Here is a 57,671-nt window from a genome sequence, read left to right as displayed (position 1 = left end):
CTGTGCGATGTAACCGCAACCCAGAATTCCTACACGCATGGTTTCTCTCTCAATCGTGGTAAGGAGGCAGTATCAGATGGCCGGAATGTGGATCTTCTCGCCGCCGCGCGAGGCGGACTCGTGCGCCAGAAGGCCCACTGACGTCCAGTTCGCGGCGACTAGGTGGTCGATCCGCGCGGGCCGCCCCTCGGCGATGCTGGAGACGAACTCGTGCGCCAGGTGGGGATGCGAGCCGCCGTGGCCGCTCCCCTGGATGAACGACAGATGTTCGTTCTCCTCGGAGTACACGCCGCTCGTCGTGAAGGGACGGATCTCCTCAGGGAGCATAGCGGCGAAGTCGGGCACCTCCACCGGCTGGGGAACGTCGTCGACATGCAGTACGTGGGCGCCCGCCTCGGTCGCCGCCCACCGGAACGACGCCTTACTGCCGAAGACGTCGAAGCTCTCGACGTACTCGTGTGAGGTGGCGAACAGTGCCCGGGACACCTCTGCCTTCACGTCGGAGTCCACGACATCGACCAGCGCGCTCTCCACGGCGAATGGGGATCCGTACCGGGCCATCAGCTCGTCGGAAATGCGCCCAGAGCCCACGCAGGTCACGCTCGCGGCAGGTTTGCCGAGCAGCGCGAGGACAGGGGAGACGGCGTGGGTGGCGTAATGCATTGGCGGGAGACCCTCCCAGTACGACGGCCACCCCGCCATATTCTGGAAATGCGAGCCGCGCATGAACTGGATACGTCCGAGCAGGCCCTCGTCGCGCAGGTGCTGGACGTAGAGGAACTCACGCGAGTAGACCACCGTCTCCATCATCATGTAGTTCTTGCCGGAGTCCTCGGCAGCCTGCGCGATCGCCACGCAGTCGTTGAGCGTCGACGCCATGGGGACGGTGCACGCGACGTGCTTTCCCGCGCGGAGCGCGAGCACTGACTGAGATGCATGATCGGGAATCGGCGTGTTGATGTGGATAGCGTCGATCGAAGGGTCCTCAACCATCGCTTCAAAGCTTGTGTAACGACCTGCGATGCCGAAATGATCAGCGACCTTTTCGAGTTTCGACTCCGTGCGCTGACAGAGTGCGACAAGTTCGACCGCCGGATGCGCCTGGTAGATCGGGATGAACTCCGCGCCGAAACCAAGCCCCGCGATAGCAATCCGTGTCTTTCGAGTCATGTTGTTGCCTCCTCATGGACGAGGCTAGGAGCGGGAATGTTCACCCACCATGCGAAATTTCGCATGGTGGCTTAGATTTCTCACATGCGCAGTTCGCAACCACGCCAGGTGGCGCTGATCATCGAGACGTCGAACCAGTACGCACGGGGCCTGCTGGAGGGCGTACGGCGATTCGTCGCGGTCCGACCCGACTGGTCGATGTACTTCGCCGAGCACAGCCGCCTCGAGATCGACTATTCGTGGCTCGAGGAGTGGGAAGGCGACGGGATACTGGCGCGGATAGAGAACCGCGAGTGCGTCGGCATCGTCCGCCGGCTGGGGTTGCCCACGGTAGACCTCAGCGCCGCCCGTTTGGCGCCGGAGCTTCCAGGCGTGGAGACAGATGACGCGTCGATCGCCTCCTGGGCGATCGACCACTTCGCGGAGCGCGGCCTGCGGAACTTCGCATTCTGCGGCGATCCACGCTTCGGCTGGTCACAGCACCGCGGCGCCTCGTACCGACGGCTCGTCCTCGAACGTGGGGCAACCCCTTTCGAGTACGCGATGACCCCCTCCGGAAGGTGCTCCATCGACCGGAGCCGCCTTGCCCAGTGGATCGCCTCGCTTCCGAAACCCGTCGGCGTGATGGCGTGCTACGACATCGCGGGCTTGGAGGTGCTCGAGGCCTGCAAGATCGCCAGGGTAGCCGTACCCGATGAAGTCGCGGTGCTCGGGGTCGACAACGACGAATTGATCGGAAACCTCAGCTCACCCCCACTCTCGAGCATCGAGCCGGACGCACGAGGCGCGGGCTTTCTCGCCGCGCGCCTGCTCGACGAGATGATGGACGGAGCCGAGGTACCGCCAGAGCAACAACTCCTCAAACCCTTGCGTGTCGTGACACGCCAGTCGTCAGACGTCCTGTCGGTCGAGGATGTCCTCGTCGCACGCTCGCTACGCTTTATCCGGCAGCACGCCCACGAAAACATCTCCACCGACACGGTCCGCCGGCACGTCGGCTTGTCGAGGGGCGCTCTGGATCGACGCTTCCTGAACACCATCGGCAGGACGACCCATGCCGAGATCACACGCGCCCGCATGACCCGGGTCACCGAGTTGCTGTCAAGCACCGACCTCACCCTGCAGCAGATCTCGGACCGCCTCGATTTCACGCACGTCGAGTACCTCAGCGTCGCCTTCAAGCGCCACACCGGAAAGACACCCTCCGAGTATCGACGCCTTGCGAAATGACTCGCTAGCCAGCAGGTGCGCAGAACCTCGACCTGCGGCGGCCCGGCGCATGCTTTAGCTGGTGTGCTCTCCGGCAAAGCCCAGGTGGGCGGCAAGCCGTGCTTCGAGTTCGTCCATGCTGTCTCCCTCAATCAGCGACGAACTCTTCGCCTGTCGTGAAGTCGTCCGGAGTATCAGCTTCTGGGTTATCGGGCAGTTCGGAGCGCCGGTACTGCGGGTGGTCTTTGTCCATCTTCTGGGCGGCGTGCAGGTGCACGCAGTAGCGGGTGCGGTTAGACCAGGTCAGTGGCTGGTGGCAGAGTCTGGCTGTCATCCGGGCGAGTGGTTGCGGTGGAACATCGTCCCTGAGCGGGATCACATAGATCTCGGTGGCGGTCATCGCGTACCAGTTCGCCGCGACCTCGTTCTTGCGTAGCTGTCCTTCGATGTTTGAACCATGGTCGGCGGTCCACCGGGTGTTCTTCTTGCCCAGCCGTCCGGTCTTGGCACCGTCGAACTGGGGTGGGACCGTGACCAGAAGCCAGGCCGGGTGACCGAAGTCGGTTTCGATCCGGAACAAGCTGGTGGCAGTGTCCTTCTTGTCTATCTCCTCTTCCTCGTCGATCCAGGTTGCCCCGAAGGGTCGGGGCGTCTCTTCGGTGTCCTTGTTGAGTCGGATCACCGCGATCGGCTGGTACCTGGGTTTCAGCGTGTGTCCAGGGAGCCAGGTCGTGCCGGGCTTGCCTGCCTCCCCCTGCTTGTTGTTATGCAGGCCATCCCACAAGCGGCGGGTGGCCGTCCCGTCGACGGTGACGGTGTAGGGGATGCCATCGAGGTAGCGGGCGAGATCGTTGAGGGCTTGATCGATAGTGCTCGCGACGACTTTGTAGCCTCTGTTGTCGTCGAGAAGTTCGGTCAACTTCCCATCGGGATAGTCCCGGGCGTGAAAAGCGGTTTGGGCTTGGCCGTAGGGCTGCCAGCGCCGGTCGGTGTAGCTCCAACCATGCAGCGTCCAGGCATCGCCTGTCGTAGCGGGCGGCTTGAGGACTGTGGCGGTGATGCAGATCTTCGCAGCCCTCTCGCCGCGACGTTTGCTCTGGCGGCGGACATGGATCGCGCAATGTGCGACCCCGTCGGCTGGGAACGGTCCGATAGCGTCGACCATGACGTTGTCGATGCGCCGGTCGATGATGCCCAGGCTCCGGCTTAGGTCCAACTGCGCGTATATTGCCGGATGGTCCGGGCCTGTTGCGCGCCTGTTGGCATCTTTCATGAACTGAGAGGCGACTCCGAGGTCAGCGAGCGTGCGGCGGCTGCGGTGCTTGGCGTCCTCGTTCTCACTTGGCTTGCCGTTCGAAGCCTGCGGTACGGAGGCGTCCTGCAGCTCGGTGTTCGGCTCTTGCCCACCTTCTTCTGGATCTTCCTCGTCGTCCTGGCCATCCCACTCCGTCTCGGCCCAGACACCGACTAGCGTGCCGGGCGTCTTCTTCAAGGAGGTGATGTCGGCGAGGTCGGCTTCCCGTCCGGAGTCAGGCCCATGCTTGAGGAAGGTCGGTACCTCGTGGAAGACGACGCTGACCGTGTCGGGGAGTAACGGGATCGGCACCCCTTCGGCGGGGTCGATCTGCGCTGGGTCGAGACCATAGGCCTTACAGAGGCCTCTGATCATGCGTTGCCGGTTCTCGTCCTTGTACCACAGGCAGACCAAGCGCAGGTGGCTGTATCCCATGGTGCGCAGCGAGCGGGCCACCTCGTCGGGGGTGGAGAGGATGTCTGCCTGCTTGCGCTGCTTCATTTGGACGGTATCGATGACGACGCGGGGGCTGATCGCGGCGTCGTCGAACACTTCACGGAAGTGCCGGTCGAGTTCACGTTCGAAGAACAGGCCGACGCCGGTTCCGATCGGGAACTTGAAGCGTTTTCCTTGGATTGGCCGGATGCGCCCTAGGGGTCCCCCCGGCGCGTACCAGCGATCTTCGCCTTTCTCCTCCGCTTCTTGCCTTGCGTTTTCCTCTTGGTCGACCCGGTCTTGGATGCCCTGAAGAATTGAATGATCAACTTTGAGTTTGGCGAGGGTCTCCAAGGTCAACCGGTGGATCGTCCGGATGCGTCCGCGGCCGGCCATCTCGACTGCGATGATCGGGAGTTCGGGGTCGGCTTGCTCGACCAGGGCAGTCCTGGCATAGGCCATGCCGCTCTGGATGCGGGTGGCGGCCGCAGACAGCAGGATGACCGGGTCGGAAATGTTTGGCAGGGTCTTCATGAGCATGCGGCAGCGGGCGAGGGAGTGCGCGGTCCCGGTCTTGTCCGACCAGGGGTGATCCCAGGCGATGAAGCCGCCGTGGCTGTCTGGCCGCAAGGTGATCTCCTTGCCGTCGACCTCCCACACATGTCGGCTCAACTCGCGAGCCAGGTCCCAGGTCGCACAGCGGTATACCCAAGGCCATGCGTCCGGTTGCCTGTGTTCGGTCTTGCGGAGGTAGTCGGCCAGCAACCGCGACTGCTGGGGAGTCTCGGCGATGCGGGTTGCGAGGCTGCTGGGATCACGCAGGTCGATGGCGTCGATATGGTATCCGGCTGCCAGCCTGGTCAACAGGGTGAAGGTGTCGCATAAGAGGTCGTCGTCTATGGGTTCGCGGGTGACGAGGTAGCCGCGGTCGGTGTCGAGGTGGGCGTATCCGCCGGTCATGAAGCGCAGTGCGTTCGTGGCGATGGAGTAGGGGGCTTGTGCCTCCTCGTTGTTCATTCGAGTCCGGTAGTCGCGGTCCAGCATGCGCCACATGGACAGGACACCCTTGTCGAATTCGCGGAGGTAGACGGCGGCGTCCCCGAGCAGCCGAGGGGTGCATCGATAGGCCAGCATGTCCAGGTGCCGACGGAGTTTCGCGGGCATATGCTTTTGCTCTCCTTGGGGAAGCCAGGGACAGGGTGCAGCGGTTATTCGTCGCTGATATCGATGCCGGCATAGGCGAGGAAGGCGGCCAGCGCCTCGCGGTAAATCGCGTTCATTTGGCGGCGTATTTCAGGATGCCAGCCGTCGTACATGCGTCGCAGGATGTTGGCGAGATCGGATTGCCAGGAGTCTTCGTGGAAGGCGTAGTCGACGAGGTGCAGGGTCATGTCGGTGCCGCCTCGCCGTGCTCGCCCGGCGAGTTGGATCATGTCGACGATCATGCCTGCGACGATCTCCTCCTGGAGTTCGGGACGGGCGGCGACGAATCCGGGCGCCGACCGCATGATGATCCCTAGGCGTTCCCAGGCGGCCTGCCGTGCATCCGCCAGGGCTGTGATCGGGTCCTCGCTGGGCTGGAGTGGCAGTGCCCGCAGTCCGGCGGCGTTGACACTGGCGTACATCTCGGGAGGATCGGTGAGCAGGGCCAGCGGTCGAGTGCATAGGTAGACCGGAGTGATCGCTGACTTGGTGCCGATGACGATATTCAAGCCACGTGCGATCCGTGCCATCGGCACGATGAGGATCTTGCCGCGTGTGGGGAAGGTCTCGAACTCATCCGGGATTAGTTCCACGATCCCTGGGGGCAGCGGGACGATACGTCGTAGCTGCTCACGTCGCCCTGCGTCGGCTGGCACAGCCACGCAGAGACCGTCGGTGAACCGGCCGGCGTTGTGAATGCCGGTGGCCAGATACCGGCAGTGCTCATAGGAGTTCACAACTACGGCGGCATGGGCCCGGTCGGGATCATTGCGCTTGATCCGGCTGAGTTCGTCATGGATGACGGTGTCGTACAGCCGCTCGCCGAGGGCGATTAGCGCTTGGCGTTTGAGGGCTTGCGGGATGCCGGAGATCTGGATGGCTCGGTTGGTGACCGCGTCGGTGATCATGTGGCGTTCCGCGCGGATGCTGTCAGGCGCGGCGTCGGTCATCCACCACTTGACCTCGGTGTGGACGTGCTCGCGGACTGCTTGGGGGAAGTAGGCGGTGGCCGACAGGCCCATGACGGGGCGCTCTACTCCGGCCAGGGCGAGGGCTAGGATGCTGCCCAACTGGGCGGTGTAGGTGTGTGGGTCGCCGGTGATGCACTGCGCCGTGAGTTCGGCGTTCTTGCCGGGGTCGTCCAGGCCGGTGACGCGGTATCCGATGATTGCTCCGCCGAGCATCCCGTACGGCAGGATGTTCCTGCCGATTTTCGATTCGAGTCGTTCAGCGAGTTCACGGGCTGATTGCATTCCGACCGAGCGCAGTTGTGCGGTCTTGGCGCGCAGGAGAGCCAGGGCCTCGTCAAGTTCGCTCAGCCAGGTCCGTACGAGCAGGAGCTCGATTGCCTCGCTGCGTTCGTGCGGGTCGGTGACGATCTTCGTCAGCGCTTCGTCCAGGTCCAATTTCACCTGAGTGAGCAGATCTTCGCCGCGCGGTGCCAGGACCTTTTCCAGGAGATCTCTGACCTTACTCAGGTGGACGCACAGTTGAACTCCCTTGCTGTCGCGAGGCCGAGCGTCTGCGCTGGAGCCGGGCTGTACGGGATGAAGCGCATTGAGCTTGTCAAACAGTTCCCTGGGGATCTCCTGGTCGTTGGTGATGCCTGCATCGGGGAACAGGAGCTTGATCAGCCTGCGGTCACGGCCTCCGGCCAGGTGCCAGCCGGTGGTGTTCACTCCTTGCCGGTCTCGGGCGGGGCCGCTTCCCTCGTAATGACGAAGATGGATGTCGTCGGTGCAGATCCCCGCCAGAAGGAACTCCGCGAGGTAGCGGGCGTGACTGATCGTCGGGCAGAGGTCTTTGACCGCCTCAACAGGCAGGCGGGACTTCTCCTCATCCAACTGACGGAGAGGCACGGTGCGCCGGTGCCGGGAGTCCAGGACGATTTCGCTGGCGCACTGTCCGACGGCGACGGACTGGAACTGGTCGACTTCGTCGATCATGACTATGTGGGAGCGGCGCAGCACCAGTTCGGCGACACTCATGTCGGCGACCAGACGCCCCTCCAGAACGACGCCCAGGGGAAAATTCCCCATCATCAGATTGTGGTGGTTGGTCACCAGGACGGAGGCGGTGATGGCCTGCCGGTGTTGCTCGAATTTGCCGCAGGTCGTTGCCATCCACGGGCAGGTGCGGTTTCCCTTGCCCGGTGGAGGGGTGATCAGCTGTCGGCAGGTCTCCTCTCCGGGCAGGTAGGCGTGGCTGATCTGGGTGAGCGGCTTGAGAGCACACCCGTAGGACAGCTGGTCGATTTTCCAGCGTGACTTGGCTGATTGTTGGAGGAGCGATCCTTCGATTCGGCCGGCGGCTTTCATCGCCCGGTCGTGCAGCCCGAATGGAGACATCAAAGGGGTGCACGTCGGTGGGCTTGGCAGATTGTGATGTTTGCTCAGGTACTGCAGGTCCTCGTGAATGTCCCAGGCGGTGCTGAGGGTGGCGTCCACGGTCGGCAGCACGATCGTGATGGTCATGCCGTTGAGCGCGAACCAGGAGGCGGCGACTCGAACGAACACGCTCTTGCCGGTTCCGGTGGGGGCGTTCAGGATTTCCATCGGTCCCGCCAGCAGACGGATCGCTTCGCTGGCCTTGATGCTGTCCTTGGTGTTCAGCTCCCGGGTCAGATCGGTGAGGACTTGTTGCAGGTACCGCTGTTCAGCCGGGTAGCGCAGATCGATCTCACCGGCCACGTCCAGCAGTTCGGGGACCTTGATGGTGATGTCCGGCTGGTAGGGGACAGTAATGACTTCCAGTGGCTGCCCGACGGCATCGGTGTCGAAGTCGGGGATGATGACTTTGCCTTGAACCAGGCCGTGGCCGGTGACGTATCGGGTGCCGGTCAGCCATTCGCCCGGGGTAGCGGGCTTGACCGGGCGTCGTCGCCGATGGTCTTTGCCGAGCCGATCCAAGGTTCGGTCCACGTAGGCAAGCAGAGACCCGCCGACCATGGGAACTGCGGCCGTTGCCTTCCCCGGGTTGTCGCCCGCCAGCCGGAACGGCCATGGTGCGGATCTCTGATCGTTTCCGATCAGTAACTTGCGGGCCCTGACGCCGAACACCGGGCTCTTGGAGAGGTCATCTGGAGCCAGGGCGAGAACGGCCGCAATTCGCTGTTTCTCCTCCTGGGCCAGTCCTCGCCAGCGAGACCATTTGTCGTAGTGGCCGCTCAGCAGGAACGCGGCGTACTTGAACGACCCGAGCAAGGCGCCATCTTCGTCGTGGTCAGGGAAGTAATGTGCGGTCAGGGCCAGTGCGGCGCAGATCGCGCCGTCGTTCTTCGACAACGTCGTCATACCCATGACAGGCCTGCCTTCCCGCAGATTTTGGCGCCGAGGTCACCGGCCGTGGCCACGTTCAGGCCGTACTCGCCACAGACCCGGGTGAGCAGCGGCAGACTCGATGCGCGGTAGTCGGGAACAGCAAGCCAGTCGGCACCGCCGGCATCGCCCTCATCGGCTTGGATCTTCTGTGCCAGCAAAATCGGGTGGCTGTAATCCTTGAGGTCGATGCGGAACGTTGTCTTGTGCCGGCCGCTGCCGACCTCAACGAGCAAATCGTAGGCATCCAGGTCAGGCCACAGTTCCGGTTTGAGACCGCGGGCCTTGAGCGCTTCGTACATGGCGACCTCAACGAGGCCGGGTACGGTGGTCCATCGCCACACACCGCGGGTCAGCGCCACGTGATCCTTGACGGGAGTGGCCTCGGGGATCGCGGCCCGCACCTGCGGGAATAGCACCGCGTCGTTGCCCGACGGTAACGACGGGGCCGAGGACGCTGGCTTGAGTTCCGGTGCCGCCCCGGTGTCGGAGATCTTGAAGTGGTACTTGGCGCCGAAGGTGCGATGCGGGCGGTGGAAGCACTCGGCGATTCCGGTCTTGGTCCCGCGTGCTTGTTGCACGGAGATCTTCATCGGCCAGCGACAGATCGGGCAGCCGAACCACCAGCGGTCGTAGGTGGCGGCATACGCGATGGGCTGGTAGAACACAGCGACGCTGCTCGGCAGTGGCAGTTTGCGTACCGTACCGACCGGGCCAGCAGGCATGTCGATCAGGGCTTTACGCCCGCTGACGTAGACGGACTGGTCCTGGGGCTTCTTGAGACCGGTGTAGGCCCGTTCCTGGTCCATCTCCGCCTCAAGGTCATCGCTGCTCGCCTGCTGGCCGCCCCGCGTCATCCGCGCCATCGTTCGCAGCACGAGGCGCTGTTCCTGCTCTAAGTCATACAGGTCGTCGTCGAACTGCCCGTCCGGGGTGATCAGGTGAACGCCCTGCATCTCCTCGGCGGGCACGTCCTCCGGCAGCAGCAGTGCCAGGTCTTGGGTGAGGAGGTCGCGGAAGTCTGAGAAGCTCAGAGGGTTGAAAGGGCCACGCGCCGCAAGGATCTGGCCGTGGGCCTCCATCAAGGTGCCCAGTCTTCTATCAGGCGGGCGGTCGTTGTCGGTGAGCGCCTGGGCGGCCATGGCGGCGGCAGTCATCACCATGTGCCGGACGCCCGCCGTGCTTACGAGAGAACGCGGGTCATTCACCCGAGGGACACTAGCCGGGTGCGGTGACATTTTGAGATGAGCGCGAACGCTCAGCGATTATTGATCATGGATCTGTTGTCAGCTCAGTTACGTCGACATGCGGATACAGCGTCCGGTAGGTATCCAGGTACTGCTTGAGATGCTGACGGCCCGCCTCAGTGAGATGCCAGCGGTATTCCTTGACGTAGGAGTCGCCCGCGACCTCCTCGCGCACCGAAATGGCGTTGACATAGCCACGGCTGGGGATACCGCTGGGCCGGAACCCGACGCCGAGAAAGAACCTGGACTTGCCCCACAGCCCGGCCTCCGCCAAACCCTCGGCCCCGGCTGTGGCGACCTTCACCAGGTTCTGCCACAACCACTCGGACAGCAGTTGCCTTGGCGCCCGGATGGGCCCGCTCTCCCCTAGACCAGCTCGGGCGCATGCCCGGCCGGACCTGGTCAGTTCGACCAGTACCCGGGTAACAAACCCGAGCGGGAAGACCTCCGCCTCGTCTTCGCTCAACTCGATCAGGCCGCGTCGGGCAAGAGCGGCCAGGCTCGCACCGGCTCCCGGGTCGTGCTGCCCCTGTTCACGCAGTCGGATCTGGATCGCGGTGTACCCGGTGAGAGCTGGGTCGGCTTTGATGGTGAACGGCAGCTTCCGCCACACAGCAGCCCCACCCGGATCGCGACCGGCTGCGTGCTCCTGCTTGGCATGGGCCTCGGCTTCCTGGTCTTCCCGATAGCAGGCGATCAAGTAGGCCTGCTGCCGATCGTTCAGTCCTTTCCAATCCTGAAGGGCTTTCTCCGTAGGCAGTACCGGCTGCTTGGCTCCTGTTGCATCTGCCTGCTCTTCCCGCAGGAGGTGCACCTGCTGCGGGAAGATGCGCAACCAGGACCGGCGAACGGTCCCCACTGGCACTCCGTACAGCCCCGCCAATTCCTTTATGACCTGCTTGAGGACCTGGGAATCGACCCATGCCTGCACCACTTTGCCGGACTCCGCCGCCTGCAGCTTCCACACTGTCACCCCAGGCAAGATTCTCGACAACAGGCGCGCGGCCTGCGCCCTGTCCAAGCCAGCGAATCGTCGCAAGTCGGTAAGCGACTCTTCGCCTCTCGGCACCCCTGCCAGGGTCTGTGGCGTCGTTCCCAGGACTTCGGCCAGCTTCTTCAACCGCGCCGGTGACGGCGAGTGATACCCCTGCTCGTAGTAGATGATCTGCCGCTTCGAGACACCTACGGCTGTGGCCAGCCTGGACACGCTCATCCCCGCGCCTGTCCGGTGGAGGGACAGGACGCCGGGTGCAAACGGCTCCAGCTGTCGAGACACATGGTCATTATAAACTTCACCGGCGAACAAACCAGCCGCTTTCGCTTATCAGTTCGATTCCCTTGTGAGGGCCCGGCAAACCAGAGCCCTGCCCAGCCCTGCGCGCTCAACGCCTGTGGCCACGGAACCCGGACGTGGAACGCGTGCCGGACATTCGAGCTCGTCTGGCTACGCCAAGTCAGCGCCAGTGCCTCCACTGACCCCATCGGGGCAGCACCGCCACCTGCGGTCGCATCGTCGACTCTCATGGTCAGGGACCGCTTCCGGGCTGAAGACACGATCTGATCGGCAATTTGAGGCTGCTGTTAATTTCGGCCGTCCCAAATGACGGTTCTCCGTTGAACCCAACGGTCCGCTACCGAATAAGAAGCGCAGCGGCCGTGCTCGAGACGACCGATCTCGTCCTATTTGAACCACGGCTTTCCTTGGCCAAATTGCCTGCCCACTCCGGAGCAGTTCGGCATGATAAGCGAGGTCGGAGCCGAATATCGGCTGCGGGGGCGTCTGCGCTGCGGGATCCTGTGGGCCGTGATGCCAGGTGTCGGTAGCGCCGGTGATTGCCGTACCGCAGATTTGCCGAGAGGACGGGATGAACGATCTAACGAGACTGAGCGATGTGGCGCAGTTGGATCCGAACATCACCCCAGCGCAACTGTCCGACCGGTACGGAGGGGACGATGACTCGTTCAGCCTGCTAGCTGTAGCCGAAGCCGTCCTTAACCGCGTCCCCTCCGGGGTGTCGTTGTGGTTGTCCTCACCTGAGGTGTGCATGGCTTGGGAGGAGATCTTGGCCGTGCAGGAGGGCAATCACCAGTTGTCGTGGTGGTGCAAGATGGTCGAGTTGGGAATCGAGCACTCCGACACCCTCCGCGCCGACAGGCGTCTAGCCCGAATCCGGCAGCGCCGCGCCGAAGCCCACCTGATCATGACATGGCTGGACAGTCCTTCATCGGGCACGTCCGCGCAGACGAGCGCGTTACGGCGGCTTTTGGATGCCCACGCCGAGGAAGCCGAATTGCTGATCGCCAAGCTACTCCGGTCCAGCGGCATCGATATCTCCGAACGCCTCACTCCCGACATCGAAAGGCTCCTTGATCTGGACGACCAGAAGTTCCGGGATCTTGTAGCCCGCGACGTCCAACGCCGTGTCGACACAGCCAGCCTCGGACATCCGGCAGTGCTAAATCGCTGGTACGAGGCGTTGGTCGAGCTAGGTACACAGACGTTCGCCGGGATTGGTTTAGACGCCGTCGATCAGCATCTCAAGTACTGGTTTGCTGTCCCCGACCGGCACCTGATCCAGGCTCGGCACGAAGCTCCGATTGATGAGTGGGTTCCCAAGCTCACCTTCCTCACTCATCTGCGGGCCCGGTTGATGGAACGTAACCGCCTGCACCGCCATCACAATCAGCGCAGCACTCGCGAGGTCATGATGCCTGTCGAGCGCCAACTGATGGAAACCCATTACATCGAATACGCCCGATACCGGTGTGAGGAAGCCGACGGACCAACTGTGGCAATCCCGCGGCCTCCGCACCCAGCCGCGTTCGACGAACATGCCGCTGCCCTGGACCGAAATGACTGGGACGTGAAATGGATCTTCGACGGCCGACGCATCTGGCTGGATGCCTGGGGCAGCGACCGGTGGCACGAGGACGGCCGTCTCATCGTGACCTCCTCCCGCAGTCGTGCGGGGAAGTCGGCCTGGAAGTGGGCCAAACCGAACTATGTGTTCTTCAGCCGCCGCCACCGCCGATACGTTCTGCTCACGGGCAGCGCCGCATTCGCCGACCTCGCCGAGAGCAACCCCAAGAGCGCCCCTCACCCCCTGTTCAAGAGCATCATGCCCCACGACCGCGAACGCTTGGAGACGTTTATTCCGCCCGACGGATTCCGATGGCGTCACCCCTATCCGCCTGGGTTAACCGACCTCACCCAGCCGATCCCGATGACCAAGCCTGTGTAGGATACCTCCCTGTCGGTATGGGTTAAGGATTCCGGACAGCTCCCGACTAGGGTTGGGGCGACCGCAAAATGTAGGAGTTTGCACGGCTCAAAGGGTCCGGTATTCGCGGGAATTCAAGGACGAGCCGTCCGCCTGATGCTGGACTGCGATCATCCGGTGACTCATGTGGCCAGACACTCGGTGACCATGATCGGGCGTGGAATTGCTCGGTCAGTCACCCCTGGCCTTATCGTCTGTGCCGCTGAAATGCTGCCTGTCCGGATCGATTTCTCCGAGATCACCTCAGCGCCGGGCACAATGCAGCAGAAATGATGCACGAATCCGGGACAAAGCGGGCTATTCGGGCATTCTGTACCTAGCGCACGGGATGGCGCCAATCCGGATAGCCGAAATTCAAGGAACGCGGGGAAAGGCGCTCCGATGCCTAAGTCCAATCAAGAGTTCCCGGCTGCTGGTAGCGACCTTGGTGTCTGCGGATGCCGGCTTCGATGACACCGTTCTTGCCGCCCCGAGAGTTGCGGGTGTTGACTCCACAGGCTTCGGCGTACTCATAGATGTCGAAGTTGGGATCGGCATGACCCAGTACCTGAGCGGTTGCCCACATGACGTTCATACGCAGGATTTCGGTCTCGACTGACGAGAGCACGTCCTTGCTACGCTTGGACAAGCTGTCAGTATTCCTCTGATGACCAGCGCGATCCGCGCGGTATGGAGCGTCGGACCAGTCCTGCTGCCTGATCTCGGCAGCGAATTCTTGGGCCATGCGGCTAAGTGCCATGTTGTTCCTCCGATCGGAACGGGTGCAAGCCGTCCCCCTACAGGACGGCCAGAAGTCAACCTACCACCGCGATCATGCATGTCCAACCAACCAAATATGGCCTGCATCTAATTGAAATATTTTGCGCCCAATTTCCCTGGCCACGAACTCACGCCTTGATACAAGGCCAGAAGATCACTAATGCAGGCCTGGCGAATTCGCTCTTAGCGAAATCATATTTCATGAGATGGTTTCACTTATAGCCGTTTAAATGCTTTAAGGCCTTCTTGGTGATCCATTAGTCGCAGTCGAGAAGTGACTGACGAGGACTCTCTGTCGGTCCCGTCCGCAAGAATCGCCCCATCCGAACGGACGCTCGCAATATCGCCAGGCGAAGCAGCTACTTCTAACCAAGGGGATTCAGGGGGAACTTTGGTCGAGCTTGACCCGCGGCGGTTCTTCAGCGATACGCAGCGCCGGATCTTGTACCTCCAGGCCGAGGGGCTCTGTCAAAGGTGCGGGGCCGACCTGGACATGGGATGGCACGCGGACCATCGAATCCCCTGGGCCGACGGGGGCCCGACGACTATCGAAAATGGGCAGGCCCTGTGCTCAGCCTGCAACCTAGCCAAAGGACAAACCATGGCCTACGTCGACAGCTTCAGCCCTCGCCCGTTTCAGGGTGCTGTAAGCGAGGCAGTCATCGACGGCATCAGAACCGGTAGCCGTGATGTCACGATCGTCCTCGCATCCCCAGGTTCGGGGAAGACCCTGGCCTATCAGGCTCTGGCGACGCGCCTGATCCGGGAAGGCCTGATCGATGTAATGGCCGTCTTCGTCCCCCGGATCGCTTTGGCCCAGCAGTGCGAAACGGGATGGATGCACCGCAGCTCGGCCCCTGGCAGCGTCGCTGGTCTTGCCGGAATGTGCCTGCTTTTCAACCCAGCCAGACGGTTTGGCATGATCCGGCATCGGACCAACGAGAGTCCGCTGACCAACCCAAGCGAGCACGGCAGCGGCTTCGTCGCCACATACAGCGCACTGGCTATCAATGAATCCATCTTCCTGGAGTGGGCCAGGAAGTATCGGGGTCGGTTCTTACTTGTCGCCGACGAGGCTCAGTTCTGCGGTGCCGCCCGCAACCAGAACGAGGACGACAACGGCGGTACCAAGGCTGGTGCTCTGGTAACCCTGATGCATCAGCACGCCCGTCATACTCTCCTGCTCACAGGGACGGCGTACCGCGCAGACAACCAGCCGCTGATCCTTGCAGAATACGAAGAGCCCAACGCGCAGGGACGGCGTCCCCTCATCACACACGCGGCAGCCACCTACCCAGACGGCATCGCTGAAGGTTACCTGCGCACCTTCGAGATGAAACTCGTCAACGCCGCCGTGAAACGGCATACCGTCGGCGATCCATCCAAGCGGATGGCGGGCGAGCAGACCCTGCTGTACAACCTCTCAGACGACGCCGAAGACCTAGCAGAGGTGCTGAAGGAGCCGAAGGTATGGCAACCGCTGACCGACCACGTGGTTGCTGCCGTCAAAGACAAGCAGAAGTTCCACCCGGCCTACCGAGGTCTCATCTCTTGCATGGGGCAACCCGAAGCGCGGGCCGTAATGAGGTACTTGAAGGACCAGTACCCCGAATTGAAAGTAGGGCTTGCCGTATCCGCCGACGGCGCAGCGGCAGCTCAGGCCCTCCAGGAGTTCCGGTCCAGGCCGATGGACATCCTGGTAACGGTTCGCATGGCATTCATCGGGTACGACTGCCCGCAGATCACCGTGGTCGGCATGTTGACCCACTACCGTGACGCCGGTCATCTGATGCAGCTGGCGGGACGTGGACTGCGCGTATGGGACAAGATGCCCGCCCGCGAGCAATCATGCCGGATCATCGCCCCCGACGATCCCCGCATGCAGCAGTTCCTCGACGTACTACGCAACGAGCGAGAGGATGGTCTTCGGCAAATCAAAGAGCAAGAAGAGAGGGTCCGCGACGCGCCAGACCAGCAACAGCCGCTCTCCTACATCGCCTCAGCCGAGGCGACCACCGTCCGAGCAGCCAGCAACGACGTCGATATAGAGGCTGACGACCTGGTGCTCATCGAATACGCCAAGATCGCGGTTGACTCGGGCGAAGACGCCACCAAGCTCAAGAAGATTCTCGACCTCCTCGCCGTGAAGGCACTTGAGCGGCCAGACACCACCACATCCCCTCGAACAGAACCGGAGGTGACAGCCACCGTTCATGTCCCCAAGACGGAGAAGCAGCAGATCGAAGAGCTCAAGTCCCAAGCAGCAGCCGCAGTCACCAAGCACCTGTACAAGCTCGGCTTCCCCCCTGGATGCGATGGCTACGCCGAGGTTGCTATGAAGGTGACCGCAACGGTAAACACCGCGGCAGGCATCAAGGCGGCCGAAATCCGCACTGTGGCGCAGGCTGAGGCGAGGCTTCGTGCAGCTTTGAAACTGTGACCGAGGAGAACGCTGTGAACGTGCGCACCGAGAGCAACAGCCAGCTGACTGACGAACAACAGCGCGTCTATCGAGTCCGGCACACCCTCGAACGCGATGGAGGAACCCCTGCGGGACTTCTCTCCGGCTTGGCGTCGGTCGTTGCAGACGGCACCTGGAAGCAAGTCCCCAAGGGCAAGAACACCGAGGAGCCGTTCACCTCGTTCAAGGAGTTCGTCGAGGCCAAACCCCCATATGGCCTGGGCTATCCAGCCGCACATCTCCTCCAGATCCTCCATATCCCCCACCCTCATGAAGGCAATCCGCGAATGCGCGCGGAGATGGACAGCATGCGGGCCGAGGTCAGACGGCTACTCGCCGAGGACGGCGTCACCGGCTACACCGAGGACCAGCGCGATCGAGACATTCAAGCGTGGGCTGCCTTGGACCAAGCCGGCGGCTGGTGGCTCGGGTTCTTCATCGCTTGCCAAGTGGAGAGTGGACAGCGGAATGTAGGTGGCAAGAGGGACGCCACGCCTCCCGACCGAAACACTGCTCGTCCGACCAAGGTCTCGGCCAGCGAGTTCGCGCGCCGGGCCGGGACAACGTCCAAGCGCGTCTTGCGATACTACCGAGCGTGGGAAGCCGCAGCTGAGGCCGGTGCGGTCGGGCTCGGCACCGGGCAACTCTACCCTGGCCATCCGCCAATCGACTTCCCTCCAGCGGAAGACTGGAGCCTGTACTTTGGCGGCCGCGCAACCGGGACTTCCCACGATCGGCAACAAGCCATCTCCGACCAGGCCCTGGCGCAGGGGATCAAACCCACAATGGCTCTGGTAATCGCGGAGAACCCCACGGCGTTGCGAGCGGCGATTCTGGCGGACCCGAAGACGGCTCAGCAAGCGAAGGGCGCCCTGACTGCTCTAGCTCTCGAGGCGCGCAAAGCAGACCAGGTCGAGTACATCCGCAAGGCTGCCCAAGACGGCAACGCCAAGACACCAGCCGGGCAAGTCATCGAACTGCCCAACAACACCAAGGCCCAGGCTGCGGAACACCTCGCCGTGATTGAGAGCCCAGAAACCGATCATGACGCCATCAAAACGGCATACGAGTCCGTCCAAGCGCTGGTTGCCGTTGCTATCTGGGCTGATCCGGAGATCCAGACGCGCGAACAACGTACCAAGTTCCACAAAACTCTCAGCAACACCACGAAAAATCTGGAAAGCATCCATCCAGACGATCTGATCGCTGTCGCAGACGACGATCTGCGAGAACAGATCGCTAATCTTCAGAAGCAGGTAAATGAGCTAGCCAGCTTGATCATGGGATCGTAATCCCATACTGTTTCAAATTCGTCGAGGAGGATCGGACCTGCTAATTGGATCAGCCCAGCGACACAGCCCGGGGAGACATTCGGGGCCCCCTCGGCCCGCTGCCTATCCGTAGATCGCCGCTTGCTCGACACCGCTGGAGGCTGCTCTGCCCCTGGTGGCGAAACCGAACTCAGCACCTTTCAGCGTGGAACTATTTTAATCCGGGTTCGAATCCCTGGCGCCCCCACCCATCCGACCTGCAGCTTTACCCATCCCGGTAGTCGCCAGGTGACAGCGTGAGTCACCGTGGGACACATGTGAGTCACGCCCGGACCGGGTGCGGCGCTTTAGCGACACGAGCCGTCTTGCGTGCGGCGGTCAGCACGAGCTGAGCGGTCTTTCGGGCGCTGTCTGGGGAACCTCACACGAGATCGAGGATGGTCCGGCCCTTCACCAGGCTCGACCACTTCTGCAGCTGGGGCGGAGGCGAGGTCCGCCCACTCTGGCGCGATTCGACGTGCAGCGCTCCGAACATGACCAAGGAGATATTCAGCCACCTCAGCGGCGCGTTGGGAATCTCCACCTCCCCAGAAGACGTCCTGGCCTACATCGCAGCCGTGACCTCACATCCCGCTTTCACCCGCCGATTCCAGAAGCAGCTATGACAGCCAGGTGTGCGAGTCCCGCTCACCGCGGATTCCGACGTTGTGGAACCGCGCAGTGCCCATCGGACGCGAAATCCTCTGGCTCCACACATACGGCAGTCGCTTCGACGATCCTCAATGAGGACAGCGGTCCAGAGTTAGCCGAGGATCGAGACTCGGGAGGCCGCTCCAGATCAAGTCGGCCTCTGAAGTACCCCGCTGACACAAGTCCGGTAGCGCTCGGTGTGGTGGCGGGCCCGAGGGGAATTGGATCTGAGCGGAACTCGCTGGCCTTCAGAGCCTGGAGATCCGGGTGACGAGGTCGGCGACATCGGGGTGTTTTTTATGCGGTTCGAGCTGTCGTCGCAGTTCTCCAAGTCGGACTCGAACGCGGCGGGACGAACTGGTGCCAGCGGCTTCGACAGCGGTATAACCCACCGCAGCGGCACCTTCAAGATCGTGAGTGGCGAGGCGCGCTTCAGCGAGGGAGATGTTGTCGAGGGTTGCGTTTCGGGCTCCGCCGAATCCGCGCAGTTCGATGGCTTTGGTGAGTCGCCGGATGGCTTCGGGTGCGTGGGCGGGTGAGTGCTTGGACAGTTCGGCGTAGACAGCGCCGGTCAGGCTGAACAGTTCCGCTTCGGCCACGTGCCTGATTCTCCAGTCAGGGCCGCTTCGATCTTCAGCGAGGCCGGCGTGCTCTTCGGCCATGCCGACGGCCCGGTGGAGCTCTTGGGCGCGGCCGCTCTGCGCGAACGCCCAGGCTTTGATCGCGTACTGATTGGAGAGCTCGCCGGGGGTGAAGCCGCGGGTCTTGCCGATGCCCTGGGCGGCGTCGAGGTAGTCGAGTACCTGACGCGGGCGAGCGAGTTCGATGTTGTGTCCGGCCATGCGCACCACGGTGTGGCCGGCCAAAGCGTGGTTTCCGGAGGCTTTTGCTGCTTGGAAGGCGATGACGTAGTGCTGGGCGGCGTAGTCCTGGAGACCGAGGTCTCGGCACGCGTAGGCAGCCAGGCCCGCGACGTCGGCGAGCGCGTCAAGAAGGTCGTCTCGAATGGGCTGGTGAGAGGTCCGGTTGATGAGACTGGTCGCGTGTTCCAGGAGCCGGGCCACGCCGCGCTGGAGCTGGCCGCTGGCACCGTGCTCGTACACCCAGCCGCGGTACATCGCGGTGAGTCTGCGGACTTCCACGGCTTGCTCCGGGCCGATTCGGTCAGGTATCGCTGCTCGCAACACAGGCGGGAGACCGACCAGCGCGGCCCCTGCGGCGGTCATGCTGGCGAGCATCTCCCGGCGGTTCGTGGTGTCCTCCTCCGACTTGACGTCCGAAAGCAGAATCTCAGCGTAACCAGGGGTCCCCGGCATCTCGGGGGCAACGGTAGCGTCCGCCCGGCCGCCTGTCCGCATGGGCAGTAGATCGTCGACCGTACTGCCATAGACGAGCGCCAGCCGGGAAAGGTCGAGGTGCGACGGGGCCCGCGCTGATGTCGAGGAACGGCTGCCCGGGCCTTCCCACCGTTCCCAGTAACTGACCTGTTTGCCGGTCTTGGGCACGGGCGATGGCCACCGCATGTTGTACAGATCGGCGACCTGCTCCTGAGTGAGGCCGGTCGCGAGCCGCCATGCTATGCGGCTGTTGACGCCTAACAGGGTCGCGATCGCGTCGGCGATCTGGTGCGGGGCCGCGTCATTCGCCTGCATCGTCTGGCGTAGCTCGGCGACCTGTCGACGAACGCTCACCTTGCCAGAAGATGCACCCATGGCAAAGGCCCTCGCTCTCCTCGAGAGTCACTCCGACCGTACCCACTGTGCCGGGCCGCCGCATCCTCTGTGGCAGGTCTTGCGCTCAGCATGGGGTACTGACCGCCGGAACTCCCCAAATCTGAGGAGTTCCCCTCGGGTGTTCTCCCCGTCTGCGGGGGTCGCTCGCGAATCCCTCGTCGCTTTTGCTTGAGGAGCAGGCGGGAGGCCCGGCGTAGGGCTCCCGAGAAGCGACCGAGGAGCCCGCGTTGACGACCACCGCTCGTAGCCCGGCCGAGCCCGTCGGCCTATTGGACCCGCGCCGGGAGTGGACGCCGGTGATCGACCAGCATGCGTCCTGGCTGGCCGTGAACTCGATCCAGGGCTGCCCGAAGAGCTGTGACTACTGCTTCTTGAAGCAGCGAGGCCAGACTCGGGTTCGGCCGGTTCAGCTGCACACCCCTGCCGAGACCGTCCGGCTGCTGCTGGACTCCGGCCTGTACGGGCCGGACCGGACGGTGGCCCTATTCACCTGGACCGACGTGATGGCCGTGAGGGCTTCGCGGGACTACCTGGCCGAGCTCTTGGCCGAGTTCGTCGCGGCGGACCTCCCGAACGCGGTCGTCCTCATCACCAAATGCCGGGTACCCGCCGGCACCATCGAAGCGATCCGAGCCGTCCGGGCAGCGGGCCTGCGCGTCATCGTCTACCTCAGCTACTCAGGCATGGACGCCGATATCGAAGTCGGTGTCCGGCACGACCAGATCCGGGAGAACTTCCCCGCCTTGCACGCGGCTGCGATCCCGGTCGTGCACTACTGGCGGCCGGCGTTCCCCGCCTCGGCGACCATCGAGGTCATGACCCGAGTCCTGGACACCGCCGCCCGCTACTCCGTCTGCACCATGGCCGCCGGCCTGAAGGTCGAGCCCGAGGCTCTGGACCGGCTCGCTGTCCACTGGCCGGAACTTCTCACCACACCGGGGGTCATCGACGCCGAGTGCGTCTACCCCGCACCATTCTGGGAGTTCATCCACCGCACGACCGACCGGCACCCGGGCCACCCGGTGTTCCACACCAACGCGTGCGCCCTGGCCTACGTACTGGGCGAGGCCGACCGGTTCGGGATCTACGGCGGGCGGGTGTGCACCCAGCGCAATCGCTGTCCGAAGCCGCAGCGGACGGTCTGCGCGGCCCGCGCCGACATTGCACTCCCCAGCCCGGACGTCGTCTCCGTTGTGCTGGAACGGCGCGGCCTGGCCGACGTCTCCTTTGAGCTGGTGTCGGACCGGCGGGAGCTGCGCATCGAGGCGGCGGTCCCCAACCGGGTGGTGTCGGCGCTCACCCAGGACCTCGGGGTTCGTGTCGTCGTCGCTGGGCAGGGCTCGGACGCCTACTGGAGCAGCGGAACCGCCGGTGCGCGGCCGCTGGTCATCAAGGTGGCCGACTCATGATCGGCGACGAGGACCTGGCGGACATGGTGGACAGGACCCGGCGGCTCCGGCAGGGGTTCGCCGGGACCGCGCCACGAGCATGGGACCCCGCCACGGCGGGTGCTGAGCTGACGGTTCAGCTCGGCCATGTGGCGTTGTGCGTCGCCCGCCGCCGCGGCATGGACGTGTCAGCCTACGAGGATGCGGCCCGGCCGATCGGCGATCTCGGGGACGAACTCGCTGACGTGACCCTGGCCGCTCTCAGCATCAGCGTCCTGGCCGACGTGCCCCCTGCGCACATCGAGCTCTCGCGGACCGCCGCGTCCGAGTCGGAGATCGAGACTCTGCTGCTGTTGCTGGTGTGTGCCGGGCAGGCCGCCGAGGCCGGGCTGGTGACCGCTGGATACCGGCACCAGCCCACGGGGACCCCGGTCCTCCTCCCGCAGGCCAGCGCCGCGACCGTCACCGCCGCGGCGCAGTTCGCCGGACTACTCGGCTTGGACCTGCCAGCCGAGTTCCGGGCGATGTACGCCGACGCCAGCGGCTTCTTGACGAGCTACCGAGACGGTGATGCCCGATGACGTTGCTTCAGCACCAGCGGGACGGCGTAGTCCTCAAACTGATGAGCGGCTCCGCAAGCGCCCCGCGCATCCAGTGGGCTGAGGAATCCAGCACGCCCCACCTGAACCGATATGTCCAGCATCTTCGCGACGGCGGAGTGCGCCTGCCGGCCGAACTGCGGATCGTGGTCCATCCCTTGCGGCCTGCCATCCAGCACCAGTGGGTGCCCGGCGTCCCGGCCCTGGACCTCGCCGGGACGGACCCCGAGGCATTCCTCGCTGCGGTCCGGCAGATCGCGGCCTGGGCTACGGCCCTGAAGGTCACTCCGGCCAGACTCGACACCAACCTCGCGAACTTCATCTCCACGGGCAACGGGCTGGTCTGCATCGACGTCCTCCCACCGCTGCTGGCCGACCTGCGGCCCGCCGAGAACAACGACTGGGAGCGGCTGTTCGGCGCACTCTGCTACGACGTAGACATCACCCTGTGCGCGCTCGCCGGATATGCCGCCCGAACCCTCCTGGCCGCCGCAGCCGCGCTCTCTCCCGGCCAGATCGACGACCTGGCCGGGCTCTGCCCTGGACATCCAGACTCCGGCATGCTGCCCGTCCGCTGGTTCCATAATCGCCTCGACATGGCCGTGGCCGCGCTCTGCCAGCAGTTGCCCGCCGAGACCGTCCTGAGCGCCTTCGAGCTCTCCTCGGTCCTGCGGCTGAGGAACGCCGCGGTCCTCGAGCGGCAACCCCGCATCGACGCCGCACTGACCACTCTGAGCAGCCACACAAGCCGGATCAGGTCGTCATGACGATCGGGACCGAGGACCTGAGCCGATCTGCCGGAGACGTCGGCATCTCCCTCACCAGCCCGCAGCCCCTGCTTCCCGACCTGGCGGCCCACCTGGACGACTACCTGGCCGGCCCCATCGGCGAGCTGGACCTGCCCGGCTACCAGCTCAACCTGTGGACCCAACCCGATCAGTACCGCACCGCCACGGCCGCGTTCACCGAGAACGTCACCGGCCAGGTCTCACCTGTTCCCGGCGTCACCCTCACCGAGAGCCGCACGTCGGCAGGTACCCGGAGCTACACGGTGCGCCGCGACGACCTGGAACAGCGGCCCGGAGCGTGGGCGGTCTCCATCAACGGCACCACCATCGACCTGTACGTCAACGGCGCCGGAATGGCCCCGCGCTTCGCGGTGCGGATCATCCGCGAGGCGATGCTGCGGACCTATGAGAACGCGCACGGCATCGTCTTCCACGCCGCCGGGGTCGACCGGGCGGGGAGCGCCGTGATGATCTGCGGGCCCCGCAGCGCCGGCAAGACCAGCACCCTGACCGCCCTGCTTCGCGCACTCGGCGAGGACGGCGCGCTGCTGTCCAACGACCGGATGATCGTGCACGGAGACGGTCGGGTGGTGGCCGTCCCGCTGCCCGTCCCCCTCGCCCGCGGCACCATCGACGCCTTCCCCGAACTCCGTGCCGCCATTCCTACACCTGCCCGCACCGGTCTGCCCGACACCTTCGCCACGGCCGCCAAGACCACCCTGGCGGCCCGGCCCTTCGCCGCGGCGCTCGGATCATCTCTCACTGCCGGGTCACACCTGCAGACCCTGCTCGCCCCGCAGTTCAGCGACACCGCACAACCGCCCCGCATCCGACGTCTCACCGAAGCCGAAACTCTCGCTCTGCTCACCGAAGAATGTTTCACCCCGACCGACGAGTTCTGGCAGCCCTGGCTGGTCGAACGCACCACCAGCGACACCGCCCTGACCAGGCACGCCGCCCTCACGTGCGAACACCTCGCCGCCACCGTCCCCTGCCGCCAGCTGACCTTCGGGGTCCGCGGACAGATCACCGACCTGCACCGCGCCCTAGCCGACCTGACCGGAGCCCGCCCATGATCCCCCCGCACCGTCCCTGTACCGCCGTGGTTACCGCCGCCGGGCACGGCACCCGCTTCTACCCCTTCACGCGGTTCGTCCCCAAAGAGATGCTGCCCATTGGGTCCAAGCCCGCCCTCGGACATGTCATCGCCGAATGCCTCGCCGCCGGAGCCGACCACGTGTACGTGGTGACCCGGCCCGACGACCAGATTGTCCCCCGCTACACCGCCTGGCTCCACGATCAAGGTCTCGCCGTCCGAGCGGTGCCCGAGGACCTGTCCTGCGGATACGGCAACGCTGCGCCGCTGCTGACCGTGGCCGACGAGCTCACCGCCTGCGAAGAGTTTCTGGTGGCGTTCGGTGACGACGTCCTGCTCGGCGGAACTCCCGGAGCGGATCTGGCCGCGATGCGCGCCTTGACCGACGGCACCTCCGCCGACGCGACCATCGCGGCACAGCGCATCGACCGTGCCGACATCGGCTCGTTCGGCGTCGTCGACCTCGCCGAGCCCGGAGGGAACCGCGTCACCGGCATCCGGCAGCGCCCCGACCCCGCCTCGGTGGCCGAACCCCTCGCGGTGGTCTCCCGCCTGGTCCTGCGCCCCGCCGTCCTCGATCATTTGGTCGCCCGGCCCGAAGCGGCCGGAGAGATCGACCTCGGCGTCGCAGTCGGAGAACGGGCCCGTGTCGGCGATGTCCGTGTCCACCGCCTGGACTCTGTCTGGGTTACCGTCGGGGAGCCCCACCGCCGGGGCTTGAACACCCACGCCACCGGGAGGACCAGGTGCTCATCGACATCTACAACGACCGCAACCAGCACATCGGGCAGCAGGACAAAAAGATCGCGCACGAAGACGGGCTATGGCACCGCACGTTCTCATGCTTGGCCGTCAACCCCGTCCGGACCACTGTGCTGCTGCAGAAAAAGCAGCCCGGCCGGTATTCCTTCGACCGGCCGGACCAGGCCGACTTCACCGTCGGCGGCCACTACGAAGCGGGCGAGACTACCCCTGACGGCATCCGGGAGATCCGCGAGGAACTCGGCATCGACGTCCCCTACGCCGACCTCCAGCCGCTGGGGATCCGGCAGACCGCCGTGACGCTCGCCCCCGGCTGGCTGGAACGAGAGTTCCAGTACTGGCACCTGCTCCCGCTCGACCTCGATCTGGAACAGATCCCGCTGGACGACGCCGAGGTATCCGGGCTCGTCGAACTCGACCTCACCGCCGCGATCGACCTCGCCGACGGAACCCGGCCCGACGTGCCGGCCCGCTACCTGATCCGCGACGGCGCGAATCGCCGCTACACCGATGCCCCGCTGAGCCGGACCGACCTTATCCCTGGGTACCTGGAGAAGGACACCGACCAGCTCTACCTCCGCCTGTTCATCGCTGCCCACCGCTACCTCACCGGCGAACGAAGCCACCTGTTCTGGTAGCCGTCCCCGAAAGGAGCCAGCCCGACTGATGCCTGATCTCCCCGACCGGTCCATCGCCGTCGTCCTCGGCACCCGTCCCGAGATGATCAAGCTGTCGGTGCTGATCACCCTGCTCGGCGATGCGGCCCGTGTCATCCACACCGGCCAGCACTTCGACAACGAGCTCGCGTTCGGCCGCGGCCAAGCCCACCAGCGGCTGGATGTCGGCGGCCGACACCGCGGCGAGCAGATCGGCGACGCCACCTCCCAGCTCACCCGCGACTGGGGTGCCAACCCGCCAGCGGTGGTCATCGTGCAGGGCGACACCAACACCGCCCTCGCCGGGGCCATGGCCGCCAACGCCGTCGAGATCCCCCTCATCCACGTCGAAGCCGGCCTGCGCAGTCACGACCGGGCCATGCCCGAGGAACACAACCGGATTCTCATCGACCACCTCGCCGACGTGTGCTGCGCCGCCACTCCCGGCAACGTCACCAACCTCTGGGCCGAGGGCATCCCCGAACGCCGGATCATCCTCACCGGCAACCCCATCGTCGAAGCCGTCCACCTCACCACCAGGGACCACGCCTCCGCCCACCGGGTGACCGCGCCCCTCACCGGACGGCGCTTCGTCCTGGCCACCGTGCACCGCCCCGAGAACACCGACGACCCCGTCAGGCTTCGCCGGCTACTGGAAGCTCTGGGCACGCTCGACCTGCCGGTCCTGCTGCCGCTGCACCCTCGAACCCGACAGCGCGTACGCCAGTTCGGCCTCGGGTACCTCCTCGAGCGACTGCACGTGACCGGGCCACTCACATATCGGGCCTTCCTTGCGATCGCCGAGCAAGCGACCCTGCTGATCTCCGACTCCGGCGGGCTCCAAGAAGAGTCCAGCATCCTGGGATTGCCGCTCCTGGTCGTACGGCGATCCACCGAGCGTCCCGAAGCCCTCAGCCCACGATGCCTCCTCGTGCCCGATCCGGGACACCTGGCCCAGCACGCCGAGGAACTGATCACGAACTCTCTGACGGAAGCACCCGTCACCTGTCCGTTCGGCGATGGGCGAGCCTCCGCCCGAATCGCCGACTTGAGTGAGCTCATCGGCCACCATTCGACAGCGGTAAACCCACCGCAGCGGCACCTTCAAGATCGTGGGTGGCCACCTACAGCAGCCTACGTGCGTAAACGTGGGTTCCTGACGGGGTCTGAGGGTTATTTTGGCTGATCCGGCAGCGGCTCCGCTGAGTCAGCGGATTGCGGTCAGTTCGATTCCGGTGACCAGGTCGGCGCCGATCGCGATCACGTAGTCCATGTCACGAGCGATCCATGGCCGCAGCCGCTGCTGGTAGTGGGCGATGGCGGCGGGCTCGCGGATGAGGTAGGCGGTGCCGGTGACGATGACGCTCCATCCCAGGTGGGTGACGGGGTCGAGGTTGTCGGCTTCATAGGCGACCACGACGCCACGCTCGGCGGCGGCGGAGACGATCGCGGCGCCCAGGTGGCTGCGGATGATCACGGTGTGGCCGTCGAGCAGGTGGTTGACCGGGCGGATTTCCGGCAGGGCGTTGCGGGTGAACACGATCCGGCCGAGAGAGATGCTGCCCAGCCGGTCGAGGGCCTCCTCGCGGGACAGGTCGCGGATCTGCCGTGCGGCGGTGGTCATCGCGGGCTGTCCGCGGCGGCGTCGTCGTTGGTGATCGCCTCGACGGCGGTCCCGGTGAGGAGCTCGGGGTGGATCCAGGCGACCAGGTCGCAGGGCTGGCCGTTCCACTGGTGCAGGCGGGGGGTGAGCTGGTCGAGTTCACCGCTGCTTTGGATGAGGGCGACGCGGCCGGTCAGGGTGATGCTCCAGCCGAGCTGGGTGGCCGGGTCGATCCGGTCGGTCTGGTAGACCACATGGGATAAGCCGGGCCGGACCAGCACAGATGCCAGTTCGGCGTCGTAGGCCGCGCCGATGACCAGGCGACCGTCGGTGAGGGTGTGGGTGACCAAGCGGATGGCGGGCACCGCCCGGGAGACGAACACGATCCGCCCCAGCCGGACGACCTCCAGGAGCCGCAGCGCTTCCTCGCGTGGCAGGTGCCTGGTCAATCGGGATGCTGGGTCGGTGCGGGACGTCATGACCGCCACTGTCCCGCAGCGGTCGACCTCGCTAGTAGAGACCAAAGTCCCTAGTTGCGATCTTTACCGGTGGCTAGGTTCGATGGGGAATGCGGGCCGGGCCGGTCATGTTGGGGCGGGCATGACAACAATCGGACTCATCGGTAGCGGCAAGATCGGCAGCACGGTGGCCAGGCTGGCGGTGGCCGCGGGGTACGACGTCGTCCTCAGCAACTCGCGGGGACCCGAGACCCTGCGAGAGCTCGTCGACGAGCTCGGACCGCACGCGCGGGCGGCGACCCCTGCGGAAGCCGGCGAGGCGGGCGACCTCGTGGTCGTCACGATCCCGCTGGGCAAATATCGCGAGGTCCCGGTCGCGCCGCTCGCCGGCAAGGTCGTCGTCGATACGAACAACTACTATCCGGACCGCGATGGGCACTTCGCCCCGCTGGATGACGAGTCGACGACCACCAGCGAGCTCCTGCAGGAGCATCTGCCCACGTCGAAGGTGATCAAGGGCTTCAACAACATCTACTTCGAACACCTGCTGGCCCTGGCCCGCCCGGCCGGCTCGCCCGAGCGCAGCGCGCTGGCGATCGCCGGCGACGACGCCGAGGCGAAGCGCGCGGTGATCGAGTTCTTCGACGCGATCGGCTACGACACCGTCGATGCCGGCCCGCTGGCCGAAGGCTGGCGCTACCAGCGCGACACCGCCGCCTACGCCCCCGTGTACGCGAGCAAGGGCCCGGAAGGCTGGAGCAAGCCGGTCCAGGTCACCAAGGACACCCTGAAGGCGGCCCTGGCCTCGTCCCGCCGTTACGCCGAAATGGGCGCCGACTGACCCTCATTCCGGGGAAGGGCCGCCGGGCTTCTTCTTGCTCGGGCAGGCCTTGGGTTTCGGCGCCGGTTTGGCGTTCGCCGCCGACACCTGGACAACGAAAGTGCCCCCAGACTGGGTGTGACCAGTCCGGGGGCACTCGTCGGCGACTAGTGTGGCGTCGCCTTTTCAGCTCCGACGCCGGTGAGCGAACGGACCTCGATCTCGGCGAACTTCGCGTCGTTGGATTCCTTGCTGAGGATCGTCCCCAGCCAGCCGGCCAGGAAGCCCAGCGGGATGGAGATGATGCCGGGGTTCGACAGCGGGAACCAGGCGAAGTCCGCGTCCGGGAACATGGCGGAGGCCGAGCCGGACACCACCGGGGAGAAGACGACCAGGAAGATCGCGGAGACCAGGCCGACGTAGATCGCCGAGACGGCGCCGGCCGTGTTGAAGCGTTTCCAGAACAGGCTGTAGAGGATCGCGGGCAGGTTGCCGGAGGCCGCCACCGCGAAGGCCAGGGCGACCAGGAAGGCCACGTTCAGGCCCTGGGCGAGGATGCCCAGGCCGATGGCGACCGCGCCGATGACGAAGGCGGAGATCCTGGCGACCATGACCTCTTCCCGCTCGGTGGCCTTGCCGCGCCGGAACACGTGGGCGTACAGGTCGTGGGCGAAGCTGGAGGAGGAGGCCAGGGTGAGACCGGCCACCACCGCCAGGATGGTGGCGAACGCGACCGCCGCGATCACCGCCAGCAGGATGGTGCCGCCGACCTCGCCGAAGATCAGGTTGCCGACCGCCTTGGCGAGCTGTGGTGCGGCGGTATTGCCCGCCGCGTTCTGCTCGGAGATGGTCTTGCTTCCGACGAGGGCCGCGGCGCCGAAGCCGAGCACGAGCGTGAGCAGGTAGAAGGTGCCGATGATGCCGATGCCCCAGAGAACCGACTTTCGGGCGTCCCTGGCGGTGGGGACCGTGTAGAAGCGGATCAGGATGTGCGGCAGGCCCGCCGTGCCGAGCACGAGTGCCAGGCCGAGGCTGATCAGGTCGATCTTTCCGGCCAGGCCCTGGGCCTCGGTGCCGTACTTGAGGCCGGGTTCGAGGAAGGCCGCGCCCTTGCCGCTCTGGGTGGCGGCGTCGCCGAGCAGGCCGGACAGGCTGAAGCCGTAGTGGCCGAGCACGAGCAGGGTGACCAGCGTCGCGCCGCCCATGAGCAGGACGGCCTTGACGATCTGGACCCAGGTGGTGCCCTTCATGCCGCCCACGACCACGTAGACGATCATGAGGATGCCGACGCCGACGATGGTCAGGGCCTTGCCGTTGGACGAGGTGACGCCGAGCAGCAGGGTGACCAGGGCGCCCGCGCCGACCATCTGGGCGAGCAGGTAGACGATGCTCACGGTGATCGTGGAGACCCCGGCGGCGGTCCGCACCGGCCGGGGGCTCATCCGGAAGGCGAGCACGTCGGCCATGGTGAACTTGCCGGAGTTGCGCATCAGCTCGGCGACCAGCAGCAGGGCCACCAGCCAGGCGACCAGGAAGCCGATCGAGTAGAGGAAGCCGTCGTAGCCGGACAGCGCGATGATGCCCGCGATGCCCAGGAAGCTGGCGGCCGACATGTAGTCGCCGCCGATGGCCAGGCCGTTCTGCACGCCGCTGAACTGGCGCCCGCCCGCGTAGTAGTCGGCAGCGGTCTTGGTGTTGCGGCTGGCCCAGAAGGTGATGGCCAGGGTGCCGACCACGAAGAGCAGGAACAGGATCGTGGAGAGCGTGGTCTCGCTCATGCCTTGACCTCCTTTTCCCCGCTGGGAGCGCCCTCGATCTCATGGCGGAGCTCGTCGGCCAGCGGGTCGAGCTTGGCGAGCGAGTGGCGGTTGTACGCCCAGGCGATCAGGAAGGTCGACACGAACTGGAGCAACCCGAAGATCAGCGCGACGTTGATGTTGCCGAACAGCTTGGTGCCCATGAAGTCCCGGGCGAAGCCCGAGAGCACCACGTAGAGCAGGTACCAGGCGAGGAAGGCCACCGTCATCGGGAACGCCCACGACCGGTAGCGGCGTTTCAGTTCCTGGAACCGTTCGGAGCCTCCGATCTCCTCATATACCGACGAATCATGATGTTGCGTCGTCACGATGCCTCCTGTGATCTGGATCACCCACAAAGTAGGAGGGGACGGTACCCGGCGAGGAGAGGCGTGGGCTCGTTCTTCGCCGAGCCGCCGCCACGTGGCGCTCAGCTGGGTCTGGGTTGCGCCGAATGGTCCGCTATGCGCGACGAACGGTTCCGAAAATTATCGGGGCAAAACGGACGCGTGGGAGGTCAGGTTGAGCGGGGGCGCCAGTCGCCCCGATCGACGTCGAGGGTCTCCGGGGTGTGCAGCCGGACCATGGTCCTGGCCACGTTCCGGGGCACCCGCGCGGGGGTGAGCAGCGAGACGACGATCATGACGGTGAACGAGATGGGCACCGACCAGGCGGCCGGCTGGGCCAGCAGCGCGCCCGCCCAGCCGTCGTGCGGGCCCGCGATGATCGTCGCCATCACGGCGGCGCAGGCCATGCCGCCGCCGGCCAGCAGCCCCGCGACCGCGCCGGTGGTGGTCAGCCGCCGCCACCAGATGCCCAGCACCAGCAGCGGGCAGAACGAGGACGCGGCCACGGCGAACGCCAGGCCCACGACGTCGGCGACCGGGAGGGCGCGTGCCGTACCGGCCAGGGCGAAGGGCACGAGCACGGCGAGCACGGTGGCGACCCGGAAGGAGCGCACGCCGTCCTTGAATTTGAGCATGTCCTGGCCGACGACGCCCGCGACGGAGACGGTCAAGCCTGAGGAGGTGGACAGGAAGGCCGCGAACGCGCCGCCGCTGACCAGCGCGGTGAGCAGGTCCCCCGCCACACCGGGGACCAGATGGCTGGGCAGGGTGAGCACGATCGCGTCCGGCCGGTCGATGCTGGGCAGATAAATTCTGCCCAGATATCCGTAGATGGCGGGCATCAGGTAGAACGCCCCGAGAAGAGAAAGCACCACCAGCGTGGTCCTGCGGGCCGCCCGCCCATCCGGATTCGTGTAGAACCGCACGAGCACATGCGGCAGCCCCATCGTCCCCAGAAATGTCGCCAATATCAGCGAATATGTCGAATAAACGGGATACTCGCGGCCGTGCAGGGGCAGCGCCCAGGGATCCGACGGCTCAAGCCCCGGCGAGCCGTTCACTCTCCAGGCGATCAGCATGAACACCAGCGGCACAGCCAGCGCGGTCAGCTTCAGCCAGTACTGGAAGGCCTGCACGAACGTGATCGACCGCATCCCGCCGGACAGCACGTTGACCGCCACGACCACCGCCACCAGCAGCCCGCCCGCCCAGGTGGGCGCCCCCGTGATGGTACGGAACACCAGCCCCGCGCTCTGGAACTGCGGCATCAGATACAGCCACCCGATCAGCACCACCAGCACGCTGGACACCCGCCGCACGGCCATCGACTCCAGCCGCGCCTCGGCGAAATCCGGCAGTGTGTACGCCCCTGACCGGCGCAGCGGAGCCGACACCAGCACCAGCAGCACCAGATAGCCGCCCGTCCACCCGACCGGCAGCCACAACATGTCCGCGCCGAAGGTGAGGATCAGCCCCGCGATGCCCAGGAACGACGCGGCCGAGAGATACTCCCCGCCGATCGCGGAGGCGTTCCAGAGCGGCGTCACCGTCCGCGACGCCACGTAGAAGTCGGACGTCGTCCGCGACACCCGGATCCCGAACGCCCCGATCAGCACCGCCGCCAGCACGACCAGGACGATCGCGATGACGGAACTCACTCGCGTTCCACCAGCTCGGCGAAGTGGCGCTCGTTGCGTTCCGCGTGGCGTACGTAGAGCCAGGCGCCGACCACGAAAGCCGGATATATCAGCCCAGCGAGGATCACCCAGGGCAGTGGCAGCCCGGCGAGTTCCACCGCGCGCAGGTCCGGGACCAGCAGGAACAGCAGTGGCAGCCCGCCGATGACGCAGGCCAGGACGGTGCAGACGAACAGGGCGAGCCGGAGCTGGGTGCGGATCAGGGAGCGCATGTAGACCTCGCCGAGGCGGGTCTGCTCGTCGATCTCCCGGGTCACCGGGTAGCTCGGCCTGCGGGCGGCGGCCGTACGCGGGCTGGTGACGACGACGCGGCGGGGTTTGGCGCTCATTCGGATTTGGCCTTGCGGGCTCGGCGTACGAGCAGGTCGCGCAGTTCGCGGGTGTGGCGGCGGCTGACCGGGATCTCGGTGTCGCCGATCCTGACCACGCACTTGCCGGAGTCGATGTGCAGCTCGTCGATGTGCCGGACCGCGACCAGGTGGCTGCGGTGCACCCGCAGGAACCCGGCGGACGCCCAGCGTTCCTCCAGCGCGGCGAGCGGGATCCGGACCAGGTGGCTGCCGGTCGCGGTGTGCAGCCGGGCGTAGTCGCCGCGCGCCTCGACGTACCGGACCTCGTTGCTGGTCACGAACCGCGTCACACCACCGAGTTCGACCGGGATCGTGTCGGCCTCATGTTCCACGCGTTCGCCCACAACCCCCGTGCTCCCCGCACAGACCCGGCGAATCGCCTCGGCCAGCCGATCGGGCCGCACCGGCTTGAGCAGATAGTCCTCAGCCTTCAACTCGAACGCGTCCACCGCGTGGTCCTCGTAGGCGGTGACGAACACGACCTTCGGCGGCCGCGAGAACTGGGTCAGCAACCGCCCGAGCACGACCCCATCGAGCCCGCGCATCCGGATGTCGAGGAAGACCGCGTCCACCGGCCGCCCGTCGGCCATGGCCCGATCCAGCAGTTTCAGCGCCGCCGCACCGTCCCTGGCCGTCAGCACATCACCGATCCGCGGATCGGCCCGGAGCAGATACGCCAGATCCTCCAGCGCCGGCTGCTCATCATCGACCGCCATGACCCGCAGCCCGGTCACGTCACGCTCCTTTACATTGGCCGCGCCTCCGGCACGGCGGGCTTGGCCGCCTTCAGCCTGCGTCTTCCCTCGTCACTCCGGGCCGCTTCGCGACCCTGCGTTCCTCAGTCCAGACACAGGCGCGGCCAAGCCAGGACATACGACCTACGGTGCGGAGGTTGCCCGCATGGGCCAGGCCGAGCGGATCCCATGGATACGTCTGGTCAAGGGTGATAAAGGGGGCATCGGAAGTCAACGGGCGGTGCCGGATCGTTAGCGGGCGCTGACGCCGGGGCGGTATTTGGGGAGGCGGATGCTGACCTTGGTGCCGGCGCCCTCGCCGGTTTCGACGACCAAGCCGTATTCGTCGCCGTAGACCTGGCGGAGGCGTTCGTCGACGTTGGCCAGGCCGACGCCGGTGGCGCGGTCTTCGCCGGACAGGACGCGGCGGAGGCGTTCGGGGTCCATGCCGAGGCCGTCGTCCTCGACGGTGATGCCGCATTCGGCGCCGGCGTCCTCGGCGATGATCGTGATCCGGCCGACGCCGGGTTTGCTCTCCAGGCCGTGGCGTACGGCGTTCTCGACCAGCGGCTGGAGGCACAGGAAGGGGACGGCGACGGCGAGGACTTCGGGGGCGATGCGGAGGGTGACCTGGAGCTGGTCGCCGAAGCGGGCGCGTTCGAGGGTGAGGTAGCGGTCGATGGAGTGCAGTTCCTCCGACAGGGTGGTGAAGTCGCCGTGGCGGCGGAAGGAGTAGCGGGTGAAGTCGGCGAAGTCGATCAGGAGTTCGCGGGCGCGTTCGGGGTCGGTGCGGACGAAGGAGGCGATCGTGGTGAGGGAGTTGTAGATGAAGTGGGGGGAGATCTGGGCGCGCAGGGCGCGGACCTCGGCTTCGATGAGCATGGTGCGGGAGCGGTCGAGTTCGGCGAGTTCGAGCTGGGAGTCGACCCAGCGGGCGACTTCCTGGACTGCGCGGACTAAACCGGCGGAGGCGTGGTCGCCGTAGGCGGCGAGGGATCCCACAACGCGGTCGTCGGTGGTGAGGGGGACGACGATGGCGTGGCGGATCGGGCATTCGGGGAGGTCGCAGTCGAGCTGCAGGACCTGGGTACGGCCGTCCTTGAGGGTGTCGATGGCGTGCTCGAAGGCGTCGCGGGCGTGGTGGTCGCCGGTGCCGTCGTAGACCAGGAGCTCTTCGGCGTTGGTGACGGCGATGGCCTGGGTGCCGAGGAGCTGGCGCAGGTGGCGGGAGGCTTTGAGCACGCCGGCCTGGCTGAGCCCGGCGCGGAGCATGGGGGCGGCCAGGGAGGCGGTGTGCAGGGTTTCGAAGGTGGCGCGTTCGGCCGGGCCGCTGCCCAATTCGCGGCGTCCGCGCAGGATCCGCCACAGCACGATGGCCGGAACGCCGACCAGCGCGACCAGGACCAGCACGGCCACCAGGGGTTCCACGTCGCGGAGCCTACCCGCGCGCCCGACATTTCCGAAACATCACAACAACGTCGCCGCCCACCGGTGGGCGGGCGGCGACGTTGTCCAGGCGGGAGGCCGTGGCGTGTGGATGTGCCATCAACCACGGCGGCTCCCGAGAGCGTCCCCCTCAGGCCGGATGTGACGAGGGGAACGGGCTGCGTTCCCTCCTCAGGCCGGGGATGAAGCCACGGCGGCCTCCTTAGCGGCGGGAACCGGCTCTTCGGTCGCGGGGGCGTGCTCGTCCAGGAGGGTCGTCTCGTCGAACGGGTCTCGTCCGGAGAGGACCTCCACCGCGCGGGCGCGGTCGAACTCTCCCGTCCAGCTGCCGACCAGAACGGTGGCCACCGCGTTGCCCGCGAAGTTGGTCAGGGCGCGGGCCTCCGACATGAAGCGATCGATGCCGACGATCAGGCCGACTCCGTCGACCAGTTCGGGGCGGTGGGACTGGAGGCCGCTGGCGAGGGTCGCCAGGCCCGCGCCGGTCACCCCGGCCGCGCCCTTCGACGCGATCATCATGAAGACCAGCAGGGACAGCTGCTCGCCCAGCGCGAGGGGGGCGCCGGTCGCGCTGGCCACGAACAGGGTGGCCATGGTCAGGTAGATCGCCGTGCCGTCCAGGTTGAAGGAGTAGCCCGTCGGCACCGTGATGCCGACGACCGGGCGGCTGACGCCGAGGTGCTCCATCTTGGCGATCAGTCTGGGCAGGGCCGACTCGGACGAGGAGGTGGAGAGGATGAGCAGGAATTCGCGGCGGAGGTAGCTGAACAGGGTGAGCACGTTGATCCGGGCCACCAGCTGGAGCAGCGGGCCCAGGACGAGGAAGACGAAGAGCAGGCAGGTCGCGTAGAAGCTGAGCATGATGACGCCGAGGCTGGTGAGCGCGTCCACACCGGTCGCGCCGACCACCGCCGCGATCGCGCCGAAGGCGCCCACCGGGGCGGCCCACATGATCATGGCGAGGATGCGGAAGACGAGCCGCTGGATGTGCCCGATGCCGGTGAGGATCGGCGCCGCCCGCTCCCCCATGGCCTGGAGGGCGAAACCGGCGAACAGGGCGACCAGCAGGGTCTGCAGGACCGATCCCTCGGTGAACGCGGACACGAGGGTGGTCGGGATGACGCCGAGCAGGAACGCCGTGGTGTCCGATTCGCCGCCCTTGGCGGCCTCGTCGGCGGCGGCCTGGCGGAGTTCGTCGGTCAGCTGGAGCCCGTGGCCCGGATCGACGACGTTGCCCACGATCAGGCCGATGGCGAGCGCGACCGTGGACATGGCCAGGAAGTAGCCGAGCGCCAGGCCGCCGACCCTGCCGACCTTCGCGGCCTTGGCCACCGAGCCGACGCCGAGCACGATGGTGCAGAAGATGATCGGGCTGATCATCATCTTGATCAGCGCCACGAAGGCGGTGCCCAGGGGCTTGAGCTGTTTGCCCAGGTCCGGGGCGATGAAGCCGACCGCGATCCCAGCTAAGACCGCGATAATGACGGCGAGGTAAAGGTAGCGGGTCCGGTCCCGGGGGGCCTGCGGGATTTCCGTTGGCGTGGACATGGCGCTCACTCCCAGTTCGGGATGGGGGATGTCGGTGGAGCGACTATGCGCCGGGGCGGTGATCTGGGTCACCATTGCGTACATTTCGTTCATCACCGAACTGACTGTGAGGAAGTGAGAGCGCATGCGGCAGTGGAGTCTGGCGAGGCAGATGCTCGCGCTCCAGATCGTCGTCGTGGTGGTGACCGTGGCGGCCGGCACGGTGATGGCGTTCTTCCAGGCCCGCGATCTGGTCGCCACCGACGCCACGGCGGTGACCAGGGCGGTGGCGGTGAGCGTGGCCGGGTCGCCGTCCGTGCTCGCCGCGCTCGGCTCCGCATACCCGACGGCCACCCTCCAGCCGTACGCGGAGAAGGTTCGCCTGGAGACCAAAGTGGACTTCATCACGATCATGAGCCCGGACGGCATCCGGTTCACCCACCCCAGGCCGGGCGAGATCGGCAAGCGCTATCTGGGCACCATCGCTCCCGCGCTCGCCGGGCAGACGGTCAGCGAGACCTACACCGGCACCCTCGGTCCCTCCATCCGGACGATCACACCGGTGCGGGACGCCGCGGGGAGAGTGCAGGCCCTGGTCAGCGCCGGTATCACGGTCGAGAAGATCAGTGGGATGCTGCGGGACCAGGTGGAGACGGCGGGGCTCGCCGCGCTGCTCGGGCTCGGCGCGGGGACGGCGGGCACCTACCTCGTGGGGCGGCGGCTCCGCCGCCACACGCATGGCTTGGGGACGTCGGAATTGGGCCGGATGTACGACTACCACGAGGCGATCCTGCACGCGGTCCGCGAAGGGCTGCTCCTGGTGGACGGCGCGGGGACGCTCACGCTGTGCAACGACGGCGCACGCGCGCTGCTCGGCCTGCCCGAGGACGCCGAAGGCAGCCCGGTCACCGGTCTCGGGCTGCCGCCGTCGCTGACCGAGCTGCTCGCGTCCGGCGAGAACCGCAGCGACGAGCTCCACCTGACCGAGGACCGGGTGCTGGTGGTCAGCACCTCCGTGGTGCGGTCGGGGACACGCTCGCTCGGTACGGTTGTCACCCTCCGCGACCACACCGAGCTCCAAGCGGTCACCGGGCAGCTCGACGCCGAACGCGGCTTCGCCGACGCGCTCCGCTCGGCGGCCCACGAATCGGCCAACCGGCTACATACCGTGATCACTCTCGTCGAGCTTGGCAAACCCTCGCAGGCCGTCGCGTTCGCCACCGAAGAGCTCAGAGCCGCGCAGGAGCTCACCGACCTGGTGGTGGCCACCGTACGGGAGCCGGTGCTGGCGGCGCTGCTGCTCGGCAAGTCGGCGCAGGCGGGCGAGCGCGGCGTCGAGCTGTGCATCAGCCCGGAGAGCGAGCTCGACGACGTCGGGCTGGACACGCGCGACCTGGTGGCCATCCTCGGCAACCTGATCGACAACGCGGTGGACGCGGCCATGTCCGGCACGCCGCCCGCGCGGGTGGAGGTGAGCCTGAAAGCGACGGGACAGGTCTGCGAGATCCGGGTCGCGGACAGCGGTCCCGGGCTTGATCCGTCCGCCGTGGCCGAGGCGTACCAGCGGGGCTGGACCACCAAGGGCAGCGGCCGCGGGCTCGGCCTCTCGCTGGTCGCCCAGGCCGTGCGCCGCCTGGGCGGCACGATCGAGGTGACCGCAGGACCGGGCGCGATCTTCACGGTACGGCTGCCGCTCCCCGAGGAGAGCCTGACATGATCTCCGTCCTGGTCGTGGAGGATGAGGAGATCACGGCGGAGGCGAACCGCGTCTACGTGGAACGGGTGCCGGGATTCCAGGTCGCCGGGGTGGTCCGCTCGGGCGGGGAGGCGCTGCGGTTCCTGCGGCGGCAGCCCGTCGACCTGATCCTGCTCGATCTCTACCTGCCCGACATGCACGGGCTCGAGGTATGCCGCGCCGTCCGGGGCGCCGGCATCCTCTGCGACGTCATGGTGATCACCTCGGCCCGCGATTTGTCGGTCGTGCGCTCCGCGGTGTCGGTGGGCGTGGCCCAGTACCTGCTCAAGCCGTTCACGTTCGCCGCGCTGGCCGAGAAGCTCCGGCAGTACGCGCGGTTCCGCTCCTCCGTGGACGCCTCCGGCACGGCGAGCGGCCAGGGCGAGGTCGACGACGCGCTCGCCGCGTTGCGTGGTCCCGTCCGCTCCCATCTGCCGAAAGGGTTGACTCAGCCGACGCTGGAGGCGGTGGTCGCCGAACTCAGGAAGGCCGCCGAGGGCCTGTCGGCGCAGACGGTCGCCACCTCGCTCGGGGTGTCGAGAGTGACCGCCCGGCGCTACCTGGAGCACCTGATCGCGACCGGCATCGCCCGCCGGGTGCCCCAGTACGGGAGCGTCGGACGACCCGAGCTGCTGTACCGCCTCAGCTCAGGTTAGAACGTCACGGGCGCCAGGCAGGCGCGGATCCTCTCCGCGTACGACTCGATTTCGGCGTCGTCGGCGTATTTCATGCGGGGCCAGAAGAAGCCGCGCAGGCCGTCCTTCGGGTTGCGCGGCACGATGTGAACGTGCAGGTGGGGGACGCTCTGGCTGATGCGGTTGTTCATGGCGACGAAGGAACCGCGGGCTTCGACGCCTGTTTCCACCGCGCCGGTCAGGGTCTGCACGCGGAGGAAGAACGGGCCGACCAGGTCGCCGGGGAGGTCGGTCAGGGTTTCGACGTGCTGGCGGGGAACCACGAGAACGTGGCCTTTGAAGACCGGGCGGGTGTCGAGGAACGCCGCTACCGAATCATCCCTGAAGACGATATATCCGGGTTTGTCGCCGTTGGCGATGGCGCAGAACAAACAATCGGTCACCAGCCGACCTTAGCCGCTCCTGACAGCAGCGATCGGGCGATGACCAGCCGCTGCACGTCGTTGGTGCCCTCGCCGATGGCCATCAGCGGCGCGTCCCGGTAGAGGCGCTCGACGACGAACTCCTGGGAGTAGCCGTAGCCGCCGTGCACGCGCATCGCCTCCATGGTCGCCTTCAGCGCGACCTCGGACGCGAAGTACTTGGCCATCGCCGCCTCGCTGGTGACCGGACCGGCCGCCGACCGGGTCGCCGCCCAGTAGGTCATCAGCCGGGCCGCCTGGATCTCGGTCGCCATGTCGGCCAGCTTGAGCTGGATCGCCTGGAAATCCGCGATCGGCTGCCCGAACGCGTGCCGCTCCTTGGCGTATCCGAGCGCGGCGTCGTACGCGCACTGCGCCACCCCCACCGCCCGCGCCGCGATGTTGATCCGCCCGAGCTCCAGCGCGGACAGCACCTGCTGCATGCCCCGCCCTTCGGTTCCCCCGAGCAGCCGCGACACGGGCACGCGCGCGCCGTCCAGCACGACCTCGCAGGTCTCCGTCCCCTTGTAGCCGAGTTTGGGCAGATCCCGGCTGACCGTGAGCTGCTCCCGGTCGACGAGCAGGACCGACATGCCCCGATGGGCGGGCTCCTCGATCGAGGTCTTGACCAGCACGGGGAGCGGGTCGGCGTGCCGGGCGTTGGTGATCCAGGTCTTGGTGCCCGACACGACGTAATGGGAACCCTCCCGGACGGCTCGCGTGGCGATTCCCTGCAGGTCGGTGCCCGCGCCGGGCTCCGTCAACGCGATTCCGGTACGCCGTGCGCCCACCGCCAGCTCGGGCAGGAATTCGTGTTTCTGCGCCTCGGTGCCGTACCGGGCGATCATCCAGGTGGCGAGGGTGTGCGAGCCGAGCACGCCCGCCACGCCCATCCAGCCGCGGGCGATCTCCTCGAAGACCAGGGCGAAGGAGACCCGGTCCAGGTCGAGGCCGCCGTACTCCTCGGGGACCGTGATGCCGAACAGGCCGAGCTCCGCGAAGCGGGAGATGATCTCGGCGGGGTAGCGGCCGGTTCGCTCCCATTCCGGGGCGACCGGAATGACCTCCTTGTCGACGAATGCGCGCAGAGTGCGCTGGAACAGTCGCTGATCGTCATCGAGCTCGAAGTCCATGAGACCCATGGTCCGCGACACGTTCACGGCGGCGAAACCCACGGGTAACAGTTGAAAGTTTCAGCACAGGAAAAAACCGCCAGCGGGACCATGCCGGTAAAAGACCAGCCCGGAGTGCGCCCCTCACGGAGGCCGGACCCGGCGGCGTGAATGTTCGGCAACGATCGATTGACATCACCGAGGCGCTCCCGACAATTCTATGTGGGAGCGCTCCCATCTTATCAAGGCCAGCTGGACCTCGATCCGCATTGGTTCGAACAGGTTTTTCGTGTCCGATGCACCCCGACGTACTTTGGAGAACCCTCACTAATGCGCAAAAGAGCTCTTGGAGCGGGAGCGCTCCCACGCACGCGGCGACGCGTCGTGTGGGCTGCCGTGATCACGATGTGTGCCGGCGTGCTGACCGGCCTGGCGCAGACGCCCGCGTCCGCCGCCGTGGCCTGTGACGTCACGTACACGTCGAATGACTGGACTTCAAGCCCTGGCCAGGGCGGGTTCACCGCCGCTGTCACGATAAAGAACACCGGGGACCCGATCTCCGCTTGGTCGCTCACCTTCGCCTTCCCGGCGAACCAGCAGCTGACGCAGGGCTGGTCCGCCAACTGGACGCAGTCCGGGACCGGCGTGACCGCCACCAACATGCCGTGGAACGGCAGCCTGCCGACGAACGGCACCACCAGCCTCGGCTTCAACGGCACCTGGACCGGCAGCAACCCGAAGCCGACCTCGTTCAAGGTCAACGGCGTGACCTGCGGCGGAGCACCCTCGCCGAGCCCGTCGCCGTCGCCGAGCCCCAGCCCAAGCCCGAGCCCGTCCCCCAGCCCATCGCCCAGCCCTTCTCCCAGCCCGTCGCCGCAGCCGGACGGTTTCGTCTCGGTGGCGCCGACCTCGCTGGTGGTGCCGGAGGGCGGCAACGCCACGGCCGCGGTGAAGCTCTCGCTCCAGCCGAACTCGAACGTCACCGTGACCGTCACCAAGCAGAGCGGCGGTGACGCCGACCTGTCCGCGGCGCCCACGACGCTGGCGTTCACCCCCGCCAACTGGAACCTCGCCCAGAACGTCACCATCTCGGCGGCCCAGGACGCCGACAGCACGGGCGGCTCGGCCACGTTCACCTTCTCGGCCACCGGCGGCGGCGTCTTCTACTTCTCGACGCCCCTGACCGCCACCGAGGCCGACGACGAGCCCGGCGGCACCAACGCCTACGTCCAGCGTTTCACCACGCTCTACAACAAGCTGCACGACCCGGCCAACGGCTACTTCTCCCCCGAAGGCGTGCCGTACCACTCGGTCGAGACCTTCCTGGTGGAAGCGCCGGACCACGGCCACGAGACCACGTCGGAGGCCTACAGCTACTACCTGTGGCTGGAAGCGGTCTACGGCCAGGTCACCGGCGACTGGAGCAAGTTCAACGCGGCGTGGGCATCGATGGAGAGATACATCATCCCCGCCACCGCCGACCAGCCCACCAACTCCTTCTACAACCCGGCCAAACCCGCCACGTACGCCGGCGAGTGGAACGAGATCAACAAATATCCCACCCAGATCGAGTCGGGCGTCTCGGTCGGCGTGGACCCGATCGCCAACGAGCTGAAGACCGCCTACGGCACCAGCGACGTCTACGGCATGCACTGGCTCCTCGACGTCGACAACACCTACAAGTTCGGCCGCTGCGGCGACGGCACCACCAAGCCCGCCTACATCAACACCTACCAGCGCGGCCCGGAGGAGTCGGTCTTCGAGACCCTCCCCCAGCCGTCCTGTGACACCTTCCGCCACGGCGGCCCCAACGGCTTCCTCGACCTGTTCATCAAGGACGGCTCGTACGCCAAGCAGTGGAAGTACACCAACGCCCCCGACGCGGACGCCCGCGCGGTCCAGGTGGCCTACTGGGCGCAGACCTGGGCGAAGGCCCAGGGCAAGGAGTCGCAGATCTCGGCGACCATCGCCAAGGCCGCCAAGATGGGCGACTACCTCCGCTACGGCATGTACGACAAGTACTTCAAGAAGCCGGGCTGCACCAGCACCTCCTGCCCGGCCGGCACCGGCAAGGACAGCTCCAACTTCCTGCTCTCCTGGTACTACGCCTGGGGCGGCGCGACCGACAGCTCGGCCGGCTGGGCCTGGCGGATCGGCTCCAGCCACAACCACGCCGGATACCAGAACCCGCTGGCGGCCTGGGCGCTGTCGAACGTGACCGAGCTCAAGCCGAAGAGCCCCACCGGCGCGGGCGACTGGGCCACCTCGCTCACCCGCCAGCTGCAGTTCTACAAGTGGCTGCAGTCGGATGAGGGCGCGATCGCGGGCGGCGCCACCAACAGCTGGGAGGGCCACTACGCGGCCCCGCCGGCCGGGCTGCCCAAGTTCCACGGCATGGCCTACGACTGGCAGCCGGTCTACCACGACCCGCCGTCCAACCAGTGGTTCGGCTTCCAGGCCTGGTCGATGGAGCGGGTCGCGGCCCTCTACAACGCCAGCGGCAACGCCGACGCCAAGGCGATCCTCGACAAGTGGGTGGCGTGGGCGATGGCGAACACCACGATCGCCGCCGACGGCACCTACCAGATCCCGTCGACGCTGCGCTGGACCGGGCAGCCGGCCGGCGACTGGTCGGCCACCACGGGCATGCCGCCCGCCAACCCCGGCCTGCACGTCACGGTCGCCGACCACACCACGGACGTGGGCGTGGCCGGATCGTACGCGAAGGTCCTGATGTACTACGCCGCCCGGGCCAACCACACGGGCGCGAAGAACATGGCCAAGGCGATCCTCGACGGCGTCTGGACGTTCCAGGACGCCAAGGGCGTCTCGGTCCCGGAGACGAAGGCGGACTACAACCGGATCGACGACCCGGTCTACGTCCCGGCCGGGTGGAGCGGCACGATGCCGAACGGCGACCCGATCAACTCCAGCTCGACCTTCATCTCCATCCGCTCCTTCCTGAAGAACGACCCCGACTGGCCCAAGGTCGACGCCTTCCTGAAGGGCACCGGCCCGGCACCCACGTTCAACTACCACCGCTTCTGGGCGCAGGTGGACGTGGCCGTGGCGATGGGCGAGTTCGGGCGGCTCTTCCCGAACGGTTAGTCCCGCCTGAGGGCGGCGGTCCCTGACCGGCCGCCGCCCTCCTTACCCCCAAAAGCCGGGGCGCGACGGCGCCTGACCCGCTGTCGCGCCCCTGACCCCCCTCCGGTAAGGATCGCTTCGATGCGCCGAACGCTCCGCGTCGCGGTGGTGGCTCTGATCGCCGCCACGACCCTCCAGCCCAGCTCCGCCTCGGCCGCCGTCTTCAACTACGGCGAAGCCCTGCAGAAATCCCTGTTCTTCTACGAGGCCCAGCAGTCCGGCGATCTGCCCAGCTGGAACCGCGTCGGCTGGCGCGGCGACTCGGGCCTGACCGACGGCCAGGACGTCGGCCTGGACCTCACCGGCGGCTGGTACGACGCCGGCGACCACGTCAAGTTCGGCCTGCCGATGGCGGCTTCGACGACCATGCTGGCCTGGGGGGCGGTGGAGTACCGCTCCTCGTACGGCACCCAGCTGACCCACCTGCTGAACAACCTGCGCTGGGTCAACGACTACTTCATCAAGGCCCACCCGTCGCCGAACGTGCTGTACGGCCAGGTGGGCAACGGTGGCCTGGACCACGCGTGGTGGGGTCCGGCTGAGGCGATGGCGATGAACCGCCCGGCGTACAAGATCGACGCCAGCTGCGGCGGGGCCGACCTGGCCGGGGAGACGGCGGCGGCGATGGCGGCCTCCTCGATGGTGTTCAGGCCGACCGATCCCGCATACGCGAACACGCTGCTCACGCACGCGCGGCAGCTCTACACCTTCGCCGACACGGTCCGCAGGGCCTACAGCGACTGCATCACCGACGCGAGCGGCTACTACCGCTCGTGGAGCGGCTACAACGACGAGCTGGTGTGGGGCGCGCTCTGGCTCTACCGCGCCACCGGCGAGGCGTCCTATCTGGCCAAGGCCGAGGCGGGGTACGCGAACCTCGGGACCGAGCCGCAGAGCACCACGAAGTCGTACAAGTGGACGATCGCCTGGGATGACAAGTCCTACGGGGCGTACGTGCTGCTGGCCAAGCTCACGGGCAAGCAGCAGTATCTGGACGACGCCAACCGGTGGCTGGACTGGTGGACGGTCGGGGTCAACGGGCAGAAGGTGGCGTACTCGCCGGGCGGGCAGGCCGTGCTGGACCGGTGGGGTTCGCTGCGGTATGCCGCCAACACCGCGTTCGCGGCGCTGGTGCACAGTGACTCGATCACCGACGCCACCCGCAAGACCCGCTACCACGACTTCGCCAAGCGCCAGATCGACTACGCGCTCGGCGACAACCCGCGCAACTCGTCGTACGTGATCGGGTTCGGCGCCAACGCCCCCAAGAACCCGCACCACCGCACCGCGCACGGCTCCTGGACCGACCAGATGACCAACCCGGTCGAAACCCGGCACACCCTGTACGGCGCGCTGGTCGGCGGCCCGCCCGACCCGAACGACGCCTACACCGACAAGCGCGACGACTTCGTGATGAACGAGGTCGCCACCGACTACAACGCCGGTTTCACCAGCGCCCTGGCCCGGTTGTACGGCGAGTTCGGCGGCACCCCGCTCGCCAACTTCCCGGTGGCCGAGACCCCGGACCCGGCCGAGATCTTCGTCGAGGCGTCGGTGAACGCGGCGGGCACCAACTTCACCGAGATCAAGACGATGGTGCGCAACCAGTCGGGGTGGCCGGCGCGGGTGCTGAACAACGGCTCGTTCCGCTACTACTTCACCCTGGACGGCGACAGCCAGCCCGCCGACATCACGATCACGGCCAACTACAACCAGTGCCGGCCGCCGTCGGGCATCACCCAGCACTCGGGCCGGATCTACTACGTGACCATCGACTGCACCGGCCAGGTCATCGCCCCCGCCGGGCAGTCGCAGCACCGGCGTGAGGTGCAGTTCCGGATCGCCAGCACCAAGCAGTGGGACCCGACGAACGACTGGTCCTACACCGGGGTGTCCACGACGCCCGGCTCCACGCCGGTCCGCGTGAACAACATCACCCTGTGGTCGGGCACCACGAAGATCTGGGGCAACCCCCCAGGCAACCAGCCTTCCCCGTCCCCCAGCCCGTCCCCGTCTCCCTCTCCGTCCCCCTCCCCCAGCCCCTCGCCCTCACCTTCGCCGTCGCCCAGCCCGTCACCGTCGCCCAGCCCCAGCCCCAGCCCGTCGCCATCCCCATCCCCGTCCCCGTCTCCTGGTACGAAGGCGTGCGTGGCCACCTACCGGATCACGAACCAGTGGCCCGGCGGATTCGGCGGCGAGGTCGTCGTGCGGAACTCCGGCTCGGTCGGCATCACCGGCTGGACGGTCCGCTGGACCTTCGCGAACGGCCAGACCATCAGCAACCTGTGGAACGGCACACCCACCCAGACCGGCGCGAACGTCTCGGTGCGCGACGCCGGGCACAACGGAACCCTCGCCGTCAACGCCACCGGCAGCTTCGGCTTCAACGGCACCTGGTCCGGCACCAACACCGTCCCCGCGGCCGTGACCTGCACGCCCGCCTGACCCCCGAGCCGCCCGCCTTCCCCTTAGAAGGACCCCTCTGGGGGAGGCGGGCTCCGGGTCCATCGGGACCCAGCACGCCAAAAGGCGGCCTCTCCAGGCCATCGGAGAGGCCGCCTGCTCATGCGCCTAGCGACGGGCCAGCGAACCCGCAGGTGCTGAACGCGCTCAACAAACCACGCCCGGTATCAACAAATCAGATCTCTAAGCGCGACAACTTCTGTTGGACAGGGGACTTTCCGCAGGTCAGGATTTCACCTGCGGCCGCAGGCAGGACCACCCCGGGGACAGATCGCCGTGCGAAGTGGAGGTTGGGATTTGAGGCAAGCAGTCGAAGTCCTCGTCGTCGGCGGGGGCCAGGCCGGCCTGGCGATGAGTGAGCATCTGGCCGACTGCGGTGTGCCGCACCTCGTCGTGGAGCGGCATCGCGTCGCGGAGCGCTGGCGCTCGGAGCGGTGGGACTCCCTGGTCGCGAACGGACCCGCCTGGCACGATCGCTTTCCCGGTCTGGAGTTCTTCGGCATCGACCCCGATGCCTTCGCCTCCAAGGAGCAGATCGCGGACTACTTCGTCGCGTACGCGGAGAAGATCGGCGCGCCGATCCGGTGCGGTGTCGAAGTGACGTCGGTGCGAAAGAACGCCGGCCGGCCTGGTTTCCGCGTGGAGACGTCGGATGGCACCATCAACGCGCGCTTCGTCGTCGCCGCGACCGGACCGTTTCAGGTGCCGGTCATTCCGCCGATCGTCCCCGATGGCGCGGTACCTCTGCAGATCCACTCCAGCGCGTACCGCAACCCGGCGCAGCTGCCCGGCGGTGCCGTCCTCGTGGTCGGAGCCGGATCGTCAGGCGTGCAGATCGCCGCGGAGCTCCGGCAGTCGGGCCGGCGCGTATACCTCTCCGTCGGCCCCCACGACCGGCCACCGCGAAGCTATCGTGGGCGCGATTTCTGCTGGTGGCTCGGTGTCCTCGGAAAATGGGACGCGGAGACTCCTCAGGGCGCGGAACACGTCACCATAGCGGTCAGCGGAGCACACGGCGGCCACACCGTCGACTTCCGTGACCTGGCTGCCCGCGGCATCCACCTGGTGGGCCTGACCGCTTCGTTCGGCAACGGCACGGTGCGGTTCTCGCCCGACCTCGGCGAGAACATCGCCAACGGCGACGCGAACTACGTGTCGCTGCTCGACGAAGCCGACGCCTACATCGCGCGTAACGGCCTCGATCTTCCTGAGGAACCGGAGGCCCGCCTTCTCGGGCCCGAGCCGGAGTGCGTGACCAACCCGCTCCTCGAGCTCGACCTCACTGACGGCGGAGTCACCTCCATCATCTGGGCGACCGGCTTCGGCACCGACTACAGCTGGCTCCACGTCGACGCGTTCGACGAGAACGGCAAGCCGAAGCACCGGCGCGGCGTGTCGGCTGAGCCGGGTGTCTACTTCCTGGGACTGCCGTGGCTGTCCCGGCGCGGATCGAGTTTCATCTGGGGGGTTTGGCACGATGCCAAGTATGTGGCCGGCCACATCAAGACCCAGCGCGGCTACCTCGCCTACGGGATCGACGACGAGACGAGCGGAGACCAGATCCGCCCGGCCGCTGACCTGCTGAAGGTTGTCACGTGAATGCACCTGTCGTCGCCGGTGGACATACTCGGATCCGCCCGTTCAACACCCGCGACACCTACCCTGAGCAGAACCTCGACAACGACCTGTGCCAGGCCGTGGTCGCCGGTAACACCGTCTACGTGCGCGGACAGATCGGGCAGAACCTCGACACCAGCGAATCGGTCGGCATCGGCGATGTCGCGGCCCAGACGGAGCGGGCGATGGCGAACATCGACATGCTCCTGACTGAAGCCGGCGCGCGGATGGAACACCTGGTCAAGCTGACGATCTACATCGTCGACCCGCGCTACCGCGAAGCCGTCTATCGCACGATCGGACGCTGGACCAGGGGGGTGCACCCGATCTCCACCGGCTTGGTGGTCTCCGCGCTGGCGCGGCCCGAATGGCTGGTCGAGGTCGACGCCATCGCGGTGATTCCGGAGGGCGAGCGGTGACGTTCTCGATTCTGGCGATCGACGGCAACGGCGCGGTCGGTATGGCCGTCACCTCCTCCAGCCCCGCCGTGGCCGCGCGCTGCATCCATTTGCGGGCCGGGGTCGGCGGTGCCGCTTCGCAGAACGTCACCGATCCACGTCTGGGTGTGGAGCTCCTGGACGCGCTGGAGACGGGTATCGGCGCCCGCGGCGCGCTGGACGGGGTCGTGCGGAAGCGGCAACTGATCGAGTACCGCCAGCTCACCGTCCTCGGGCTGAACGGCGAAGGCGCGACGTTCTCCGGTGCCAAGTCGCTCGGTGTGCACGACGACCGAGCCGGCTCCGGCGTCGTCGCCGCCGGCAACCTGCTCTCGGGAACCGAGGTGATCGACGCGCTCATCGAAGGTTTCGAAAGCTCTGCAGGAGAGCTGGAGGAGCGACTGTTGTCCGCTCTCGCCGCCGGCCTCACGGCCGGGGGAGAGACCGGCCCCGTGCGCTCGGCGGGGCTGGCGGTCGTCCGAACGGTTCCGTGGCGCGAAACGGACCTGCGGGTCGATTGGAGCGAGAAACCGATTGCCGAGCTGCGCGAGCTCCTGAAGGTGTGGCTACCGCAGCGCGACGACTACGTCACCCGCGGTCTCAACCCGGCTGCCGCACCGTCGTACGGCGTGCCTGGAGACGAGTAAGGCGATGGCCGACAACGCAACCGAGTCCTCCCGGTCGACGGACGCCGCCAAGGAGCGCGTGGCACAGTCGATCTCCGCGGATGCCGGGCGGCTGATCCGGCTGTCCGAGCAGTTGCACGCGCACCCGGAGACGGCGTGGGAGGAGTACCGGTCGGCACGCTGGGTGGCTGAGACGCTCGACGAAGCCGGCTTCACGGTCACCCCGGCCTACCTTGGGCTCGACACCGCGTTCCTCGCGACGTATGGCAGCGGTCCCTTCCGCCTCGGGCTGTGCGCGGAGTACGACGCCCTTCCCGGCCTCGGACACGCCTGTGGGCACAATCTGATCGCGGCCATCACGGCCGGCGCGGCGCGTGCTCTCGCGCCGCTCGCCGACGCGGCGGGACTGACGATCGAGGTCTACGGCACGCCCGCGGAAGAGGGTGGTGGCGGGAAGATCGAGCTGCTGGAACGCGGGGCGTTCGCCGGACTGGATCTGGCGATGCTGGCGCACCCGGCTCCTGTCGACGTCGCAGCGGCGGAGCCGTTCGCGGTGTCGCACTCCCACGTCTCCTTTCAGGGAAAGGCCGCCCACGCCGCGGCCTATCCCGAGCAAGGGGTCAACGCCGCTGACGCGTTCACCATCGCTCAGGTCGCGGTGGGGCTCCTTCGCCAGCAACTGCCGCAGACCGTCCGTGTTCACGGTGTGATGACCAACGGCGGCGAGGCCCCGAACGCGATCCCGGGCCGTACCGAGGGGAGATGGTACGTCCGCGCCGAGAGCCTGGAGCAGCTGGCTGAGACCGAGGAAAAGGTGTGGCGGTGCTTCGCGGCCGGAGCCCTGGCCACCGGCTGCACGCTCGACATCACTCCAGAGAGCAAGCCATACGCGGAGTTCCGTAACGATCAGCCGGCGCTGCGTGCCTACCTGCGGAACGCTGAGCGGCTGGGTCGCAGCTTCGACCGGGACTCGCCGGCCCGACGCATGAATCGGGCGTCCACCGACATGGGGAACGTTTCGCAAGTAGTGCCTGCGATCCACCCCTACGTGGGCATCGGGTCGCTCCCGGCCTTGAATCACCAGCCAGAGTTCGCTGCCCGCTGCGTCGGCGGCGACGCCGAGAAGGCGCTACTCGACGCCGCGACCGCTCTCGCGTGGACGGCACTCGACGTCAGGAGAGCAGCGTGAAGGCCCCCTCATTCACTCTGGTGCAACTGCGCTATTTCGCGGCCGCGGCCGAGTTGGGCAGCATGACAGCCGCCGCTCGAGAGCTCGTCGTCTCGCAGTCGGCAGTCTCCACCGCGGTCGCGCAGCTGGAGAAGGAGCTCGGAGTTCAGCTGTTGCTGCGCCATCACGCGCGCGGTCTGGCGCTGACGCCCGCCGGGCGGGCCTTCTACTCCGAGCTGCGGGGATTTCTCGCCCACAGCCAGGAGCTGGCGGATAGTGCTACCAATGCGGGCAGAGAACTGGTCGGCACCCTTACCGTCGGTTGCTTCGACACCCTCGCCCCGTTCTGGCTGCCGCACCTTGTCGCGAGGTACGCGGAACACCACCCTGCCGTGAGCGTCGAGGCTCTCGAAGCCCAGCACGCCGCCCTCAAACAGGGTCTCCAATCAGGGAGATGCGAAGTCGCCCTGATGTACGCCTACGAGCTCGATGAGGACTTCGAAACCACCCGAGTCGGTTCGGCGCCCCCGTACCTCCTGCTCCCACCCGGCCACCGATTCGCTCACCGCACCCAGGTTCACCTAGCCGAACTGGCCGAGGATCCCGTAGTGATGCTGGAACTGCCTGATACCTCCACGTACTTCCACTCGCTCTTCAAGGAGGTCGGCGTTGAGCCCCGAGTGCGACATCGCACCGCCGGCTACGAGACGGTGCGGTCGATGGTCGCCGCAGGCCACGGGTACGCGGTCCTGAACCAGCGGCCGGCCCACAGCCACACCTATGGGGGAGGTTCGCTGGTGACGGTCACCTTGGCCGACAACTTCCCAGCGCTTGATGTCGTAGCGGTGCGGATGAAGCAGGCGCGGCTCACCCGCAAGGCCGAAGCGTTCGTTCAGATCTGTCGCGACGTAGGAGTGCTGCTCACCGACGGCGCCAACCTCGCGGAGGCCGAAGGCGTATGACCAAGCGAACGCACGAAGATTGGCTCGCGCTGGCGAAGAAGGTCGTGCCCACAACCACCGCCTGGATCGACGGGCCCGTGTCATCCCTGTCCGGAGTGACGCGGACGACCGTCAATCCCGCCACCGGGGCAGTCCTCGCCGAGGTGGCGGAGTGTGATGAGCGCGACGTCGACGCCGCCGTCGCGGCTGCCCGTCGCGCCTTCGAGGCGGGGAACTGGTCCACCGCATCGCCCAGAGAGAGGGCGGCCGCCCTCCACCGGATCGCGCGGAAGATCGAGGAGAACGTCGACGAGCTGGCTCTCCTGGACAGCCTCGACGCCGGCAAGCGTATCGTCGACACCATCTCCATCGACGCTCCCGGCTCGGCCGCGATTCTGCGCTGGTACGCCGAGTCCCTGGACAAGGTCTACGGGGAGGTCGCGCCCACGGGATCCGCCGACCTCGCGGTCGTGAGCAGGGAACCGCTCGGGGTCGTGGCCGCGATCGTGCCGTGGAACTACCCGCTCGAACTCGCCATCTGGAAGATCGCTCCGGCGCTCGCCGCCGGTAACAGCGTGATCCTCAAGCCTGCCGAGGACTCGCCGCTGTCCGCGCTTCGCCTGGCTGAGCTCGTCGCCGAGGCCGGCCTCCCCGACGGGGTCTTCACCGTCGTGCCGGGCGCCGGCCCGGTGGTGGGGCGGGCTCTGGGGAGGCATCACGACGTCGACGTGGTGACGTTCACGGGTTCGACCAGCACAGCGCGGCTTTTCCAGCAGTACGCCGGCCAGTCCAACCTCAAGCAGGTCTGGCTGGAGGCCGGTGGAAAGAGCGCCGTCGTCGTGCTCGACGACGTCGCCGACCTGGACCTCGTGGCCGACGGCGTGGCGACGGGGATCTTCACCAACACCGGGCAGGTCTGCTCGGCCACGTCGCGGCTCGTCGTGCAGCGTGGCGTAGCCGACGAACTGGTCCAGCGCGTGCTCAGCCGTACCCTCGCGATCAACATCGGCGATCCACTCGACCCCGCCACCGACATGGGCCCCGTGGTCAGCCGGCACCAGGCCACGAGGGTCCTGGCACTCATGGAGAGCGGTGCGGCGGAGGCGCACGAGGTCCACGGGGGCGGACTCGTGCCGGACATGCCCGCACTGACCTACGTCAGGCCCCAGGTGCTGCTCGGCGTCGACCCGGCCGCCCGCATCGCGCGAACCGAGGTCTTCGGACCGGTCCTCTCGGTCCATGTCGTGGACACCGTCGACGAGGCCGTCACCGTCGCGAACAGCACCCCCTACGCACTGGCGGCGGGGCTGTGGACCGACAGCCTCAGCCGGGCCCACGGTGTCGCGCGCCGGCTGCGCGCGGGGACCGTGTCGGTGAACTGCGTTGACGCTCTCGACGTCACCACGCCTTTCGGAGGCTTCGGCCAATCGGGTTACGGGCGAGACCTCTCGCTCCACGCGCTGGACAAGTTCACCGGACTCAAGACCACCTGGATTCGACATGGCTGAAACAGCCGCACGCTCGCGCGACACCTTCGAATTCCTGGTCGTCGGCGGCGGCACGGCAGGATCCCTGCTCGCGACCCGGCTGGCCGAACAGGGCCGCGACGTGGCCCTCATCGAGTGGGGTCCCGACGACGAGCACGAGCCCCGAGCGCGCGAGCTCCGCAGATGGGACGAGATGCTCGAGGGCGAGTACGACCTCGACTACCGCAGCGAACCGAACCCGCGCGGCAACTCCCATATCCGGCTTGCCAGACTGCGGATCCTCGGAGGTTGCTCCACCGCCAACACGATGATCTCCTGGCGGCCGCTCCGCGGCGACCTGGAAGAGTGGGTGGCGTTGGGCGCCAAGGGCTGGGACCCCGACACGATCCTCCCGCTCTACGACCGGCTGCGTACGCCGATCCAGCCCGTGGCTCCGGCGGACCGCAACCCCTACGTCGCCGACGTCGTGACGAGCGCGTCCGCCGTGCTCGGCCTGCCTGTGCGGGAACGCTGGAACGACGGCCGCCTCGACGAGTCCCCCAGCGGGGTCGGCTTCTTCGAGGTCGGGTACACCCCGGAGACCAACCTGCGCGCGTCGACCTCGATCCACTACGTGCACCCGGCGCGCGCCCAGGGCCGGGGCCCGGTGGTCCTGACCGGGCTGAGAGCCGTGCGCATCCTGTTCGAGCACGAAGCCGGCGGCCTTCGTGCTCGCGGTATCCGCGTGCGCGACACCGATGGGGGTCAACGTGACCTCCAGGCCGCCGCTGAAGTCGTGCTGTGTGCCGGCGCCATCGACACTCCACGCCTGTTGCAGCTCTCTGGTGTGGGCGCCCGCCACGTGCTGCAAGACGCGAACATCCCCGTCGTGCTCGATCTCCCGGGGGTTGGCGAGAACTTGCAGGATCATGTCGAAGGGCTCGTTGTCTGGGAGGCCAGACGCGTTCCACCCGCCACGTGCGCCAGCGGCTGGGACGCCGGCGCCGTACTGAGCCTGGACAGCGACGGAGAACCCGGCGAGGGCGACGGGCGTCCAGACGTTCTCATGCACTTCCCCGTCGAACCGTGGGCGGTGCACGCGGAACGCTTCCTCGACGAGACGGGAGCCCCTCCGCTGCCGGCCGCCACGGTCGCGATCGCCCCCAACGTCGCCCGCCCGCACAGCCGGGGCCGGATCTGGGTCCGCTCCGGCGACCCCGACGCGCCGCCGGCCATCGATTTCCGGTCATTCACCGACCCCGGCGGGCACGACGAGGCGATGTTGCTCGCGGGCGTCCGTCTCGCCCGCCGGATCGCGTCGGTCGAACCGATGAAGTCGTGGGTCACGCGTGAGGTGTTCCCCGGCCCCGCCGTCACCGGCGACGAGGAGCTCTCGGCGATCGCCCGCGCGACGCACCAGACCGTCTACCATCCCTCCGGCACCTGCCGTATCGGAGCGTCCGACGATGACACCGCAGTTGTCGGTCCTGATCTTCGGGTCCATGGGATCAGGGGTCTGCGCATCGCCGATGCCTCCGTCTTCCCCACGCTCACCTCGGTCAATCCGGTGGTGACCGTCATGCTCGTCGCTGAACGGGCGGCCGACCTCATCGCATCAGAACACAACAAAGGTTGAAAGGATTCATAGCGAGCGGCCTCTCCGGGCCACTGGAGAGGCCGCCCTGCTCGTGGGGCTAGCGGCGGGCTAGCGGACCTGGACGAAGACCGGGTTGGAGTAGAACCACAGGTCCTCCCAGGGGCTCTCCAGGCCGTCGGCGGTGGGCTCGGCCTCGTCGGTGCTGGTGCCGCGGACCCGGGCGTACAGGTCGGTCTCCACGTTCCGCAGCGTGTGCCGGATGACGTAGTCCTGGCCGGACTTGCGCCAGTCGCGAGGGCCGAAGCGGGCCTCGACCTTGGTGGTGGGGTTGGTGTCGGCGTCGAGGTTGGCGTTGACGCCGGTGACCTGGCCGACGATCAGGTCGACGCGGCGGACCTGGGGCCGGTCGCCGTTGGCGTTCTTGCCCTGCAGGGGGCGGAACCTGATCTCGATGTCGACGTCGGAGCGGTTGCGCCGGCTGACGGTGAGGGTCTCGCCCATCTCGGCGTCCCGGCCCTGGCTGCTGGCGGTGAGGTCGAGGCTGGTGATCAGGTCGCCGGTGGTGACCCAGATCCGGCCGTTGCGCAGGCCGTCCATGATGTCGCCGTAGTCCTGCCTGGCCAGCACGTAGGTCTTGCTGTACTCGCCCGGCCAGAAGTCGGAGCCGCCGCGGGTCCAGTGCACGTGCGAGTCGGAGGTCGCGGTGATCCACCAGCGCCGGCCCTCGCCGAGCAGCGAGTCCCACAGGCCGCCCACGCGAGCGGTCATCTGGTCGTAGCCGCCGTAGGTGGGGTGGTTGCCGTACCCGCCGCGGGCGCCGCCGTTGAGCGGGCCCGCCTGGTGGCCGGGGGCGCCCTCGAAGCCGACGTAGATCTCCGGGGCGAGGTTGTTGCCGTTGCGGAACTCGCGGGGCGTGTCCTGCCCGTAGACGCCCAGGCCGGTCGCGGACCGTGCGGCGTGGTGGGCGATCACCAGCGGCTTGTGTCCCATGCCCTTGGCGGCGGTCAGGAACTCGATCATCTTGGCCTCGGTGTTGCGGCCCGGATCGGCGGGGAACGGGTCGTTCTTGGCGAAGCGGCTCTCCAGCTCGAACAGCTGCTGCGCCTCGCCGCTGTGGTGCGGGATCATCAGCGTGTGGTGGTCCTGCGCCGGGGTGTCGAACTCCATGCCCCAGAACTGGAGCACGTCGGGCACCAGGATGCGGGAGCGCAGCAGGTCGGGGTAGGCCTGCTCCAGGTTCACCTTCGAGTGCGTCGGACCGCCGTGGTCGGTGCACATCGCCCAGGTCAGGCCGAAGTGCTTGGCCATGATCGCGTTGGTGACGATCGGGTAGACGGCGTCGGCGCCCTTTGCGAACTTCGGCGGGTTGACGGAGGTGTCGAATTCGCCGCTGTACTCGGAGTGGATGTGGTGGTCGCCGGCGCGCCACACCCGGTTGCGGGAGTCACCACGCTTGCCGTCGTTGTCGTCGTGGTCGTGTGCCAGCGCCGGGCCGGTGGCGACCAGCGGGCTCGCGGCGACCAGCGTCGCGCCGACGCCCGCGTACCTGACCAGCTGGCGCCGCGAGATCGCCGAGCCCTCGGATCCTTCGGTGTTCTTGTCTTTCATGGTGACGCCTTTCGCGTACGTGCCATGGGGGGTGCCAACCGGCGAGTCTTGAAGGGCGCGCTGAACGCGGCATGAACAAGGATCGGGACAACCGAAAACCGGGAACTAACTTCTACTTCTCGTAGAAAATCGTGTGATCGCAGGTCATGGCTCGCGGTGGCGCGGCACGCGTACGATCTGGACGACGGACGGAAGGGGTGCACGGTGCGATCGGGACTCGCGATGATGCCCTGGCTGATCGCCGCCGGGGTCTGCCTGCTCCCCCTCCTGCTCGGCGGCCGGATCGCACCCGTGCTGGCCAGGGCGGGGTGGACGCGCCAGCACCCGCGGGCCGCGCTCGCCCTGTGGCAGGCCGCCGGTCTCGCGAGCGGGCTCGGCGCCGTAGGGGCGGGACTGGCGGTGGCCGCCGCGCCGCTGGCCGCCGCTTTCCCGCACGGCATGCACGCCTTGGGCCGGCAGCTCCTCGCCGGTCGAGGGGTCGCCGGCCTGGGTCCCACGCACATCGCGGCGCTGCTGTGCTCGGTGGGCCTGGTCTGCTGGCTCCTGGCGAACACGGTCGGCACGCTCCTGAAGACCGCCGCAGACCAGCGCCGCCAGCGGCTGCTCGTGGACCTGGTCGCCGACCATTCGAGCGAGCATGACGCGTACGTGCTGCCGAGCCGGGAGCCCGTCGCCTACTGCGTCCCCGGCTCGGAGCCGCGGATCGTGCTCAGCCGGGGGACCTTGGACGTGCTGGACCACGGCCAGCTTCAGGCGGTGCTGGCGCACGAGCGCGCCCACCTCCACGGGCGGCACGACCTGCTCCTGCTCCCGTTCATCGCGCTGGCCCACGCCTTCCCCTGGCTGCCCGCGGCCAGGCACGCCCGGGACGCAGTCCCCGTACTGCTGGAACTACTCGCGGACGACCAGGCGAGACGCGCGCACGGCAGCCTCGAGCTGGCCCAGGCCATCGTCCACATGAGCGCCCGCCCCGAATCGGCACCCGGGACGATGGCGCTGGCGGGTCCTGCGGCGGCCGAGCGGGTCGAACGCCTGCTCACCGGCGTCCGGTCACGGTCGCGCTGGGTTTCCCCGGCCGCGTACCTGGTCGGCGGTCTGCTCCTCAGCGGGCCGATCGCGATTCTGCTGGCCCCGGTGTGGTGTGGAATCCCCTAGCCACGGCGGCTGTGCTGGTAGCGGGCGTACCGGTGCCGCGCCCGGGCCCGCAGGACCTTGGCGCCCGCGCGGGCTCGCTCGCCGCCGTCCATGAGCAGCAGGGCGAGCCGCCGGAGCAGGATGGGCAGCCGCCTGCGCAGCTCGCCGAAGAGGGTCAGCGCGCCCTCCTGCCCGCGCGCCAGCAGCGCGCGGCCCTGGTCGGTGGCCTCGTCGCGGCGGCGGAGCATCTCCTGCTTGTTCTCCTCGGCCAGTTGTTTGCCGAGCACGTCGGCTCCGGCGGTGAGCAGGACGACCACCATCAGGGCGACCCGGGTGCCGAGTTCGTCGACGCGGCCGTCCAGCGCGTATCTGCGCTGTTCCCGCCACCAGCCGACCCAGGCGGGGCCGCCCTTGCCGAGGGAGGTGAGCCCTTCCACGCGGAGCCTGCGCCGGTGGCGGCGGACGCTGGCGGGGTCGAGGGTGGTCTGGACGGCGACGGCGACGCCGCGGTTCCACTCGCGGGCGGCGATCTCGCCGGTGCGCTCGCGCATCTGGTCGAGGACGTCGCGGGCCTGGCCCAGGATGATGGGCACGTCGGTCAGCACGCGGGTGATCTCGTGGCAGCCGTCGAAGCCGCCGGAGTAGCACGCGCGGTGCTCGCAGCGGTGCCGGGCGGCGTGGGCGAGCGCGCCGGAGGAGACCGCCTCGGCGAGCACCAGGTGCCCGGTGGACTCGCCCGCGGCGAGTTCGGTCAGCCCGGCGGCGTCCACGGCGAAGCCGCGGTATCGGGGGCGGTGCCCGGGGAGGTAGGTGGCGGCGAGGCCGGTCAGGACGAGCGGGGGTGTGGTGTCCAGGAGCGTGCGGTCCAGCGTCTCGTCGGCGAGGTCCAGGTCGAGCCAGTTGGTGAGCAGGACGTCGCCGCCGTTCAGCCACCAGCGTTCGGTGTCGGCGGGGTGCGCGGTCATGTGGGTGACCAGCGAGATCAGGGTCCGGTGCTCGCGGCCTTCGAAGGCGATCGGTCGTGGCACCCGGTCGGGGGTGACGGCGGGGGTGCCACCCGCCAGCCAGACGGCGACCTCGCGGCCGGTCCAGCGGGCGTTCGGGTCGACGGTGAGCAGGCCCGCGAGCAGGTGCTGCCAGCGGCCGAGGCCGGTGTCGCCCAGTTCGACGGCGGGGTCACCCGGCTCGAACCGGGGTGGCCGCCCGGTCAGCAGCTCGTGCACGAGCACGCCCAGCGCCCACCAGGCGTCCTGCTCACCGGCGGCGCTCTCCGGGGGCGGGGGCTGCGACCAGCCGTACCGGTCGGGGCGGGGGATCAGGCCGAGGCGCAGGGTGAGCGGCTCCAGGCCGGTGACGATCAGGTCGTCGGGGCGGAAGTTGCCCAGCT

Annotated in this window: 45 protein-coding genes and 2 pseudogenes (2 of these 47 cut by a window edge); 26 read left to right on the top strand and 21 right to left on the bottom strand. The window is 67.1% G+C overall.

What is annotated here, in order from left to right; genetic code table 11:
* Positions 1-39, bottom strand: the beginning of a protein-coding gene (locus Amac_RS23150; protein WP_155356478.1) for a Gfo/Idh/MocA family oxidoreductase. It extends 1,074 nt beyond the left edge of the window; 39 of the gene's 1,113 nt are visible here — the first part of the coding sequence; it begins with the start codon at positions 37-39; its stop codon lies beyond the left edge, outside the window.
* A 33-nt stretch (positions 40-72) separates the two neighbouring features.
* Positions 73-1,170 (bottom strand): Gfo/Idh/MocA family protein, encoded by a 1,098-nt coding sequence (locus tag Amac_RS23145; RefSeq protein ID WP_155356477.1) that lies wholly within the window; start codon positions 1,168-1,170, stop codon positions 73-75.
* A gap of 84 nt (positions 1,171-1,254) precedes the next feature.
* Between Amac_RS23145 and Amac_RS23140 the strand changes: the two genes are divergently transcribed.
* Complete coding sequence (locus tag Amac_RS23140) at positions 1,255-2,400, top strand: AraC family transcriptional regulator (protein ID WP_155356476.1); 1,146 nt, start codon at positions 1,255-1,257, stop codon at positions 2,398-2,400.
* Positions 2,401-2,527: 127 nt separating this feature from the next.
* Here the strand turns inward: Amac_RS23140 and Amac_RS23135 are convergent, their stop codons facing one another.
* From Amac_RS23135 to Amac_RS23120, 4 genes are all read right to left on the bottom strand, one after another.
* A complete protein-coding gene (locus Amac_RS23135; RefSeq protein ID WP_155356475.1) occupies positions 2,528-5,272 on the bottom strand; it encodes an RNaseH domain-containing protein in 2,745 nt (914 codons plus the stop codon).
* A 44-nt stretch (positions 5,273-5,316) separates the two neighbouring features.
* Positions 5,317-8,604: a hypothetical protein gene (locus Amac_RS23130; protein ID WP_218041236.1), complete on the bottom strand. Its 3,288-nt coding sequence runs from the start codon at positions 8,602-8,604 to the stop codon at positions 5,317-5,319.
* Positions 8,601-9,836, bottom strand: a complete 1,236-nt coding sequence (locus tag Amac_RS23125) for a restriction endonuclease-related protein (protein ID WP_218041235.1) — start codon at positions 9,834-9,836, stop codon at positions 8,601-8,603. Before Amac_RS23125 ends, Amac_RS23130 begins: the two co-directional genes overlap by 4 nt.
* Positions 9,837-9,900: 64 nt before the next feature.
* Positions 9,901-11,151: a helix-turn-helix domain-containing protein gene (locus Amac_RS23120; protein WP_155356472.1), complete on the bottom strand. Its 1,251-nt coding sequence runs from the start codon at positions 11,149-11,151 to the stop codon at positions 9,901-9,903.
* A gap of 616 nt (positions 11,152-11,767) precedes the next feature.
* On the opposite strand from Amac_RS23120, the gene Amac_RS23115 reads away from it, so the two are divergent.
* The gene (locus tag Amac_RS23115; protein ID WP_155356471.1) at positions 11,768-13,117 is read left to right on the top strand and encodes a hypothetical protein; all 1,350 of its coding nucleotides are present in this window, start codon (positions 11,768-11,770) and stop codon (positions 13,115-13,117) included.
* 424 nt (positions 13,118-13,541) lie between these two features.
* Here Amac_RS23115 and Amac_RS23110 read toward each other — a convergent pair whose 3' ends face one another.
* Entirely contained in the window at positions 13,542-13,895 is a 354-nt protein-coding gene (locus Amac_RS23110; RefSeq protein WP_155356470.1) for a hypothetical protein, read from the bottom strand.
* 294 nt (positions 13,896-14,189) lie between these two features.
* On the opposite strand from Amac_RS23110, the pseudogene Amac_RS57990 reads away from it, so the two are divergent.
* The 4 genes and pseudogenes from Amac_RS57990 to Amac_RS53775 all read left to right on the top strand — a co-directional run.
* Positions 14,190-14,501, top strand: a pseudogene (locus Amac_RS57990) (HNH endonuclease); the annotation flags it as partial.
* Positions 14,502-14,516: 15 nt separating this feature from the next.
* A complete protein-coding gene (locus Amac_RS23105) occupies positions 14,517-16,355 on the top strand; it encodes a DEAD/DEAH box helicase (protein WP_246268594.1) in 1,839 nt (612 codons plus the stop codon).
* 14 nt (positions 16,356-16,369) lie between these two features.
* Positions 16,370-17,668, top strand: a complete 1,299-nt coding sequence (locus tag Amac_RS23100) for a hypothetical protein (RefSeq protein ID WP_155356468.1) — start codon at positions 16,370-16,372, stop codon at positions 17,666-17,668.
* Between the two features lie 416 nt (positions 17,669-18,084).
* A complete protein-coding gene (locus Amac_RS53775; protein WP_170322601.1) occupies positions 18,085-18,312 on the top strand; it encodes a type ISP restriction/modification enzyme in 228 nt (75 codons plus the stop codon).
* A gap of 273 nt (positions 18,313-18,585) precedes the next feature.
* On the opposite strand, the gene Amac_RS23095 is transcribed toward Amac_RS53775, so the two are convergent.
* On the bottom strand, positions 18,586-20,028 hold the full coding sequence (locus Amac_RS23095; protein ID WP_155356467.1) for an NsdA family TPR-like regulatory protein: 1,443 nt from the start codon (positions 20,026-20,028) through the stop codon (positions 18,586-18,588).
* A 269-nt stretch (positions 20,029-20,297) separates the two neighbouring features.
* Between Amac_RS23095 and Amac_RS23090 the strand changes: the two genes are divergently transcribed.
* The 7 genes and pseudogenes from Amac_RS23090 to wecB all read left to right on the top strand — a co-directional run bounded on the left by Amac_RS23090 (position 20,298) and on the right by wecB (position 26,545).
* Positions 20,298-21,479, top strand: a complete 1,182-nt coding sequence (locus Amac_RS23090) for a hypothetical protein (protein WP_155356466.1) — start codon at positions 20,298-20,300, stop codon at positions 21,477-21,479.
* Positions 21,476-22,039, top strand: a complete 564-nt coding sequence (locus Amac_RS23085) for a hypothetical protein (RefSeq protein ID WP_155356465.1) — start codon at positions 21,476-21,478, stop codon at positions 22,037-22,039. The genes Amac_RS23090 and Amac_RS23085 overlap by 4 nt, the downstream gene beginning before the upstream one ends.
* Entirely contained in the window at positions 22,036-22,824 is a 789-nt protein-coding gene (locus Amac_RS23080; protein ID WP_155356464.1) for a hypothetical protein, read from the top strand. Before Amac_RS23085 ends, Amac_RS23080 begins: the two co-directional genes overlap by 4 nt.
* Positions 22,821-23,921 carry a hypothetical protein gene (locus tag Amac_RS23075; RefSeq protein ID WP_155356463.1) on the top strand — a complete coding sequence of 367 codons (1,101 nt, stop codon included), beginning with the start codon at positions 22,821-22,823 and terminating at the stop codon, positions 23,919-23,921. The genes Amac_RS23080 and Amac_RS23075 overlap by 4 nt, the downstream gene beginning before the upstream one ends.
* A pseudogene (locus Amac_RS57985) lies at positions 23,918-24,628 on the top strand (sugar phosphate nucleotidyltransferase); the annotation flags it as partial. The gene Amac_RS23075 and the pseudogene Amac_RS57985, both read left to right, overlap by 4 nt.
* Positions 24,629-24,687: 59 nt before the next feature.
* Positions 24,688-25,341: an NUDIX hydrolase gene (locus Amac_RS56325; protein ID WP_155356462.1), complete on the top strand. Its 654-nt coding sequence runs from the start codon at positions 24,688-24,690 to the stop codon at positions 25,339-25,341.
* A gap of 28 nt (positions 25,342-25,369) precedes the next feature.
* Positions 25,370-26,545 carry a non-hydrolyzing UDP-N-acetylglucosamine 2-epimerase gene (gene wecB, locus Amac_RS23060; protein WP_218041233.1) on the top strand — a complete coding sequence of 392 codons (1,176 nt, stop codon included), beginning with the start codon at positions 25,370-25,372 and terminating at the stop codon, positions 26,543-26,545.
* 21 nt (positions 26,546-26,566) lie between these two features.
* Here the strand turns inward: wecB and Amac_RS23055 are convergent, their stop codons facing one another.
* Both Amac_RS23055 and Amac_RS23050 read right to left on the bottom strand, forming a co-directional pair.
* Positions 26,567-26,983 (bottom strand): pyridoxamine 5'-phosphate oxidase family protein, encoded by a 417-nt coding sequence (locus Amac_RS23055; RefSeq protein WP_155356461.1) that lies wholly within the window; start codon positions 26,981-26,983, stop codon positions 26,567-26,569.
* A complete protein-coding gene (locus Amac_RS23050) occupies positions 26,980-27,441 on the bottom strand; it encodes a pyridoxamine 5'-phosphate oxidase family protein (RefSeq protein ID WP_155356460.1) in 462 nt (153 codons plus the stop codon). The genes Amac_RS23055 and Amac_RS23050 overlap by 4 nt, the downstream gene beginning before the upstream one ends.
* Positions 27,442-27,562: 121 nt before the next feature.
* Here Amac_RS23050 and Amac_RS23045 point away from each other — a divergent pair, with 121 nt between their 5' ends.
* A complete protein-coding gene (locus tag Amac_RS23045) occupies positions 27,563-28,261 on the top strand; it encodes an NADPH-dependent F420 reductase (protein WP_155356459.1) in 699 nt (232 codons plus the stop codon).
* 146 nt (positions 28,262-28,407) lie between these two features.
* Here the strand turns inward: Amac_RS23045 and Amac_RS23040 are convergent, their stop codons facing one another.
* The 7 genes from Amac_RS23040 to Amac_RS23010 form a co-directional block, all read right to left on the bottom strand.
* Entirely contained in the window at positions 28,408-30,018 is a 1,611-nt protein-coding gene (locus Amac_RS23040; RefSeq protein WP_155356458.1) for a monocarboxylic acid transporter, read from the bottom strand.
* The gene (locus Amac_RS23035) at positions 30,015-30,365 is read right to left on the bottom strand and encodes a DUF485 domain-containing protein (RefSeq protein ID WP_155356457.1); all 351 of its coding nucleotides are present in this window, start codon (positions 30,363-30,365) and stop codon (positions 30,015-30,017) included. Before Amac_RS23035 ends, Amac_RS23040 begins: the two co-directional genes overlap by 4 nt.
* Before the next feature lie 188 nt (positions 30,366-30,553).
* Positions 30,554-32,041 (bottom strand): sodium/solute symporter, encoded by a 1,488-nt coding sequence (locus Amac_RS23030; protein ID WP_155356456.1) that lies wholly within the window; start codon positions 32,039-32,041, stop codon positions 30,554-30,556.
* Positions 32,038-32,409 (bottom strand): DUF485 domain-containing protein, encoded by a 372-nt coding sequence (locus Amac_RS23025; RefSeq protein WP_155356455.1) that lies wholly within the window; start codon positions 32,407-32,409, stop codon positions 32,038-32,040. The genes Amac_RS23030 and Amac_RS23025 overlap by 4 nt, the downstream gene beginning before the upstream one ends.
* Positions 32,406-33,164, bottom strand: coding sequence for a LytR/AlgR family response regulator transcription factor (locus Amac_RS23020; protein WP_218041232.1), 759 nt, complete (start codon positions 33,162-33,164; stop codon positions 32,406-32,408). The genes Amac_RS23025 and Amac_RS23020 overlap by 4 nt, the downstream gene beginning before the upstream one ends.
* Positions 33,165-33,416: 252 nt before the next feature.
* Entirely contained in the window at positions 33,417-34,592 is a 1,176-nt protein-coding gene (locus tag Amac_RS23015) for a sensor histidine kinase (protein WP_174900214.1), read from the bottom strand.
* Positions 34,593-34,781: 189 nt separating this feature from the next.
* Positions 34,782-36,251 carry a cation:dicarboxylate symporter family transporter gene (locus Amac_RS23010; RefSeq protein WP_246268599.1) on the bottom strand — a complete coding sequence of 490 codons (1,470 nt, stop codon included), beginning with the start codon at positions 36,249-36,251 and terminating at the stop codon, positions 34,782-34,784.
* Between the two features lie 31 nt (positions 36,252-36,282).
* On the opposite strand from Amac_RS23010, the gene Amac_RS23005 reads away from it, so the two are divergent.
* Positions 36,283-37,854 (top strand): sensor histidine kinase, encoded by a 1,572-nt coding sequence (locus tag Amac_RS23005; RefSeq protein WP_155356454.1) that lies wholly within the window; start codon positions 36,283-36,285, stop codon positions 37,852-37,854.
* Positions 37,851-38,528, top strand: a complete 678-nt coding sequence (locus Amac_RS23000) for a response regulator (RefSeq protein WP_155356453.1) — start codon at positions 37,851-37,853, stop codon at positions 38,526-38,528. Before Amac_RS23005 ends, Amac_RS23000 begins: the two co-directional genes overlap by 4 nt.
* On the opposite strand, the gene Amac_RS22995 is transcribed toward Amac_RS23000, so the two are convergent.
* Positions 38,525-38,950 carry an HIT family protein gene (locus tag Amac_RS22995; RefSeq protein ID WP_155356452.1) on the bottom strand — a complete coding sequence of 142 codons (426 nt, stop codon included), beginning with the start codon at positions 38,948-38,950 and terminating at the stop codon, positions 38,525-38,527. The two genes, Amac_RS23000 and Amac_RS22995, sit on opposite strands and share 4 nt — an antisense overlap.
* The gene (locus Amac_RS22990; RefSeq protein ID WP_155356451.1) at positions 38,947-40,101 is read right to left on the bottom strand and encodes an acyl-CoA dehydrogenase family protein; all 1,155 of its coding nucleotides are present in this window, start codon (positions 40,099-40,101) and stop codon (positions 38,947-38,949) included. Before Amac_RS22990 ends, Amac_RS22995 begins: the two co-directional genes overlap by 4 nt.
* Before the next feature lie 384 nt (positions 40,102-40,485).
* On the opposite strand from Amac_RS22990, the gene Amac_RS22985 reads away from it, so the two are divergent.
* The 9 genes from Amac_RS22985 (at position 40,486) to Amac_RS22945 (ending at position 53,581) form a co-directional block, all read left to right on the top strand.
* Positions 40,486-43,188 (top strand): glycoside hydrolase family 48 protein, encoded by a 2,703-nt coding sequence (locus Amac_RS22985; RefSeq protein ID WP_246268597.1) that lies wholly within the window; start codon positions 40,486-40,488, stop codon positions 43,186-43,188.
* 120 nt (positions 43,189-43,308) lie between these two features.
* Positions 43,309-45,672, top strand: a complete 2,364-nt coding sequence (locus Amac_RS22980; protein WP_155356449.1) for a glycoside hydrolase family 9 protein — start codon at positions 43,309-43,311, stop codon at positions 45,670-45,672.
* A gap of 315 nt (positions 45,673-45,987) precedes the next feature.
* Complete coding sequence (locus Amac_RS22975) at positions 45,988-47,289, top strand: flavin-containing monooxygenase (protein WP_155356448.1); 1,302 nt, start codon at positions 45,988-45,990, stop codon at positions 47,287-47,289.
* Complete coding sequence (locus Amac_RS22970) at positions 47,286-47,726, top strand: RidA family protein (protein ID WP_155356447.1); 441 nt, start codon at positions 47,286-47,288, stop codon at positions 47,724-47,726. The genes Amac_RS22975 and Amac_RS22970 overlap by 4 nt, the downstream gene beginning before the upstream one ends.
* On the top strand, positions 47,723-48,391 hold the full coding sequence (locus Amac_RS22965) for a DUF1028 domain-containing protein (protein ID WP_155356446.1): 669 nt from the start codon (positions 47,723-47,725) through the stop codon (positions 48,389-48,391). Before Amac_RS22970 ends, Amac_RS22965 begins: the two co-directional genes overlap by 4 nt.
* A 4-nt stretch (positions 48,392-48,395) precedes the next feature.
* Positions 48,396-49,559 carry a M20 family metallopeptidase gene (locus Amac_RS22960; RefSeq protein ID WP_155356445.1) on the top strand — a complete coding sequence of 388 codons (1,164 nt, stop codon included), beginning with the start codon at positions 48,396-48,398 and terminating at the stop codon, positions 49,557-49,559.
* Positions 49,556-50,500 (top strand): LysR family transcriptional regulator, encoded by a 945-nt coding sequence (locus Amac_RS22955; protein ID WP_155356444.1) that lies wholly within the window; start codon positions 49,556-49,558, stop codon positions 50,498-50,500. Before Amac_RS22960 ends, Amac_RS22955 begins: the two co-directional genes overlap by 4 nt.
* Positions 50,497-51,987, top strand: a complete 1,491-nt coding sequence (locus Amac_RS22950; protein WP_155356443.1) for an aldehyde dehydrogenase family protein — start codon at positions 50,497-50,499, stop codon at positions 51,985-51,987. The genes Amac_RS22955 and Amac_RS22950 overlap by 4 nt, the downstream gene beginning before the upstream one ends.
* Entirely contained in the window at positions 51,980-53,581 is a 1,602-nt protein-coding gene (locus Amac_RS22945) for a GMC family oxidoreductase (RefSeq protein ID WP_155356442.1), read from the top strand. Before Amac_RS22950 ends, Amac_RS22945 begins: the two co-directional genes overlap by 8 nt.
* 69 nt (positions 53,582-53,650) lie before the next feature.
* Here Amac_RS22945 and Amac_RS22940 read toward each other — a convergent pair whose 3' ends face one another.
* Positions 53,651-55,150: a CehA/McbA family metallohydrolase domain-containing protein gene (locus Amac_RS22940; RefSeq protein ID WP_155356441.1), complete on the bottom strand. Its 1,500-nt coding sequence runs from the start codon at positions 55,148-55,150 to the stop codon at positions 53,651-53,653.
* Positions 55,151-55,354: 204 nt separating this feature from the next.
* Here Amac_RS22940 and Amac_RS22935 point away from each other — a divergent pair, with 204 nt between their 5' ends.
* Complete coding sequence (locus Amac_RS22935; RefSeq protein WP_155356440.1) at positions 55,355-56,305, top strand: M56 family metallopeptidase; 951 nt, start codon at positions 55,355-55,357, stop codon at positions 56,303-56,305.
* On the opposite strand, the gene Amac_RS22930 is transcribed toward Amac_RS22935, so the two are convergent.
* Positions 56,302-57,671 carry the 3' portion of a protein kinase family protein gene (locus tag Amac_RS22930; RefSeq protein WP_155356439.1) on the bottom strand. 388 nt of this gene lie beyond the right edge of the window, so the window shows 1,370 of its 1,758 coding nt (coding positions 389-1,758); its start codon lies off the right edge, out of view; the stop codon is at positions 56,302-56,304. The genes Amac_RS22935 and Amac_RS22930 overlap by 4 nt on opposite strands.

The sequence above is a fragment of the Acrocarpospora macrocephala genome, assembly GCF_009687865.1.
Lineage (GTDB): Bacteria > Actinomycetota > Actinomycetes > Streptosporangiales > Streptosporangiaceae > Acrocarpospora > Acrocarpospora macrocephala.
Note: the sequence above shows the minus strand (reverse complement) of the source record. Positions and strands in the feature narration are given on the sequence as shown.

Coding starts and splice junctions, on each gene's coding strand:
- Amac_RS23145 (WP_155356477.1), bottom strand. CDS start 1,170: ATGACTCGAAAGACACGGATTGCTATCGCGGGGCTTGGTTTCGGCGCG.
- Amac_RS23140 (WP_155356476.1), top strand. CDS start 1,255: ATGCGCAGTTCGCAACCACGCCAGGTGGCGCTGATCATCGAGACGTCG.
- Amac_RS23135 (WP_155356475.1), bottom strand. CDS start 5,272: ATGCCCGCGAAACTCCGTCGGCACCTGGACATGCTGGCCTATCGATGC.
- Amac_RS23130 (WP_218041236.1), bottom strand. CDS start 8,604: ATGACGACGTTGTCGAAGAACGACGGCGCGATCTGCGCCGCACTGGCC.
- Amac_RS23110 (WP_155356470.1), bottom strand. CDS start 13,895: ATGGCACTTAGCCGCATGGCCCAAGAATTCGCTGCCGAGATCAGGCAG.
- Amac_RS23105 (WP_246268594.1), top strand. CDS start 14,517: ATGGCCTACGTCGACAGCTTCAGCCCTCGCCCGTTTCAGGGTGCTGTA.
- Amac_RS53775 (WP_170322601.1), top strand. CDS start 18,085: ATGGTCCGGCCCTTCACCAGGCTCGACCACTTCTGCAGCTGGGGCGGA.
- Amac_RS23085 (WP_155356465.1), top strand. CDS start 21,476: ATGATCGGCGACGAGGACCTGGCGGACATGGTGGACAGGACCCGGCGG.
- Amac_RS23080 (WP_155356464.1), top strand. CDS start 22,036: ATGACGTTGCTTCAGCACCAGCGGGACGGCGTAGTCCTCAAACTGATG.
- Amac_RS23075 (WP_155356463.1), top strand. CDS start 22,821: ATGACGATCGGGACCGAGGACCTGAGCCGATCTGCCGGAGACGTCGGC.
- wecB (WP_218041233.1), top strand. CDS start 25,370: ATGCCTGATCTCCCCGACCGGTCCATCGCCGTCGTCCTCGGCACCCGT.
- Amac_RS23055 (WP_155356461.1), bottom strand. CDS start 26,983: ATGACCACCGCCGCACGGCAGATCCGCGACCTGTCCCGCGAGGAGGCC.
- Amac_RS23050 (WP_155356460.1), bottom strand. CDS start 27,441: ATGACGTCCCGCACCGACCCAGCATCCCGATTGACCAGGCACCTGCCA.
- Amac_RS23045 (WP_155356459.1), top strand. CDS start 27,563: ATGACAACAATCGGACTCATCGGTAGCGGCAAGATCGGCAGCACGGTG.
- Amac_RS23040 (WP_155356458.1), bottom strand. CDS start 30,018: ATGAGCGAGACCACGCTCTCCACGATCCTGTTCCTGCTCTTCGTGGTC.
- Amac_RS23025 (WP_155356455.1), bottom strand. CDS start 32,409: ATGAGCGCCAAACCCCGCCGCGTCGTCGTCACCAGCCCGCGTACGGCC.
- Amac_RS23010 (WP_246268599.1), bottom strand. CDS start 36,251: ATGAACGAAATGTACGCAATGGTGACCCAGATCACCGCCCCGGCGCAT.
- Amac_RS23005 (WP_155356454.1), top strand. CDS start 36,283: ATGCGGCAGTGGAGTCTGGCGAGGCAGATGCTCGCGCTCCAGATCGTC.
- Amac_RS23000 (WP_155356453.1), top strand. CDS start 37,851: ATGATCTCCGTCCTGGTCGTGGAGGATGAGGAGATCACGGCGGAGGCG.
- Amac_RS22990 (WP_155356451.1), bottom strand. CDS start 40,101: ATGGACTTCGAGCTCGATGACGATCAGCGACTGTTCCAGCGCACTCTG.
- Amac_RS22985 (WP_246268597.1), top strand. CDS start 40,486: ATGTGTGCCGGCGTGCTGACCGGCCTGGCGCAGACGCCCGCGTCCGCC.
- Amac_RS22980 (WP_155356449.1), top strand. CDS start 43,309: ATGCGCCGAACGCTCCGCGTCGCGGTGGTGGCTCTGATCGCCGCCACG.
- Amac_RS22960 (WP_155356445.1), top strand. CDS start 48,396: ATGGCCGACAACGCAACCGAGTCCTCCCGGTCGACGGACGCCGCCAAG.
- Amac_RS22950 (WP_155356443.1), top strand. CDS start 50,497: ATGACCAAGCGAACGCACGAAGATTGGCTCGCGCTGGCGAAGAAGGTC.
- Amac_RS22945 (WP_155356442.1), top strand. CDS start 51,980: ATGGCTGAAACAGCCGCACGCTCGCGCGACACCTTCGAATTCCTGGTC.
- Amac_RS22940 (WP_155356441.1), bottom strand. CDS start 55,150: ATGAAAGACAAGAACACCGAAGGATCCGAGGGCTCGGCGATCTCGCGG.